The organism is Streptomyces sulfonofaciens (assembly GCF_014656295.1).
Lineage (GTDB): Bacteria > Actinomycetota > Actinomycetes > Streptomycetales > Streptomycetaceae > Streptomyces > Streptomyces sulfonofaciens.
On the sequence record NZ_BNCD01000003.1, the window covers coordinates 285,202 to 342,686 of the forward strand.

General features: G+C 72.8%; 49 protein-coding genes and 1 pseudogene (2 of these 50 only partly in view). 14 read left to right on the plus strand and 36 right to left on the minus strand.

Annotated features, from left to right (window positions below; genetic code table 11):
• Both IE313_RS07025 and hisI read right to left on the minus strand, forming a co-directional pair.
• Nucleotides 1–1,083, minus strand: partial view of an anthranilate synthase component I gene (locus IE313_RS07025; RefSeq protein ID WP_189930069.1) — the 5' portion only. It extends 462 nt beyond the left edge of the window; the window shows 1,083 of its 1,545 coding nt (coding positions 1–1,083); the start codon lies at nt 1,081–1,083; its stop codon lies off the left edge, out of view.
• An 11-nt stretch (nt 1,084–1,094) separates the two neighbouring features.
• The gene (gene hisI / locus IE313_RS07030) at nt 1,095–1,517 is read right to left on the minus strand and encodes a phosphoribosyl-AMP cyclohydrolase (protein WP_189930070.1); all 423 of its coding nucleotides are present in this window, start codon (nt 1,515–1,517) and stop codon (nt 1,095–1,097) included.
• A gap of 103 nt (nt 1,518–1,620) precedes the next feature.
• Here hisI and IE313_RS07035 point away from each other — a divergent pair, with 103 nt between their 5' ends.
• Nucleotides 1,621–2,256, plus strand: coding sequence for a TIGR03085 family metal-binding protein (locus tag IE313_RS07035; protein WP_189930071.1), 636 nt, complete (start codon nt 1,621–1,623; stop codon nt 2,254–2,256).
• 433 nt (nt 2,257–2,689) lie between these two features.
• On the opposite strand, the gene hisF is transcribed toward IE313_RS07035, so the two are convergent.
• From hisF to hisD, 8 genes are read right to left on the minus strand one after another with little or no spacing between them, the layout of a single operon-like run.
• The gene (hisF, locus tag IE313_RS07040) at nt 2,690–3,454 is read right to left on the minus strand and encodes an imidazole glycerol phosphate synthase subunit HisF (protein ID WP_189930072.1); all 765 of its coding nucleotides are present in this window, start codon (nt 3,452–3,454) and stop codon (nt 2,690–2,692) included.
• A complete protein-coding gene (locus tag IE313_RS07045) occupies nt 3,451–3,909 on the minus strand; it encodes a RidA family protein (protein WP_189930073.1) in 459 nt (152 codons plus the stop codon). Before IE313_RS07045 ends, hisF begins: the two co-directional genes overlap by 4 nt.
• Complete coding sequence (gene priA / locus IE313_RS07050; RefSeq protein WP_189930074.1) at nt 3,906–4,649, minus strand: bifunctional 1-(5-phosphoribosyl)-5-((5-phosphoribosylamino)methylideneamino)imidazole-4-carboxamide isomerase/phosphoribosylanthranilate isomerase PriA; 744 nt, start codon at nt 4,647–4,649, stop codon at nt 3,906–3,908. The genes IE313_RS07045 and priA overlap by 4 nt, the downstream gene beginning before the upstream one ends.
• A 2-nt stretch (nt 4,650–4,651) precedes the next feature.
• The gene (hisH, locus tag IE313_RS07055) at nt 4,652–5,308 is read right to left on the minus strand and encodes an imidazole glycerol phosphate synthase subunit HisH (protein WP_373316929.1); all 657 of its coding nucleotides are present in this window, start codon (nt 5,306–5,308) and stop codon (nt 4,652–4,654) included.
• Complete coding sequence (locus tag IE313_RS07060) at nt 5,299–5,463, minus strand: CG2302 family histidine operon protein (protein WP_189930076.1); 165 nt, start codon at nt 5,461–5,463, stop codon at nt 5,299–5,301. Before IE313_RS07060 ends, hisH begins: the two co-directional genes overlap by 10 nt.
• A 2-nt stretch (nt 5,464–5,465) precedes the next feature.
• The gene (gene hisB / locus IE313_RS07065) at nt 5,466–6,059 is read right to left on the minus strand and encodes an imidazoleglycerol-phosphate dehydratase HisB (protein WP_189930077.1); all 594 of its coding nucleotides are present in this window, start codon (nt 6,057–6,059) and stop codon (nt 5,466–5,468) included.
• Nucleotides 6,056–7,228 carry a histidinol-phosphate transaminase gene (locus IE313_RS07070; RefSeq protein ID WP_189930078.1) on the minus strand — a complete coding sequence of 391 codons (1,173 nt, stop codon included), beginning with the start codon at nt 7,226–7,228 and terminating at the stop codon, nt 6,056–6,058. Before IE313_RS07070 ends, hisB begins: the two co-directional genes overlap by 4 nt.
• Nucleotides 7,225–8,565 (minus strand): histidinol dehydrogenase, encoded by a 1,341-nt coding sequence (gene hisD / locus IE313_RS07075; protein WP_189930079.1) that lies wholly within the window; start codon nt 8,563–8,565, stop codon nt 7,225–7,227. The genes IE313_RS07070 and hisD overlap by 4 nt, the downstream gene beginning before the upstream one ends.
• A 460-nt stretch (nt 8,566–9,025) precedes the next feature.
• Here hisD and IE313_RS07080 point away from each other — a divergent pair, with 460 nt between their 5' ends.
• The 3 genes from IE313_RS07080 to ybaK all read left to right on the plus strand — a co-directional run bounded on the left by IE313_RS07080 (nt 9,026) and on the right by ybaK (nt 12,047).
• Entirely contained in the window at nt 9,026–10,540 is a 1,515-nt protein-coding gene (locus tag IE313_RS07080; RefSeq protein WP_373316944.1) for an oxidoreductase, read from the plus strand.
• 143 nt (nt 10,541–10,683) lie between these two features.
• On the plus strand, nt 10,684–11,424 hold the full coding sequence (locus IE313_RS07085; protein WP_189930081.1) for an LON peptidase substrate-binding domain-containing protein: 741 nt from the start codon (nt 10,684–10,686) through the stop codon (nt 11,422–11,424).
• Between the two features lie 110 nt (nt 11,425–11,534).
• A complete protein-coding gene (ybaK, locus tag IE313_RS07090) occupies nt 11,535–12,047 on the plus strand; it encodes a Cys-tRNA(Pro) deacylase (RefSeq protein WP_189930082.1) in 513 nt (170 codons plus the stop codon).
• Nucleotides 12,048–12,411: 364 nt separating this feature from the next.
• Here the strand turns inward: ybaK and IE313_RS07095 are convergent, their stop codons facing one another.
• The 4 genes from IE313_RS07095 to IE313_RS07110 all read right to left on the minus strand — a co-directional run bounded on the left by IE313_RS07095 (nt 12,412) and on the right by IE313_RS07110 (nt 16,572).
• Nucleotides 12,412–13,080: an AAA family ATPase gene (locus IE313_RS07095; RefSeq protein WP_189930083.1), complete on the minus strand. Its 669-nt coding sequence runs from the start codon at nt 13,078–13,080 to the stop codon at nt 12,412–12,414.
• 34 nt (nt 13,081–13,114) lie between these two features.
• Nucleotides 13,115–14,134: an ABC transporter permease gene (locus IE313_RS07100; protein WP_229924438.1), complete on the minus strand. Its 1,020-nt coding sequence runs from the start codon at nt 14,132–14,134 to the stop codon at nt 13,115–13,117.
• A 95-nt stretch (nt 14,135–14,229) separates the two neighbouring features.
• Complete coding sequence (locus tag IE313_RS07105; protein ID WP_189930271.1) at nt 14,230–15,246, minus strand: ABC transporter ATP-binding protein; 1,017 nt, start codon at nt 15,244–15,246, stop codon at nt 14,230–14,232.
• Nucleotides 15,247–15,351: 105 nt separating this feature from the next.
• Entirely contained in the window at nt 15,352–16,572 is a 1,221-nt protein-coding gene (locus IE313_RS07110; RefSeq protein ID WP_189930272.1) for an NYN domain-containing protein, read from the minus strand.
• Nucleotides 16,573–16,872: 300 nt separating this feature from the next.
• Here IE313_RS07110 and IE313_RS07115 point away from each other — a divergent pair, with 300 nt between their 5' ends.
• Nucleotides 16,873–17,040 (plus strand): hypothetical protein, encoded by a 168-nt coding sequence (locus tag IE313_RS07115; protein WP_189930084.1) that lies wholly within the window; start codon nt 16,873–16,875, stop codon nt 17,038–17,040.
• 105 nt (nt 17,041–17,145) lie between these two features.
• Here the strand turns inward: IE313_RS07115 and dnaE are convergent, their stop codons facing one another.
• Nucleotides 17,146–20,697, minus strand: coding sequence for a DNA polymerase III subunit alpha (dnaE, locus tag IE313_RS07120; protein WP_189930085.1), 3,552 nt, complete (start codon nt 20,695–20,697; stop codon nt 17,146–17,148).
• A gap of 294 nt (nt 20,698–20,991) precedes the next feature.
• Between dnaE and IE313_RS07125 the strand changes: the two genes are divergently transcribed.
• The 3 genes from IE313_RS07125 (at nt 20,992) to IE313_RS07135 (ending at nt 24,059) form a co-directional block, all read left to right on the plus strand.
• Entirely contained in the window at nt 20,992–22,347 is a 1,356-nt protein-coding gene (locus IE313_RS07125; protein WP_189930086.1) for a DUF2252 domain-containing protein, read from the plus strand.
• A gap of 131 nt (nt 22,348–22,478) precedes the next feature.
• Nucleotides 22,479–23,171: a hypothetical protein gene (locus tag IE313_RS07130; RefSeq protein WP_229924439.1), complete on the plus strand. Its 693-nt coding sequence runs from the start codon at nt 22,479–22,481 to the stop codon at nt 23,169–23,171.
• A gap of 69 nt (nt 23,172–23,240) precedes the next feature.
• On the plus strand, nt 23,241–24,059 hold the full coding sequence (locus IE313_RS07135) for a thioredoxin domain-containing protein (RefSeq protein WP_189930087.1): 819 nt from the start codon (nt 23,241–23,243) through the stop codon (nt 24,057–24,059).
• 191 nt (nt 24,060–24,250) lie between these two features.
• Here the strand turns inward: IE313_RS07135 and IE313_RS07140 are convergent, their stop codons facing one another.
• A complete protein-coding gene (locus IE313_RS07140) occupies nt 24,251–24,820 on the minus strand; it encodes a dienelactone hydrolase family protein (protein WP_189930088.1) in 570 nt (189 codons plus the stop codon).
• Between the two features lie 46 nt (nt 24,821–24,866).
• Here IE313_RS07140 and IE313_RS07145 point away from each other — a divergent pair, with 46 nt between their 5' ends.
• On the plus strand, nt 24,867–25,970 hold the full coding sequence (locus tag IE313_RS07145; protein ID WP_189930089.1) for a mechanosensitive ion channel family protein: 1,104 nt from the start codon (nt 24,867–24,869) through the stop codon (nt 25,968–25,970).
• A gap of 208 nt (nt 25,971–26,178) precedes the next feature.
• Here IE313_RS07145 and IE313_RS07150 read toward each other — a convergent pair whose 3' ends face one another.
• The 4 genes from IE313_RS07150 to IE313_RS07165 form a co-directional block, all read right to left on the minus strand.
• A complete protein-coding gene (locus tag IE313_RS07150) occupies nt 26,179–26,682 on the minus strand; it encodes a GNAT family N-acetyltransferase (protein WP_189930090.1) in 504 nt (167 codons plus the stop codon).
• Nucleotides 26,679–27,620, minus strand: a complete 942-nt coding sequence (locus tag IE313_RS07155; RefSeq protein WP_189930091.1) for an RluA family pseudouridine synthase — start codon at nt 27,618–27,620, stop codon at nt 26,679–26,681. The genes IE313_RS07150 and IE313_RS07155 overlap by 4 nt, the downstream gene beginning before the upstream one ends.
• A 75-nt stretch (nt 27,621–27,695) precedes the next feature.
• Nucleotides 27,696–28,169 carry a signal peptidase II gene (gene lspA / locus IE313_RS07160; protein WP_189930274.1) on the minus strand — a complete coding sequence of 158 codons (474 nt, stop codon included), beginning with the start codon at nt 28,167–28,169 and terminating at the stop codon, nt 27,696–27,698.
• Between the two features lie 1,157 nt (nt 28,170–29,326).
• Nucleotides 29,327–30,598, minus strand: a complete 1,272-nt coding sequence (locus tag IE313_RS07165) for a TraR/DksA family transcriptional regulator (protein ID WP_189930092.1) — start codon at nt 30,596–30,598, stop codon at nt 29,327–29,329.
• 677 nt (nt 30,599–31,275) lie between these two features.
• Between IE313_RS07165 and ileS the strand changes: the two genes are divergently transcribed.
• Complete coding sequence (gene ileS, locus IE313_RS07170) at nt 31,276–34,470, plus strand: isoleucine--tRNA ligase (RefSeq protein ID WP_189930093.1); 3,195 nt, start codon at nt 31,276–31,278, stop codon at nt 34,468–34,470.
• A gap of 314 nt (nt 34,471–34,784) precedes the next feature.
• Here the strand turns inward: ileS and IE313_RS07175 are convergent, their stop codons facing one another.
• From IE313_RS07175 to rsmH, 16 genes and pseudogenes are all read right to left on the minus strand, one after another.
• A complete protein-coding gene (locus IE313_RS07175; RefSeq protein WP_189930094.1) occupies nt 34,785–35,957 on the minus strand; it encodes a DivIVA domain-containing protein in 1,173 nt (390 codons plus the stop codon).
• A gap of 46 nt (nt 35,958–36,003) precedes the next feature.
• Nucleotides 36,004–36,288: a YggT family protein gene (locus IE313_RS07180; RefSeq protein WP_189930095.1), complete on the minus strand. Its 285-nt coding sequence runs from the start codon at nt 36,286–36,288 to the stop codon at nt 36,004–36,006.
• Nucleotides 36,289–36,337: 49 nt separating this feature from the next.
• Nucleotides 36,338–36,994 carry a cell division protein SepF gene (locus IE313_RS07185; RefSeq protein WP_189930096.1) on the minus strand — a complete coding sequence of 219 codons (657 nt, stop codon included), beginning with the start codon at nt 36,992–36,994 and terminating at the stop codon, nt 36,338–36,340.
• A 156-nt stretch (nt 36,995–37,150) separates the two neighbouring features.
• Nucleotides 37,151–37,870, minus strand: a complete 720-nt coding sequence (locus IE313_RS07190; RefSeq protein WP_189930097.1) for a YggS family pyridoxal phosphate-dependent enzyme — start codon at nt 37,868–37,870, stop codon at nt 37,151–37,153.
• A gap of 5 nt (nt 37,871–37,875) precedes the next feature.
• Nucleotides 37,876–38,589, minus strand: a pseudogene (pgeF, locus tag IE313_RS07195) (peptidoglycan editing factor PgeF); the annotation flags it as partial.
• A gap of 216 nt (nt 38,590–38,805) precedes the next feature.
• A complete protein-coding gene (gene ftsZ, locus IE313_RS07200) occupies nt 38,806–40,011 on the minus strand; it encodes a cell division protein FtsZ (protein WP_189930098.1) in 1,206 nt (401 codons plus the stop codon).
• Nucleotides 40,012–40,289: 278 nt separating this feature from the next.
• Entirely contained in the window at nt 40,290–41,153 is an 864-nt protein-coding gene (locus IE313_RS07205) for a cell division protein FtsQ/DivIB (protein WP_189930099.1), read from the minus strand.
• A 45-nt stretch (nt 41,154–41,198) separates the two neighbouring features.
• The gene (gene murG / locus IE313_RS07210) at nt 41,199–42,293 is read right to left on the minus strand and encodes an undecaprenyldiphospho-muramoylpentapeptide beta-N-acetylglucosaminyltransferase (protein WP_189930100.1); all 1,095 of its coding nucleotides are present in this window, start codon (nt 42,291–42,293) and stop codon (nt 41,199–41,201) included.
• Nucleotides 42,294–42,299: 6 nt separating this feature from the next.
• Nucleotides 42,300–43,631 (minus strand): putative lipid II flippase FtsW, encoded by a 1,332-nt coding sequence (gene ftsW, locus IE313_RS07215; RefSeq protein WP_229924440.1) that lies wholly within the window; start codon nt 43,629–43,631, stop codon nt 42,300–42,302.
• A gap of 238 nt (nt 43,632–43,869) precedes the next feature.
• Nucleotides 43,870–45,390: a UDP-N-acetylmuramoyl-L-alanine--D-glutamate ligase gene (murD, locus tag IE313_RS07220; protein ID WP_189930102.1), complete on the minus strand. Its 1,521-nt coding sequence runs from the start codon at nt 45,388–45,390 to the stop codon at nt 43,870–43,872.
• Nucleotides 45,387–46,457 carry a phospho-N-acetylmuramoyl-pentapeptide-transferase gene (mraY, locus tag IE313_RS07225; protein WP_189930276.1) on the minus strand — a complete coding sequence of 357 codons (1,071 nt, stop codon included), beginning with the start codon at nt 46,455–46,457 and terminating at the stop codon, nt 45,387–45,389. The genes murD and mraY overlap by 4 nt, the downstream gene beginning before the upstream one ends.
• Nucleotides 46,457–47,911: a UDP-N-acetylmuramoyl-tripeptide--D-alanyl-D-alanine ligase gene (locus tag IE313_RS07230; protein WP_189930103.1), complete on the minus strand. Its 1,455-nt coding sequence runs from the start codon at nt 47,909–47,911 to the stop codon at nt 46,457–46,459. The genes mraY and IE313_RS07230 overlap by 1 nt, the downstream gene beginning before the upstream one ends.
• Before the next feature lie 4 nt (nt 47,912–47,915).
• Complete coding sequence (locus IE313_RS07235; protein WP_189930104.1) at nt 47,916–49,673, minus strand: UDP-N-acetylmuramoyl-L-alanyl-D-glutamate--2,6-diaminopimelate ligase; 1,758 nt, start codon at nt 49,671–49,673, stop codon at nt 47,916–47,918.
• A gap of 38 nt (nt 49,674–49,711) precedes the next feature.
• The gene (locus tag IE313_RS07240; RefSeq protein ID WP_189930105.1) at nt 49,712–51,688 is read right to left on the minus strand and encodes a peptidoglycan D,D-transpeptidase FtsI family protein; all 1,977 of its coding nucleotides are present in this window, start codon (nt 51,686–51,688) and stop codon (nt 49,712–49,714) included.
• A 4-nt stretch (nt 51,689–51,692) separates the two neighbouring features.
• Nucleotides 51,693–52,289, minus strand: coding sequence for a cell division protein FtsL (gene ftsL / locus IE313_RS35005; RefSeq protein ID WP_373316930.1), 597 nt, complete (start codon nt 52,287–52,289; stop codon nt 51,693–51,695).
• Nucleotides 52,290–52,464: 175 nt separating this feature from the next.
• Nucleotides 52,465–53,481, minus strand: a complete 1,017-nt coding sequence (rsmH, locus tag IE313_RS07250; protein WP_373316931.1) for a 16S rRNA (cytosine(1402)-N(4))-methyltransferase RsmH — start codon at nt 53,479–53,481, stop codon at nt 52,465–52,467.
• Between the two features lie 512 nt (nt 53,482–53,993).
• On the opposite strand from rsmH, the gene IE313_RS07255 reads away from it, so the two are divergent.
• The 4 genes from IE313_RS07255 to IE313_RS07270 all read left to right on the plus strand — a co-directional run.
• Entirely contained in the window at nt 53,994–54,557 is a 564-nt protein-coding gene (locus IE313_RS07255; protein WP_189930107.1) for a beta-class carbonic anhydrase, read from the plus strand.
• Nucleotides 54,558–54,818: 261 nt separating this feature from the next.
• The gene (locus IE313_RS07260) at nt 54,819–55,907 is read left to right on the plus strand and encodes an AAA family ATPase (RefSeq protein ID WP_373316932.1); all 1,089 of its coding nucleotides are present in this window, start codon (nt 54,819–54,821) and stop codon (nt 55,905–55,907) included.
• Nucleotides 55,907–57,316, plus strand: a complete 1,410-nt coding sequence (locus tag IE313_RS07265; protein WP_189930108.1) for a DUF58 domain-containing protein — start codon at nt 55,907–55,909, stop codon at nt 57,314–57,316. The genes IE313_RS07260 and IE313_RS07265 overlap by 1 nt, the downstream gene beginning before the upstream one ends.
• A gap of 55 nt (nt 57,317–57,371) precedes the next feature.
• A protein-coding gene (locus tag IE313_RS07270) for a transglutaminase TgpA family protein (protein WP_189930109.1) crosses the window boundary here: on the plus strand, nt 57,372–57,485 show its beginning. 2,286 nt of this gene lie beyond the right edge of the window; only the first 114 of its 2,400 coding nucleotides appear in the window; it begins with the start codon at nt 57,372–57,374; its stop codon lies beyond the right edge, outside the window.

The following is a 57,485-nucleotide window of genomic DNA, read 5'->3' on the forward strand; positions in this document are numbered from 1 at the left end:
GCCGGGCTCGCAGACCCGCCCCAGGTCGTTGCGGCCGAGGTCGACCAGCATCAGGTGCTCGGCGCGCTCCTTGGGGTCGGCGAGCAGTTCCTCGGCGAGCGCCTGGTCCTCCTGCGGGGTGCCGCCGCGCGGCCTGGTGCCGGCGATGGGGTGCAGCATGGCCTGCCCGTCGGCCACCTTGACGAGGGCCTCCGGGCTGGAACCGACGACGTCGAAGGGCTCTCCGTCCTCGCAGGGGAACCGGAAGAGGTACATGTACGGCGACGGGTTCGTGGCCCGCAGCACGCGGTAGACGTCCAGCGCGGTGGCGGTGCAGGGGGTCTCGAAGCGCTGCGAGGGCACGACCTGGAACGCCTCGCCCGCCCGGATGCGCTCCTTGATGTCGGCCACGGCCGCCTGGAAGTCCGGGCCGCCCCAGCGCCCCGTGACCTCGGGGAGGCGGGAGGGCGGCAGCGCGACCGGGGGCTGGACGAGGGGCCGGGCCAGGTCGGCCTCCATCGCGTCCAGGCGGGCGACGGCGTCCGCGTGGGCCTCGTCGACACCGGTCGCGAGGTCGTTGTGGTTGATGGCGTTGGCGATGAGCAGGACCGTGCCGTCCCAGTGGTCGAGGACCGCGAGATCGGAGGTGAGCAGCATGGTCAGCTCGGGGAGTTGCAGGTCGTCGTGCTCGCCGGGGCCCACCTTCTCCAGGCGGCGCACGATGTCGTACCCCAGGTAGCCGACCATGCCGCCGGTGAAGGGCGGCATGCCGCAGGCCAGGTCGCGCGGGGTGTGCAGGGCCTCGACGGTGGCCCGCAGGGCCGCGAGCGGGTCACCGTCGACCGGTACGCCGACCGGCGGGGCTCCGAGCCAGTGCGCCTGGCCGTCGCGCTCGGTGAGCGTGCCGGTGGAGCGCACGCCGATGAACGAGTACCGCGACCACGAGCGTCCGTTCTCCGCGCTCTCCAGCAGGAAGGTGCCGGGGCGCTCCCCGGCGAGCTTGCGGTAGAGCCCGACGGGGGTGTCGCCGTCCGCGAGGAGCTTGCGGCTGACGGGGATCACTCGGCGGTCGGTGGCCAGCTTGCGGAAGGTCTCCAGGTCCATGGCGGGAGACCTTACTGATGCTCGCCGGCGCCGTGCCCGGCGCGGCGTGCGGCGGTGTCACCGCCCGGTTGCGGGAGCGCCAGCACGTCGGCGTCGAAGCAGGTGTGCGCGCCGGTGTGGCAGGCGGCGCCGACCTGGTCGACCCGGACCAGGAGGGTGTCCGCGTCGCAGTCCAGGGCGACCGACTTCACGTACTGCGCATGGCCCGAGGTGTCGCCCTTCACCCAGTACTCACGGCGGCTGCGCGACCAGTAGGTGCAGCGTCCCGTGGTGAGGGTGCGGTGCAGCGCCTCGTCGTCCATCCAGCCGAGCATCAGCACCTCTCCGGTGTCGTACTGCTGGGCGATGGCGGGGACGAGCCCGTCGGCGTCGCGCTTGAGTCGGGCGGCGATCGCGGGGTCGAGCTGGCTGGGCTGCCGGGGCGTGCTGGTCATGGGTGCCATTGTGCGCGATCCGTGTGACGCGGCGGGACACGGTCCGGTCCGCGGACGGGGTGGCTCCGCCCGCTGACCCCGGGTGCGGTCGTACCCTTGTGCCATGTCGACCCATGCCAAGCGTGAACGGCTCCTCCTCGCGGATCTGTTGGAGGGCGCCGGCCCCGAGGCGCCGACGCTCTGCGACGGCTGGCTCACCCGTGACCTCGCGGCCCATGTGGTGGTGCGCGAGCGCCGCGCCGACGCGGCGGGCGGGCTCGTGATCAAGCAGTTGGCCGGGCGTCTTGAGCGGGTGCAGGCGGAGTTCGCCGCCAAGCCGTACGAGGAGCTGATCCGGCTGATCCGCACCGGTCCGCCGCGTTTTTCGCCGTACGCGCTCAAGCAGATCGACGAGGCGGCGAACGCGGTCGAGTTCTATGTGCACGCCGAGGACGTGCGCCGGGCCCAGCCGGACTGGACGCCGCGGGTGCTCGACCCGGTCTTCGCCGACGCGCTCTGGTCGCGCCTGGAGAGGTCGGCGCGGCTGCTGGGCCGCAAGTCGCCGGTCGGCCTGGTGCTGCGCCGCCCCGACGGCCGCACGGCCGTGGCCCGGCGGGGCACCCCGGTGGTCACGGCCGTCGGCGAGCCCGGTGAGCTGACGATGTTCCTGTTCGGCCGGCAGCAGCAGGCCGACGTGGAACTGGAGGGCGAGCAGGAGGCCGTCGGCAGGCTGCGCGGCGCGGACCGGCTCGGCATGTAGGCGCACCGGCTCGGCATGCAGTACGGCAGCGGCCGTTCCCGCCCCGCTGCGCGGCTGCCCGGCGCGCCCCGGTCCCGTGCGTCGGTGGGTCGCACCGGACCTGCGCCGGGGAAGCCGACGGGGCCGGCACGGCTCGCCGCGGTCACGGCGGCCGGGTGAACGGGCCCGGGGGCCCGGGCCCCGGCGCCCCGCGGCCCCCTGTGTTCCGGCCGCCCCACCACCCGGGCCGTGCGGCCCCACCTGCCCCGCAGCCGCCACGGCGGCACGGCCTCCGCGGCAGGGGCTCGGGGGTGCGTCCCCGGCGGCACGGGTGCCGCCCGCCCGGCGGGACGCCGTGTCCGCGGGCCACCGCTGCCGTGGGCGCCGGCGCCCGTGCCCGGCTCGACGGCCGCCGGTGTCCACCGCTCCGTCCGTGCCCACCGCTCCGTCCGCGCTACCGGACCGGCCGCCCCGCGTCCCGCAGGGTCTGCTTCACGTCGGTGATGCGCAGGTCGCCGAAGTGGAAGACGGAGGCGGCGAGCACCGCGTCGGCGCCGGCTCCGACGGCGGGCGGGAAGTCGGCCAGGGTGCCGGCGCCGCCGGAGGCGATCACGGGAACGGTGACGTGCTTGCGGACGGCGGCGATCATCTCCAGGTCGTAGCCCTCCTTGGTGCCGTCCGCGTCCATCGAGTTGAGCAGGATCTCCCCCGCGCCCAGCTCCGCCGCGCGGTGCGCCCACTCGACGGCGTCGATGCCGGTGCCGCGGCGGCCGCCGTGGGTGGTCACCTCGAAGCTGCCGCCCGGCACGGCGTCGCTCCTGCGGGCGTCCACCGAGAGCACCAGCACCTGGCGGCCGAACCGCTCCGCGATCTCCCTGATCAGCTCCGGGCGGGCGATGGCGGCCGTGTTGACGCCGACCTTGTCCGCCCCGGCCCGCAGCAGCCGGTCGACGTCGTCCGCGGTGCGCACGCCGCCGCCCACGGTGAGCGGTATGAAGACCTGCTCGGCGGTGCGCCGGACCACGTCGTAGGTGGTCTCGCGGTTGCCGGAGGAAGCCGTGATGTCCAGGAAGGTCAGCTCGTCGGCGCCTTCCGCGTCGTACGCCTTGGCCATCTCGACGGGATCACCCGCATCGCGCAGGTTGCGGAAGTTGACCCCCTTGACCACCCGGCCGCTGTCCACGTCCAGGCACGGGATGACTCGGACCGCCAGGGTCATGGTGCGCCTTCTCCTCCGGATTCCGCTCGCTGCTGGTCCTTCTGCCGGTGCGCCGGCCCCGCGTCCCCGGCCAGGAACGCCTCCAGTTCCACCTCGACCAGGATGCGCGGGTCGACGAAACCGGAGACGACCACCAGGGTCGCGACGGGCCGCGCGTCCTTGAAGAGCTCCCGGTGCGCCCGGCCCACCTCCTCCACGTCACGGGGGTGCGTCAGATACATCCGCGTGCGGATCACGGACTCCACGCCGAGTCCGAACGCGCCGATGGCCTCCAGGGCGTTGGCGAAGGCCACCCTGGCCTGCTCGTACGGGTCGCCCTCGCCGAACAGCACCGCGCCCTTGAAGGCGGTCGTACCGCCGACGAGGACCCGGTCGCCCGCCGCCACGGCCCGGGCGGAGCCGATGCTGTCCTCCCAGGGCGAGCCGCTCTGCACGCGCCGTACGCCGGATGTCACGGTGCCACCGCCCGTACCGTCTCCAGGGCCTCCTCCAGGGTGAACGCCTTGGCGTACAGGGCCTTGCCGACGATGGCGCCCTCCACCCCGTCGGGCACCAGCGCGGCGATGGCCCGCAGGTCCGCCAGGGACGAGACGCCCCCGGAGGCCACCACCGGACGGTCGGTGGCCGCGCACACCGAGCGGAGCAGGTCGAGGTTGGGGCCCTGGAGCGTGCCGTCCTTGGCGATGTCGGTGACCACGTACCGGGCGCAGCCCTCGGTGTCGAGCCGTTCCAGGGTCTCGTAGAGGTCGCCGCCGTCGCGGGTCCAGCCGCGGCCGCGCAGCGTCGTGCCGCGCACGTCGAGGCCCACCGCGATCCGCTCGCCGTGCTCGGCGATCACCTTGGCGACCCACTCGGGGGTCTCCAGCGCCGCGGTGCCCAGGTTCACCCGGGTGCAGCCGGTGGCGAGGGCCGCGAGGAGGGTGTCGTCGTCGCGGATGCCGCCGGAGAGCTCGACCTTGATGTCCATGGCGCGGGTGACCTCGGCGATCAGTGCGCGGTTGTCGCCGGTGCCGAACGCGGCGTCCAGGTCGACCAGGTGCAGCCACTTCGCGCCGGCCCGCTGCCAGGCGAGCGCGGCCTCCAGCGGCGAGCCGTAGGACGTCTCCGTGCCGGACTCACCGTGCACGAGGCGGACGGCCTGGCCGTCGCGGACGTCGACGGCGGGAAGGAGTTCGAGCGTACGGGTCTCGGCCATGGTCACAGGGTCTCGATCCAGTTGGAGAGGAGCTGGGCTCCGGCGTCGCCGGACTTCTCGGGGTGGAACTGGGTGGCCCACAGGGCGCCGTTCTCCACGGCGGACACGAACGGCTCGCCGTGCGTGGACCACGTGACCCTGGGGGCTCGCAGCCTCGGGTTCACGGTCTCCAACGACCAGTGGTGGACCGCGTAGGAGTGCACGAAGTAGAACCGGGCCCCGGTGTCGACGCCCGCGAACAGCTCGGAGTCGGCCGGCGGCTCGACGGTGTTCCAGCCCATGTGCGGGACGATGTCGGCCTTCAGCGGCTCGACCGTGCCCGGCCACTCTGCCAGGCCGTCGCTCCGCACCCCGTGCTCGACGCCGTCGGCGAACAGGATCTGCATGCCGACGCAGATGCCCATGACGGGCCGCCCGCCGGACAGCCGGCGGTCCACGATCCAGTCGCCGCGGGCCGCCTTGAGCCCCTTCATGCAGGCGGCGAAGGCGCCGACCCCGGGCACGAGCAGGCCGTCCGCGTTCATCGCGGCCTCGTAGTCACCGGTGATCTCGACCTCGGCCCCGGCGCGGGCGACGGCGCGTTCCGCCGAGCGGACGTTCCCGAAGCCGTAGTCGAAGACGACGACCCGTTTGGGGGACGTGCGGGAACTCAATTCCACACCCCCAGTCGCAGGACACCGGCGACCAGGCACATCCCGGCGCCGAGGGACAGCAGCACGATGAGGCTCCTCGGCATCTGCTGGCGGACGAAGGAGACGATGCCGCCGACGAGGAAGAGCCCGATGAGGATCAGGGCGGTGGACGCACCGGTCATGGCTACAGGGCGCCCTTCGTCGACGGGAGGATGCCGGCGGCCCGCGGGTCGCGCTCGCTGGCGTAGCGCAGCGCCCGCGCCAGCGCCTTGAACTGGCACTCCACGATGTGGTGGGCGTTGCGCCCGTAAGGGACGTGGACGTGCAGGGCGACCTGGGCCTGGGCGACGAAGGACTCCAGGATGTGGCGGGTCATCGTGGTGTCGTAGGCACCGATCATCGGCGCCATCTGCTCCGGCTCGCTGTGCACCAGGTAGGGGCGGCCGGACAGGTCGACGGTGACCTGCGCGAGCGCCTCGTCGAGCGGCACCGTGCAGTTGCCGAAGCGGTAGATGCCGACCTTGTCGCCGAGGGCCTGCCGGAAGGCGGCACCGAGCGCGAGCGCGGTGTCCTCGATGGTGTGGTGGGCGTCGATGTGCAGGTCGCCCTCGGTCTTCACGGTCAGGTCGAACAGGCCGTGCCTGCCGAGCTGGTCGAGCATGTGGTCGTAGAAGCCGACCCCCGTGGAGACGGCGACCTGCCCGGTGCCGTCGAGGTCGATCTCGACCACGGTCGAGGTTTCCTTGGTGGTGCGTTCCACCCGCCCGATGCGGCTCATCCGTGCTGCTCCTGCTCCTTCTTGAGGTCGCGTACCGCATCGAGGAACGCGTCGTTCTCCTGCGGGGTGCCCGCGGACACCCGCAGCCAGCCCGGTACGCCGTTGTCCCTGACCAGGACGCCCCTGGTCAGGATCTGCCGCCATGCGGCGCGGGCGCCCCCGGGTTCCGGGAAGCGGCCGAACTGTACGAAGTTCGCGTCCGACTCTGTCACCTCGTACCCGATCGTACGCAGCTCGGCCACCAGCCGGTCGCGTTCGGCCTTGAGCTGCTCGACGTACTTCAGGAGCGTGTCGGTGTGCTCCAGGGCGGCGAGCGCGGTGGCCTGGGTGACGGCCGAGAGGTGGTACGGCAGGCGGACCAGTTGCACGGCGTCCACCACCGCCGGGTCCGCGGCGAGGTAGCCGAGCCGCAGGCCGGCCGCGCCGAACGCCTTCGACATGGTCCGCGACAGCACCAGGTGCGGCCGCCCGGCGAGCAGCGGAAGCAGCGACGTGCCGTGGCTGAACTCGACGTACGCCTCGTCGACGATCACCATGGACGGCTTGGCGCGCTGTGCGGCCTCGTACAGCGCGAGGACCGTCTCGGCGGGGACGGCGTTGCCGGTGGGGTTGTTCGGGGTGGTGACGAAGACCACGTCCGGGCGGTGCTCGGCAATGGCGCGGACCGCGGTCTCGGGGTCGAGGGTGAAGTCGTCCGCGCGGGGGCCCGAGACCCAGGCGGTGCCGGTGCCGCGGGCGATCAGGCTGTGCATCGAGTACGACGGCTCGAAGCCGAGTGCGGTGCGGCCGGGGCCGCCGAACGTCTGGAGCAGTTGCTGGATCACCTCGTTCGAGCCGTTCGCGGCCCAGACGTGGGCCGCACCGAGCTCGGGGGCGCTGTCGGGGCCGGTCGCGTTGAGGTAGTCGGCGAGCGCGGTGCGCAGCTCGACGGCGTCGCGGTCGGGGTAGCGGTTCAGGTTCCTCGCCACCTCGCGGACCCGCTCGGCGATGCGCTCGACGAGCGGTTCGGGCAGCGGGTACGGGTTCTCGTTGGTGTTCAGCCGGACGGGCACGTCGAGCTGCGGGGCGCCGTAGGGGCTCTTGCCGCGCAGTTCCTCGCGGACCGGCAGGTCGTCGATGCGCGTCGTACCCGCGCCGGCCGCGGGGACGGGGATGTCGATGCCGGTCATGTGCGGGGCACCTTCCACTCGAACCTCGCCTTGATCGCCGCGCCGTGCGCGGGCAGGTCCTCCGCCTCGGCGAGCGCGACCACGTGGTGGGCGACCTCGGCGAGCGCCTGCCGGGTGTAGTCGACGATGTGGATGCCGCGCAGGAAGGACTGCACGGACAGGCCCGAGGAGTGGCAGGCGCAGCCTCCGGTGGGCAGGACGTGGTTGGAGCCCGCGCAGTAGTCGCCCAGGGAGACGGGCGCCCAGGGGCCGACGAAGACGGCGCCGGCGTTGCGCACCCGCTGGGCCACGGCGGACGCGTCCGCGGTCTGGATCTCCAGGTGCTCCGCGGCGTAGGCGTCGACCACGCGCAGGCCCGCGTCGAGCCCGTCGACCAGCACGATCGCGGACTGCCGGCCGGCCAGGGCGGGCGCGATGCGGTCCTCGACGTGCTTGGCGGCCGCGACCTGCGGCGCCAGTTCGCGCTCGACGGCGTCGGCCAGCTCCGGCGAGTCGGTGACCAGCACGGCGGCGGCCAGCGGGTCGTGCTCGGCCTGGCTGATCAGGTCGGCGGCCACGTGCACCGGGTCGGCGGTGTCGTCCGCGAGGACGGCGATCTCGGTGGGGCCCGCTTCCGCGTCGATGCCGATCCGGCCCTTGAGGAGGCGCTTGGCGGCGGCGACGTAGATGTTGCCCGGGCCGGTGACGAGGTCGACCGCGGGGCAGTCCTCGGTGCCGTACGCGAACATGGCGACGGCCTGGGCGCCGCCCGCCGCGTAGACCTCGTCGACGCCGAGCAGTGCGCAGGCGGCGAGGATCGTGGGGTGCGGCAGCCCCCTGAAGACACCGAGAGCACCTTCACCGGCCTGCGGCGGCGAGGCGACAGCGACGGCGCGCACGCCCGCCTCCTGGGCGGGCACGACGTTCATCACCACGGACGACGGATACACCGAGCGGCCGCCGGGGACGTAGAGGCCGACCCGCTCGACCGGCACCCACTTCTCGGTGACGGTGCCGCCCGGTACGACCTGGGTGGTGACGGTGGCGCGGCGCTGCTCGCGGTGCACGAGCCGGGCGCGCCGGACGGACTCCTCCAGGGCGGCGCGCACCGCCGGGTCCAGCCCTGCGAGGGCCGCCCGGAGCGCGTCGGCGGGCACCCTCAGCCGCTCCGGACGGACCCCGTCGAACTTCTCCCCCCACTCGAGGACCGCCGCCGAGCCGCGATGGTGGACGTCGTCGCAGATGGGCCGCACCTTCTCCAGGGCGGCTTGCACGTCGAACTCGGCTCGCGGCAGCAGGTCGCGCAGGGCGGCGCCCTCGGGGAGGGCGTCGCCGCGCAGATCGATTCGGGAGATCACAGGGCCAATTCTCGCAGACCGCCGGATCCGTCAGGACGTCCGTATCACTGACTGATACACCGCGCCGGGACGGCCCCGGGCACCCGGTGGGGACACGTTGTCCAACTCGGCGTCACCAAGGGCTTTCAGACCGTCACCGACCGGGCATCACCGTTGTACGAAAGCGCCTAGTAGTCGGGCCCCGGCATACGGGAGAGTGATCCGCGCACCGTACGCGGCCCGCCGGGCACCCCGCGGTGGCGGGCGCCCGTGCCGACGGCCTCGGGCGCCGCGCCGGCACCCCGTGGACACGCATGCCGATCGGGACGATCGGGATGTCCTGGGTCGATACCAGCGTGGCGGACGAGACGCACGGGGCGCACGGGACGAGCAGGACGACAGAACGGGGACGAGGATCGTGGTCGACGGCACCACCAGCACGGGGGAACTGCCGGACGGACTGACCAGCGCCGAGGTGGGCATGTGGCAGGCCTTCCGCAACGGCAGCGTCTACGACCTGCGGAGCGGCGACGCGGCCGTCGACGATCCGCACGGCGGGCACCCCTGGGGGCCGGAGCGCAGCGTACGGGCCCGCATCGTGGCGTGGCTGCTGCTGGACGGGCCGCCCGCACTGCCGGGCCGGGTGTCGTCGCTGAAGCTGTTCGGCGTGCAGATCGTCGGTGTGCTCGATCTGGCGGGCGGTCTGGTGCTGCCCTACGTCGAGCTCAAGGGATGCCGTTTCGAGAAGGAGATACTCCTCCCGGAGGCGCGGCTGACCACCCTGCGGCTGCTCGACTGCTCCATACCGCGCCTGGAGGCGGCGCGGCTGCACACGGAGGGCGACCTGCATCTGGCCCGGTGCCGCCTCCAGCACGGCATACGGCTCACCGACGCGCACATCGGCACGGACCTGCTGCTCAACCAGGCCGTGGTGTACCGCGACCGGCGCAGCCGGGCGATCATGGGCGACGGGCTGAGCGTCGGCCAGGACCTCCAGGCCGAGCTGATGGAGTCGTACGGCGAACTGAGCCTGCGCGGCGCCCAGATCGGCGTGTCGCTCAGCCTGCGCGGCAGCCGCCTGTTCCACCCGCACGGCCGCCGGGCGCTCAACGCCCCGCAACTGACCGTGGAGCGCTCGCTCTACCTGACCCCGGCGAGCGTCGCCGACCCGGTGCTGACCAGCGGTGCCACGCCCGCGCGCGGCACCCGCGTGCAGCGGTTCGAGTGCCATGGCGGCATCCGGCTCGACGACGGCCGCTTCGGCGACGCCATCGACATGGAGCAGGCCCGCTTCGTCCTGGAGAACGACCAGGAGGTGTCCCTGCGCCGCGTCCAGACACCGGAGCTGCGCTTCCTCGGTGAGCGGCCGCAGCGCGGGCGGGTCGTGCTGTCGGGCGCGCGGATCGTCACCCTCGTCGACAAGGCGGCGAGCTGGCCGCGGGCCGGTGGCCTGTCGATGGGCGGGTTCAGCTACGAGAGCCTGGTGCCGCGCGGGCCCTTCTCGCTGTCGCTGCGCCTGGAGTGGCTGGCCGCCGCCACGCCCGAGTACAACCCGGAGCCGTACGAGAAGCTGGCGGCGGTGCTGCGCAGCTCCGGCGAGGACGCGGAGGCCCGTGTGGTGCTGCTCGCCAAGCAGCGCAGGCGGCGGGCGACACTGCCGCTGGCGGCGAAGCTGTGGGGCTACGCACAGGACTGGACGGTGGCGTACGGGTACCGGCCGGGCCGTGCGGCGCTGTGGATGGCGGTGCTCTGGGCGGCCAGCGCCATCGCCTTCTCGCACGCCTCGCACCCGCCGATCAAGGCGGAGGAGCATCCGGACTGGAACGCCCCGCTGTTCGCGCTCGACCTGCTGATCCCGGTGATCAACCTCGGTCAGGACGGCTACTGGAAGCTGCACAGCGGCTGGCAGTGGGCTGCCGCCGTCGTCATCTGCCTCGGCTGGATCCTGGCGACGACGGTGGCGGCGGGCGCCACGCGGCTGCTGCGCAGGGGGTGAGCGGCGGGCGTCCCGCCCCGGGGCGCGGGCCTTTCGCCGGGGCGCCGGCCGGGGGCGCGGACGGCCGGGATCCGACGCCTGCGAACCGCTTGCTGAGCGGACACCGCGCGCCACGGGCGCGCGGGCCATTAGGCTTGCGGCTCGTGACGACCGTCCGGCTGCCGCTCTTCCCACTGAACTCGGTGCTGTTCCCGGGTCTGGTACTGCCCCTGAACGTCTTCGAGGAGCGCTACCGCGCCATGATGCGCGAGCTGCTCAAGACACCCGACGGCGAACCGCGCAGGTTCGCCGTCGTGGCCATCCGCGACGGGCACGAGGTCGCGCCGAGCGCCCCGGGCCTGCCGGACCAGACGGCGCAGCCCGAGCGCGGCCCGGCGGCCGGCTTCGGCAGCGATCCCGCGAAGGCCTTCCACGCCGTGGGCTGCATCGCGGACGCGGCGACCGTCCGGGAGCGCGCGGACGGCAGCTTCGAGGTCCTGGCGACCGGCACCACCCGGGTCCGCATCGGCTCGGTGGACGCCTCGGGGGCGTTCCTGACCGCGGAGCTGGAGGAGCTGCCCGAGGAACCGGGCGACGAGGCGGGAGCGCTGGCCGAGGGGGTGCTGCGGGCCTTCAGGTCGTACCAGAAGCGGCTGGCCGGAGCGCGGGAGCGGTCGCTGTCCACGGACGCGGAGCTGCCGGACGAGCCGTCCGTGGTGTCGTACCTGGTGGCCGCGGCCGCGGTGCTCGACACGCCGACCAAGCAGCGGCTGCTGCAGGCTCCTGACACCGCCTCGCGGCTCCGCGACGAGCTGCGGCTGCTGCGCACGGAGACGGCCGTGATCCGCTCGCTGCCGTCGCTGCCCATGACGGACCTCACCCGCAGCCCGACCAGCCTCAACTGACACCGGACTCAACTGGCACCAGCCGCACCGGCCGGCGCGGTGGCACCCGGCGCCGGCGGCCCCCGGGCGCGGGCCGACCCCGAGCGTCCGCGAGCCCCCTGGAAGGACCGATGGCGAAGAAGGCAGCGAAGGCCCGCGCCCGGCAGCAGGCGGGCGGCACGCCCGCGACCGTCGCGCTCGCCGCGGCGGGCGCCGACTTCACACTGCACTCCTACGTGCACGATCCGGCGCATCCCTCGTACGGGGAGGAGGCCGCCGAGGCCATGGGGGTATCACCCGACCGGGTGTTCAAGACACTCGTGGCGGACGTGGACGGCGCGCTCACCGTCGCCGTCGTACCGGTCTCCGGCTCGCTCGACCTCAAGGCACTGGCCGCCGCGGTGGGCGGCAAGCGGGCCGCCATGGCCGACCCTGCGGCCGCGGAGCGCACCACCGGCTATGTCCGCGGCGGCATCTCGCCGCTGGGCCAGCGCAGGCGGCTCCCCACGGTCCTCGACGCGTCGGCCGCCGGGCACAGCACGATCTGCGTCTCCGCGGGCCGCCGTGGCCTGGAGGTGGAGCTCGCTCCCGGCACCCTCGCCGCGCTGACGGGGGCGGTGGTGGCACCGGTCAGCAGGAGCTGACCGGCACGGCCCCGGCACGCCGCCCCTGCGGGCCCCTTGCCGGGGCGGCCCCTGCCGGGACCGGGCGTGCCGCTCCCGCGGTGCGCCACTCTCCGGGACGGCGCCCCGGCCGGGAGGCGGGCCGGGGACCGGAGGGCGGGGGCTTCGGGGCACACGGAAGCCGCGGCGTTCAGGCCAGCGGCTCCCCACGACGCGGGCCCGAGGGCCCCCACGACCCGGGCCCCGGGGGCCTCCACGGGGCCCGGGCACCAGCGGCGCTCCGCGCCTTCGGCCCCTGAGGGGTGCCGGTGCACGGCAGCCGGTACCGGCCCGGATGCGCTCGGGGGCCCGGCCCCGCAGCGCGCCCCGGCGCACGCGCGGGGTCTCAGTTCTCCGACGGGTACGGCCCCGCCTGCTCGTGCCCGTGCTCCTGCTCGAACTCGGGTTCGGGGTCGCGGGGGCCGAAAAGAGCCGTCAGGCCGAGGTGGACCAGGGTGGCCGCCACCGGCCAGGCGAGCAGCGCCCCCTTCGCCTTCAGTTCGAGCGGGGCGTCGAAGGTGACGCCCTTGCCGACCTGCCTGGCGTGGGCGGCGACGTCCGGGGTCGGCCCGAGCCAGATGCCCAGGCGCCAGGCCAGCAGCGCGCCGAGCAGCCCGCCCAGGGCGAGGGCGACGACCAGCGGGACGCCGCCCCGGCGGCTCACCAGGAAGACGGCCAGCGCGCTCAGCGCGCCGAAGCCGACCGCCAGCAGGGTGAAGACGCCGTCCACCCCGACGGCCTGCTCGCCCTCGCTGTCCTTGAGGTAGACCGCCTGGTCGTCCGCGATCAGCGGCACGTGCGGCGCGAGCCACAGCCACAGCAGGCCGAGCAGCACGCCGCAGAGCGCCACCACGACCGTGACCACGGCCGCCTGCCGCACTTCGGTCTTCATACCGGGACCGTCCTCTCCGTACGGCGCGGGGGTCGCGGCCCCGTCTGCCGGTGCGGCGGGTACCTGGGGGTGCGGGTCGTGTGCGGGCTGGTGGTGCGGCGAAGGAGTCAACGGTGCGGTCACCCCCACATCGTGCCAAACGCCCTCGTGGAGTGCGTCACCGGACGGCCGCCCGGCGGTAGGCCCAGGTCGCCGCGGCCAGCGAGACGACGCCCACGGCCGCGCAGACCGCCAGGTCGAGTCCGACGGCGGGCCAGTCGGGGCGGGCGCCGAAGGCCCGTACGAATGCCTCCACCCCGTAGGTCGACGGGAGCAGGTCGCGTACGAACAGGATCGGCTCGGGCATCCGCCCGGCCGGCAGCACACCCAGCAGCAGCGCCGCCGACATGCCGAGCTGGCCGAGCAGCGTGGCCAGTTCGGGCCGCGGGGCGAGCAGTCCGAGGGCCGCACCCAGCCCGGAGAGCGCGGCGCCCGCCAGCGGGATCACCGCCACCAGCACCCAGAGGTGGGCGAGCGGCAGTTGGAAGAGGCCGCAGCCGACCACCGCGGTCACGACCGTGCCCGGCACCGTGAAGGAGGCGTACGCGGCGGCGGTGCCGAGGACCACGGCGGCGGGCGGCACGGGCAGGGTGGCGTAGTGGTCGAGCCCGCCGGCGGCACGCAACTGCCCGAAGTACTGGGCGAGCAGGTTGAGCGCGACGAAGGCGACGACGAGGACGGAGGATCCGGCCACCACGGCCCGCGCCCCGCTCGCGTCGTCGACCACGCCCCGCATCAGGATCATGATCCCCACGGACTGGAAGGTCGCCACGAACAGCAGCGGGATCCTGGCCACCCGCGCACGTGAGAGCTGGGCCCGGTAGACGGCACCGAGCGCGGGCAGCAGACGGGCCCGGGGCGCCAGGGCGACGGCATCCCGCCCCGAGCGGGCGGCCGACGGGTGCTCCCGGTCGCGGGCGGGCCCGCCACCGGCTCCGGTCTCCGGGGCGGCGGTGGGACGTGCGGGGTGGGCGGGGGCGCGGTCGGCACCGGCCGTGGTGGCGTCCGTGGAAGCCGCCCCGGCGTGTGCGGGGTCCCCGCCGGCGTGGGCGCCCGGGGGCGGCGCGGTGTCGCACGGGTGGTCGGGGCCGTACGCGGATGCGCCACCGCCGGTGGCCGGGGCGGGTGGGGCGCTCACCGTGCGCTGCTCCTTCTCGTCGCGTCCGAAGGGGCGGGCGGCACGGCCGCGGGGTCCGGTGGCCTTCCCATGGGTTCCTGCGGGGTGCGCCCAGCTCATGTCTTCACCAGTCCCTCGACGCCGGCCGCGCTGCCGCCGAGGGCCAGGTAGACGTCCTCCAGGCTCGGGGTGGCCAGGGTGAAGTCGTCCAGCGCGGCGAAGGCGTCGCCGCCGGTGACGGCGGCGACGGCGGCCCGTGCCTCGTCCGGCGCGAGCCGCAGGGCCCAGCGGCGCCCGGACTCGACGGCGGCCGGGCGCAGCGCGGCGACCTCCGGCAGCTCCAGCGGTGCCCTCTCGCGCCAGACCAGTTCGACACGCACCTCGCCCGCGACCCGCTCCTTGAGGCCGGCCGGCGTGTCGCAGGCGATGATCCGGCCGCGGTCGAGCACGGCGACCCGGTCGAGCACCGTCTCCGCCTCGATGACGTTGTGGGTGACCAGCAGCACCGTCGTGCCCCGCTCGGCACGGCGCCGGTCCACGGCGGCCCACACCGCGCGGCGCGCCACCGGGTCCATGCCCGTGGTCGGTTCGTCCAGGACGAGCAGCGGGCGCTCGCCGACCAGCGCGGCGGCGAGGCAGGCCAGTCGGCGCTGGCCGCCGGAAAGCTTCTTCAGCGGCCGGGCGGCCAGGGGGCCGAGCCCGAGTTCGTCGAGGACCGCGTCCCGCGCGGCGCGTGCCGCGCGGGCGGTCAGACCGCGCAGCCGTCCGGTGGTCTCCGCGGCCAGCGCGACGGTCAGCTCGTCCAGTGCGGTGGAGTCCTGACCGAGGTAGGCGAGGATGCGGGCGGCCCGCTCGGGGTGCCGCACGATGTCGTGGCCGAGGAGGTGGACGCTGCCCGCGTCGGGCCGCAGCAGGCCGGTGAGCTGGCGGACCAGGGTCGACTTGCCCGCGCCGTTGGGGCCGAGCAGCCCGAAGACCTCGCCGCGCCGGACGTCCAGCCGCACCCCGTCGGTGGCACGCACCGGGGGCTGTGCGGGCCTGCCGCGGCGGCCGCGCGCCGCGGGGTAGGTCTTGACCAGGTCCCGCACCGTGCACACGACGTCGGTGTCGTGTTCCGGCCATGCGGTGCGCATTCTCACGAAGCACGAGCCTACGGGGTCGAGCCCTCCGGGGCGCCTTTGGGGCACGCGTGCACCGCCGGGCGTCCCGGAAGGGCCGCGGGGAACCGGGGGTGCGCCTCACTCCCCCGTGGGCACCTGCTCCGCGGGCGACCGCGCCTCGATCTCGCGCCAGAAGCCCGCCCTGATGGCGTACCGGTCGTGCTCGTCGATCTGGTCGTCCTTGTGGGCGAGCAGGCCGAAACGGGCCGCGTAGCGCAGCAGCTCACCGTCGATGCGGTGCGGGATGCGCGGGTACATCCCGGAGAGCCTGTGCAGGTGGGACGGCTCCGGCAGGCGCGCCATCCAACGGCGCGCGAAGACCTGACCGACCTCGAAGGGGTCACCGCCGACGGTGGTGATGTCCTCCTCACGGTCCGCCCAGCGCTGCTCGGCGGTGGTCAACTGGGCCAGGGTCGGCAGCGCGGCCGCTTCCGGGGACTCGCCGGCGGTGGGTCTTTCCACCCAGCCCTTGTCGGAGGACCAGCGCAGTGTGGCGCCGGCCGGCGGCTGCCCCGGCTGACCGGACGGTGCGCGCAGAGCGGCCAGGTCCTTCGGGGTGGGCACGCCCTTGGCCGCGGGTCCGCGGTCCTGTGTGCCGTTCGTCCCGGGGGCCGCCGGGGGCCGGCGGTCCGGGCCGGCGGCGTCGGCCGCCCGCTCCGCGGAGGTGAGCGCGGAGTCGGGCAGCGGCGCGGAGAGGATGGCGGCGATCTCCGGGCGCGGCGCGGCCACCGGGGCGCAGACGACGCCGGCCTCCTTCGCCCGCACGGCCTTGGTGATCCAGGCCCGGTCGAGCACCCGCCGCTCGTCGGCCTCGGCGACCAGGTCCTCCGACTGGTTGTAGTCGCCGTCCGCGGCCTGCACCGCCCACAGGTGGACGGCGACGCCGTGCTCCTTGGCAGCCATCATGCCCGGCAGCAGATCACCGTCGCCGGTCACCAGCACCACGTCGGAGCAGGCGCGGTTGCGGGCCAGCTCGGTCAGCTCGGCGTGCATGGCGGCGTCCACACCCTTCTGCGCCCACCGGCCGTCGCTGCGGGTCAGCGCGCCGAGGCGGACCGTGACCCGCGGCATCACCCGCAGCCTGCGGTGCTCGGGCTGGGGTACACGGTCCGGGGCGCCGTCGAACCAGTAGATGCGCAGCAGCGGACGCTCCGTGTCCGACTCGGCGCGCTCGCGCAGACCCTGGATCAGGGCGGCGTGGTCGATGGTGATGCGGGACCGGGAGGGTTCACCGGCGAGCAGGCTCGCGGCGGCCCCCAGCAGATACCCGGCGTCCACCAGGACGATGCAGCGGTCCACGCGATCCACCTACCTTCTTCCCTGTTCCTACCGGGATGCCCGGCGGTCGCCCGCAGGATGCGTCCCGTGCCCACCGTGCTGAAGCGCGCGGGTCGCTTCGGGTTTCCTTCGAGTCTGCCCGACCGTACGAGGGTTAACGGTCCGAACTCGATCTTCGGCGTGGCGCATCCGGTGCCGGTCGCCCTACAGGCCTTATCACGCAGGGTAATTATCAAACATGCACGACGTGGCACTGTATGTGAATCTGATCCTGCCCCCGGATCACCCACAGCAGGCAGATCGCACAGGAGGCGGATCACCATGGCCAAGAACAGGAACCGCAAGCGCGGCGGCCGGCAGGAGCGCCCCGCGGCAGGCGGACGGGCGGCGCAGCAGGCCGGGTCCACCGGGCCGGGCACGGACACCGGGCCGGGCGGCGGCCCTGCCGAGGGAGCCCGCAAGCAGCAGCGCCGTTTCGGGCACAACTGACCGCGGCGCGGGGACGGGCCCCGACGTCTGTGAGGGGCGCACCCGGTGGCGGGTGCGCCCCTCATGTGTTCGCCGATGTCCGCCGGCCTGCCTGGCCGGCCTCCCTCAGCCGGCCAGGCAGGCCGGACCGAGCAGGACCTTCAGGTCGCCGAAGAGCGCCGGGTCGGGCTGGACGCGGTGCCTGTCCAGACGGAGCACGGTGGTCTTCCGCGTCCCCTGGAGCTTGATCCGCACCTCGCTGTTGCCCCGGTGGTGACTGAGGATCTCGCCGAGCCGGCTCACCATGGGCGGCGTCACCTTCACCGTCGGAATGGTGATCACCACGGGGGCGTTGGCGCCCGCGTTCGACAGGTCGGGGACCATCAGTTCCATCGCGACCAGGCGGGGCACGTCCTCGCGCTTGTCGAGCCGGCCCTTGACGAACACCACCGCGTCCTCGACGAGTTGGGTGGAGACCAACTGGTAGGTGGCGGGGAAGAACATGCACTCGATCGAGCCGGCCAGGTCCTCCACCGTGGCGATCGCCCAGGCGTTGCCCTGCTTGGTCATCTTGCGCTGCAGCCCGGAGATGATGCCGCCGATGGTGACGACCGCGCCGTCGGAGTAGTCACCGCTGGTGAGCTGGCCGATACCGGCGTCCGCCTTGTCCGAGAGCACGTGTTCGAGGCCGAACAGCGGGTGGTCGGAGACGTACAGGCCGAGCATCTCCCGCTCCTGGGCGAGGAGGTAGGTCTTCTCCCACTCGTCGGTGCCGAACTCGACGTCCATACCGAAGCCGGGCTCGTCGCTGCCCTCGTCCCCCATGCCGCCGAAGAGGTCGAACTGCCCCTCGGCCTCCTTGCGCTTCACCTGCACCACGTTGTCGATCATGGGCTCGTACTGCGCGGTGAGGCCCTTGCGGGTGTGGCCCATGGTGTCGAAGGCGCCGGCCTTGATCAGGGACTCCGTGGTCCGCTTGTTGCAGGCGACCGCCTCGACCTTGTCGAGGTAGTCGGGGAAGGAGGTGTACTTCCCCTTGGCCTTGCGGCTGCGGATGATCGACTCCACCACGTTGGTGCCGACGTTGCGCACCGCGGAGAGGCCGAAGAGGATGACGTCGTCACCCTGGGCGGCGAAGTTGTGCTGGGACTCGTTGACGTCCGGCGGGAGCACCTTGATGCCCATGCGGCGGCACTCGTTGAGGTAGACCGCGGACTTGTCCTTGTCGTCCTTGACCGAGGTGAGCAGCGCCGCCATGTACTCGGCCGGGTGGTTGGCCTTGAGGTACGCGGTCCAGTAGGAGACGAGGCCGTACGCGGCGGAGTGGGCCTTGTTGAACGCGTATCCGGCGAACGGCACCAGGACGTCCCACAGGGCCTGGATGGCCTCGTCGCTGAAGCCCTTCTTGCGGGCTCCCGCCTGGTAGATGACGAAGTTCTTCTCCAGCTCCTCGGGCTTCTTCTTGCCCATCACCCGGCGCAGCACGTCGGCCTCGCCGAGCGAGTAGCCCGCGACGATCTGGGCGGCCTTCTGCACCTGCTCCTGGTAGACGATCAGACCGTAGGTGACGTCCAGGACCTCCCGAAGGGGCTCCTCCAGCTCCTTGTGGATCGGGGTGATCTCCTGCTGGCCGTTCTTGCGCAGGGCGTAGTTCGTGTGCGAGTTCATGCCCATCGGACCGGGCCTGTACAGGGCCGAGACGGCGGAGATGTCCTCGAAGTTGTCGGGCTTCATCAGGCGCAGCAGGGAGCGCATGGGCCCGCCGTCGAACTGGAAGACGCCAAGGGTGTCACCGCGCTGGAGCAGGTCGAAGGTCGTCGGGTCGTCGAGCGGAAGGCTCAGCAGGTCGATGTCGACGCCCTTGTTGGACTTCACCATCTTCACGGCGTCGTCCATGATCGTCAGGTTGCGCAGGCCGAGGAAGTCCATCTTCAGCAGGCCGAGCGACTCGCAGCTCGGGTAGTCCCACTGGGTGATGGTGACGTGGTCGGTGTGGCGCACCCAGACGGGGACGTGGTCCACGATGGGCTCGCTGGACATGATCACGCCGGCGGCGTGCACGCCCATCTGCCGGACCAGGCCCTCCACACCGCGCGCGGTGTCGATGACCTTCTTCACGTCCGGCTCGTTCTCGTACATCCCGCGGACCTCGCCGGCCTCCGAGTAGCGGGGGTGCTTGGAGTCCGTGATGCCGGAGAGCGGGATGCCCTTGCCGAGCACGTCGGCCGGCATGGCCTTGGTGATGCGGTCGCCCATGGCGTAGGGGTAGCCCAGCACGCGCGCGGAGTCCTTGATCGCGTTCTTGGCCTTGATCGTGCCGTAGGTGCCGATCATGGCGACCTTGTCCTCGCCGTACTTCTCCGTCACGTAGCGGATCACCTCGACGCGCCGGCGCTCGTCGAAGTCGATGTCGACGTCGGGCATCGAGATGCGCTCGGGGTTGAGGAACCGCTCGAAGATCAGGCCGTGCGGGATCGGGTCGAGGTCGGTGATGCCCATGGCGTACGCCACGATGGAGCCCGCCGCGGAGCCGCGGCCGGGGCCGACCGCGATGCCGTTGTTCTTCGCCCACATGATGAAGTCGGCGACGACGAGGAAGTAGCCCGGGAACCCCATCTGGATGATGACGTCCATCTCGTAGTCCGCCTGGCGCTGGCGGTCCTCGGGGATCCCGCCCGGGAAGCGGCGCTCCATGCCGCGCCGCACCTCCTCCTGGAACCAGGTGACCTCGGTGTAGCCGTCCGGGATGTCGAACTTCGGCATCAGGTCGCGCTTGGTGAACATCCCCTCGGTGTCGACCTGCTCGGCGACCAGGAGGGTGTTGGCGCAGCCCTGCTGCCAGGCGTCCGAGGAGTCGATGGCGTACATCTCCTCGGTCGACTTCAGGTAGTAGCCGGTGCCGTCGAACTTGAAGCGGTCCGGGTCGGAGAGGTTCTTGCCGGTCTGGATGCACAGCAGCGCGTCGTGCGCCGTGGCCTCGCTGGCGTAGGTGTAGTGCGAGTCGTTGGTGACCAGCGGCGGGATGCCGAGCTTCCGGCCGATCTCCAGCAGCCCGTCGCGGACCCGGCGCTCGATCTCGATGCCGTGGTCCATCAGCTCCAGGAAGTAGCGGTCCTTGCCGAAGATGTCCTGGTACTCGGCGGCGGACTTCAGGGCCTCGTCGAACTGGCCGAGGCGCAGCCTGGTCTGCAACTCGCCCGAGGGGCAGCCGGTGGACGCGATCAGGCCCTCGGACCACTGGGCGATGGTCTCCTTGTCCATGCGCGGCCACTTCTGCAGCCAGCCCTCCTTGTAGGCGTCGGAGGAGAGCCGGAAGAGGTTGTGCAGGCCGGTGCTGTTCGCCGCCCAGATCGTCTTGTGGGTGTAGCCGCCGGAGCCGGAGACGTCGTCGCGCTTCTGGTGCGGCTGGCCCCACTGGATCTTGCGCTTGTTCCGCCGGGACTCCGGCGCGACGTAGGCCTCGATACCGATGATGGGGGTGATTCCGGCCTTCTTCGCGGAGTGGAAGAAGTCGTAGGCGCCGTGCAGGTTGCCGTGGTCGCTCATGGCGATGTGCGTCATGCCCATCTCCTGGCACGCGGCGAACATGTCCTTCAGCCGCGCGGCACCGTCCAGCAGCGAGTACTGGGTGTGGACGTGCAGGTGCGTGAACGGGGGCTTGTCGGACGGTGACGCCACGGTGGGGGACCTCCAGCGAACGGTCGGAGAACAACCGGGAACGGTTGTCGGCTCGGGGGTGACAGCGTGGAAGTCTACGACTCGGCTGTGACATCCGTCGCAGGAGGCGCGTACTGCCACCGTACGCGCGGCACCGGGCCCTGGGACGGGCGGGCGGGGTCCCTCACGGGTAAGTTCGTGCGTTGGCACGGACGACCCCCGCCGCCGCGTGGCGTAGCCGACCTGCCCGGCGTGGCACCCGGGCCGCCCGCCCGCCCCATCGCACCTGACCACCGCACCAGGAGGCACCCACCCATGCCGGACCCGCAGCCCAGCGCCGAGCAGCGAGGCGAGCAGATTCTCGCCGTCTTCGACACCGCGTTCGGTGCACTCCTGGCCGCCGACCCGTCCGCCTTCCGGGTGAAATTCCGGAAGATGGCCGCCTCGGCCTTCGCCTTCTACCGCGGCACGGCGTGCCTCTTCTACCACGACGTGACGGCCGACATCGGGTTCGGCGCCAGGCGGGGCGGGCCGTACCTGGACGACCGCACGGCGCGCGTGTGGATCCACGGCGACCTGCACGCGGAGAACTTCGGCACCTACATGGACGCGCAGGGCCGGCTGATCTTCAATGTGAACGACTTCGACGAGGCCTACGTGGGCCCCTTCACCTGGGATCTCCAGCGGCTGGCCGCCTCGGTGGCCCTCATCGGCTACGCCAAGGCGCTCAGCGACGACCAGATCACCCGGCTGGTGCGGACCTTCGCCGCGGCGTACCGGGCCCGGATCCACGCGCTGGCGACCGGCGCCAAGAACGACGAGGTGCCGCCCTTCACCCTGGACACCGCCCAGGGCGCGCTGCTCGACGCGCTGCGCGACGCGCGCTCGCTGACCCGTTTCGGGCTGCTGGACTCGATGACCGAGATCCGTGACTTCGAGCGCCGTTTCGCGCCCGGCGGCGGCTCCGTCGAGCTGGACGCCGCCACCCGCTACAAGGTGCTGGCCGCCTTCGACGGCTACCTGGAGACGCTGCCCGAGTCGTCGTTGGCCCGCCCGGACTCCTACCGCGTCAAGGACGTGGTGGGCCGCCGCGGCATCGGCATCGGCTCCGCGGGCCTGCCCTCGTACAACATCCTCCTGGAGGGCAACAGCGACGCCCTGGAGAACGACGTCGTCATCTACATGAAGCAGGCGCAGACCCCCGCGGTCTCCCGGCACATCACCGACCCCGCGATCCGTGACCACTGGCTGCACGAGGGGCACCGCACGGTGATCTCCCAGCGGGCCCTGCAGGCGCACGCCGACCCCTGGCTGGGGTGGACGGAGCTGGACGGCGCCGGGCAGCTCGTGGCGGAGATCTCGCCGTACGCGGTCGACCTGGACTGGTCCGACATCGACGACCCGGAGGAGGTCTCCGCGGTCATCGCCGACCTGGGCCGCGCCACCGCCACCATGCACGCCGCCGCGGACGACGACAGCGGCTACTCCGAGCTGGTGCCGTTCTCCACCGAGCGCGCCATCGACGCCGCGATCGCCGCCGACGAGGACGGCTTCCCCGAACTCCTGGTGGACTTCGCGCACCGCTACGGTGCACGCGCGCGTGCGGACCACCAGATCTTCGTGGACCTGTTCCGCAACGGCCGCATCCCGGGCCTCGGGAGCACCGTGTGACTCGATCCGATAACTCATAGCAATTCCTTAGGGAGCTCCTACAGCACCGCGTGGCACACTCGGCCGTTGGACCCCGTACACCGCTTCCCGCGGCCCGCCGCCCGGGACCCGGCCGAAGAGACAGTCGAGACGTGACCACAGCGCACATATCCGAGACGGCGCCGCGCGCACTGCGCGCCGCGCTGTTCACGGCGCTGGTCGTGACCCTGTCGTCGGCCTCGCACGTACTGCTGTCCCGGGTGCCGCTGCCGCCCGCCACCCTCGCCGCGACCGCCGCCGCGGTCTTCGCCACCGCGTACGCGCTGGCGGGCCGCGAGCGGGGTTTCGCCGGGATCGCGGGGCTGCTGATCCCGCTCGAACTGGCCGCGGACACGCTCTTCACCTCCGGTCAGCACCTCTGCTACGGCCAGGCGGGCGGCCCGGTCAGGGGCACGCTGCGCTCCGTCGGCCTCGACGTGCTGTGCGGCGGCCCCGCGGTCGGCGGGACGCTGCCCGGCGTGGCCGGCGAGGAGGGCCGGGCGCCTGCCCTGCTCGCGCATGCCGACCCCGCCTCGTGCTGGCTGCTGCTCGCCGTGCACATCGGCGTGGGGCTGCTGGCCGCGGCCTGGCTGCGGCGCGGTGAGCGGGCGCTGGGGCAACTGCTGCGCGCCGCCGTGGCCGCCACCTTCCGCCCGCTGCTGGTGGCAGTCGCAGCCGCCATGCCGCACCGTGCGCCCGCTCGGCGCCTGCCGCGCCCGGCGCACCGGCCGCAGGGCCCCGGCGCACGCGCGTGGGTGCACTCCGTGGGACGGCGCGGACCGCCGTGCTCGGCCGTATTCGCCTGAGCACCCCGTCCGCCCCCACCGTCCACGGCGCACCAGACGTGTGCGCGACATCACAGGAGACCCCTGATCATGAGCAAGAGGAACAGTCAGGCCGCGAAGACGGCGGCCCGGGAACGGCTGCGCGCGGAGCGCGAGCGGCAGGCCAAGCGCGCCAAGGTCAAGCGCCAGGCCCTGGTCGGCGTCTCCGTGGTCGCCGTACTGGCCGTCGCAGGCGGTGTCGGCTACGCGGTCACGCAGGCCAACAAGCCCAGCCACTGGGAGGCCGCCAAGGACGCCAAGCTCGTCAAGCCGAAGCACAGCACTGGCGCCGACGGCACCACCGTCGTCCTCGGCAAGGCCGACGCCAAGAACACCCTCAAGATGTACGAGGACCCGCGCTGCCCGATCTGCGCGCAGTTCGAGCAGACCGTCGGCGCGACCGTCCAGAAGGACGTCGACAGCGGCAAGTACAAGATCCAGTACATCGGTGCGTCGTTCATAGACAACAACGGCGGCGAGGGGTCCAAGAACGCCCTCAGTGCCATGGGCGCCGCGCTCAACGTCAGCCCCGAGGCCTTCCTGAAGTACAAGTCGGCCCTGTACTCGGCCAAGTACCACCCGGACGAGACCACCGACAAGTTCAAGGACGACGCCTACCTGATCAAGGTGGCGAACACCGTCGAGGGCCTGAAGGGCAACAAGGCGTTCCAGAAGGACGTCAAGGACGGCACGTTCGACAAGTGGGCGCTCGACATGTCGAAGAAGTTCGACGACAACAAGGACGGCGTCAGCGGCACCCCGACCCTCTTCATGAACGGCAAGAAGCTGGTCGGCCCCGACGGCCAGGCCGCGCCGATGACGGTCGCCGACTTCAACACCGCCGTCGACAAGGACCTGAGCAAGGGCTGAGCCGGTCTGGCCCCGTGCCCGAAGCGCCGTCCCGGCCGCCGGGAGCGGCGGCCGGGAGCGGCGGCCGGGACGGCGCTTTCCCGTCGGGGCGGGTGCGCCGGCGCCCCGGAGCCTCCCCCGTGCCCGGTGCGCCCCGGCTCCTCCGAGGCGCACCGGGCCCCACGTAGCACGCCCGGGGCGTTCGGAGCGCGTTACAGGCTCTCCAGGAAGCCGAGCGCCGTCCGCCAGGTCGCCTCGGCCGCCTCCGCGTCGTAGTCCGGCAGGTCGGGGTCGGTGTACAGGTGGCCGGCGCCGGGATAGCGGTACACCTCCACGTCGGCGCCCGTCCTGCCCATCCGGAGGTACCAGGCGCTCAGCCAGTCGTCCGTCTCGAAGGGGTCCGGTTCTGCCACGTGCAGTTGCACGGGAAGCCCGTCCGCGGTGGCGTCCGGCGCGAGGTCGGAGGTGCCGTGCAGGAGCAGCAGCCCGCGGGCCCTGTCGTCGCCGAGGGCCAGCGTCTGGGCGACGGAGGCGCCGAGCGAGAAGCCCCCGAAGACCAGGCCCCGCGCCGAGTAGGGTGCAGCGGCCAGCACGGCGCGCTTCAGCAGTTCGTCCCTGCCGACCTCCTCCCGGTACGCCAGGCCGTCCTCGACGGTGTCGAACGTGCGGCCGTCGAAGAGGTCCGGCAGCCACACCCGGTGTCCCGCCGCCTCGAACCTCTCCGCCGCCGCGCGCACCGCGGGGCGCAGCCCGTACACCGAGTGGAAGAGCATGATGTCCATCGGGCCATCGTGCCAGGCGGGGAGAGGCCCCGTTACGGTCGAGGGCATGGAGACCGTACTGCGCACGCTGACAGTCGTCGGAGGTCCGGTGGTGGTCGCGCTCACCGTGGGCTGGGCCACCGACGACCTGCTGCGACGTGCCGACGCCCGGCACAGCGAGACACCGCTGTGGGGCCTGCTGCGCCGCTGCCGCACGCCGCTGCTGATCGTCCTGCTCACCGCCCTGTTCAGGGCCTTCTACCGGCTGCTCCCGTTCGTGCGGCTGCGCGAACACGACGAGGCGCTGGGCCAGGTGCTGACGCTGGGCCTGATAGGCGCCGGCGCCTGGCTGGTGGTGCGGATCACCGCGGCGACCGTCGAGGCCTCGTACGCCAAGTACGCGGCCGCGCAGCGCGACGCCGCGCGGCTGCGGCGGGTGCGCACGCAGGTCACGCTCATCATGCGCATCGTGACCGCGGTGGTCGGCGTGGTGGCCGTCGCGGCGATGCTGCTGACCTTCCCCGACCTGCGCGCGGTCGGCACGTCCATGCTGGCCTCCGCCGGGGTGATCGGCATCGTGGCCGGCATCGCCGCGCAGTCCACGCTGGGCAACCTCTTCGCCGGGTTCCAGATCGCCTTCGGCGACATGGTGCGGATCGGCGACACCGTGGTCGTCAACGGCGAGTGGGGCGTGATAGACGAGGTCACACTGACCTTCCTGACCGTGCGCACCTGGGACGAGCGCCGCATCACGATGCCGGTGTCGTACTTCACCAGCCAGCCGTTCGAGAACTGGTCGCGCGGCGGGGCGCAGATGACCGGCACCGTCTTCTTCCACCTCGACCACCGCGCTCCGGTGCCTGAGATCCGCGAGAGGCTGCGGGAGATCCTGCGCGAGTGCCCGGCCTGGGACGGCCGCGACTGGGGCCTGGCCGTCACGGACACCACGCCAAGCACCATGGAGGTGCGGGCGCTGATGACCGCCAAGGACGCGAACGACATCTGGTCGGTGCGGGTCACCGTCCGCGAGCAGATCATCCGCTGGCTGACCGAACAGCACCCCTACGCGCTGCCCCGCATCAACACCGCCACGGCCGTCCCGCCGCCGCGCACGGCCCGCCCCAACTCGCTCATCAAGGACGGCCGGGTGCCTCGGACGGGACGCGGGTGAGCGCCGCCCCGCGGCCCGGCGGCGGGCGTTCGGCGCCCACCAGGGCGTGGACGGCGTCGGGCCCGGGCTGCGGGGCGCCGTCCCACCCCGGGGTGCCTGGGGCGTCGGGCCCGGGCTGCCATCGGACCCTGGCTGCCTGGGGCGTCGGCCCGGGCTGCGGGCGGCCGCTGCCGACCGGTCGGGGCGGTCGGCCGGTGCGGCGCGGCCCTCAGATCGTCTTGCGCATGGCCCGGTGCGGCATTCCCGCGTCCATGAACTCCGGGCCGTACGCCGTGTACCCGAGCCGCTCGTAGAAGCCCAGGGCATGCGTCTGTGCGTGCAGGTCGACCGCCGCGAGTCCGGTGCCCCGGGCGGCGTCCTCGATGCCGCGCACCAGCGCCGCCCCGACGCCGAGCCCGCGGGCGTGCTTGGCCACCGCCAACCGCCCGAGCGACCCCACGCCCGGCTCGCCGCCGGTCGCGGCGAGCGCCGCTTCGCCCTGCAGCAGGCGGCCGGTGCCGAGCGGCAGGCCGTCCTCCCGCACGGCTATCACGTGCAGGGCGGCCGCGTCGTGGACGTCGTACTCGATGTCCTCGGGTACGCCCTGCTCGGCCACGAAGACCTCCTTGCGCACCGCGAAGCAGGCCTCGCGGTCGGCGGGGTCCTCGGCCGTGCGGACCGTGAAGCCCAGAGTGCCGCCGCCGTGGGTGCCGCCGCCGTGGGTGCCGGTCATGCGCTCTCCTCCCGCACCCGGTCGAGGGCACGCTGCAGGTCGTCGGGGTAGGCGCTCTCGAACTCGACCCAGCGGCCGTCGCCGGGGTGCTCGAAGCCGAGCCGGACCGCGTGCAGCCACTGCCTGCCGAGCCCGAGGCGGGTCGCGAGGGTGGGATCGGCGCCGTAGGTGAGGTCCCCCACGCACGGGTGGCGGTGCGCGGCCATGTGGACCCGGATCTGGTGGGTACGGCCCGTCTCCAGCTTGACGTCGAGCAGCGAGGCCGCGCGGAACGCCTCCGTCAGGTCGTAGTGCGTGACGGACGGTTTGCCGTCCGCGGTCACCGCCCACTTGTAGTCGTGAACGGGGTGCCGGCCGATGGGGGCGTCGATGGTGCCGCTCGTGGGGTCGGGGTGGCCCTGCACCAGGGTGTGGTAGCGCTTGTCGACGGTCCGCTCGCGGAACTGCTGCTTCAGCGAGCTGTACGCGTACTCGGACTTGGCGACGACCATCAGGCCCGAGGTGCCGACGTCCAGCCGGTGCACGATGCCCTGCCGCTCCGCGGCGCCCGAGGTCGAGATCCGGTACCCGGCCGCGGCGAGGCCGCCGATGACGGTCGGGCCGTTCCAGCCGGGGCTGGGATGTGCCGCCACGCCCACGGGCTTGACGACCACCACGACGTCCTCGTCGTCGTGCACGATCTCCATGCCCTCGACCGGTTCGGCCACCACCTGCACGGGCGCGGGCGCCCCCGGCAGTTCGACCTCCAGCCAGGCGCCGCCGTGCACGCGCTCGGACTTGCCGACCGCGGCGCCGTCGACGAGCACCTTCCCCGCGGCGGCCAGCTCCGCCGCCTTCGTGCGGGAGAAGCCGAACATGCGTGAGATGGCGGCGTCGACGCGCTCGCCCTCCAGGCCGTCGGGCACGGGCAGCGTACGGATCTCGGGAATCGTGCTCACCCGTCGAGTATGCCGGAGACCGCGGGGCGCTCGGCCCGCGCGTCCCCGTGCGGGACGCTCAGGGCCGCCTCGGGGTCAGTCCCTGTGCACGGTCCCGTCCGGGTCGAGACCGCGGAAGGAGAGCAGCACGATCAGGATGCCGCCGCACACGATCGCCGAGTCTGCGAGGTTGAAGACGGCGAAGTGCTTGGGCGCGATGAAGTCCACCACGGCGCCCTCGAAGACGCCGGGCGAGCGGAAGAGCCGGTCGGTGAGGTTGCCGATGGCCCCGCCCAGCAGCATCCCCAGGGCGATCGCCCAGGGCAGGCTGTACAGCTTGCGGGCCAGTCTGACGATCACGAAGATCACGGCCGCGGCGATCACCGTGAAGATCACGGTGAAGGCCCCGCCCATACCGAAGGCGGCGCCCGGGTTGCGGATCGCCTCCAGGCGCAGCCAGTCCCCGATCAGGTCGATCGGCTCGTGGTGCTCCAGCTTCGCGACCACGATCAGCTTGCTGACCAGATCGAGCAGGTAGACGAGGGCGGCCACGGCGAACAGCACCGCGATCCTCCGCCTGCCCCTGGCCGCGCCCCCGCCTCCGTCCCTTGGGGCCGGCTCGGAGGACGCCGGGAGGCCGGAGGGGACTGCGGTCCCGGAGGGCCCGGCGGTGTCCGAGGGCCCGGCGCTCGCGGAGGGTGCCGCCGTCGTGGCGGGACCGGCGGGACGGTCGGCGGCCCGGGTGTGCTCCGCCTGCGGTTCCGGGGTCGGGGTGGAGTCCGGCTCCCGGCCGGCGGCTCCGGCCGCCTCCGGTGCACCCGTGGGGGCCTGCTCGGAGCCGGTCGAGGCCCCCTCGGCCCCGGGTTCGCCTGCCGCGCCCCGGCCGGCGGCCGTGCCGTCCGCCGCCGGGGCGGCCCCGGTCCGGGCACCGGTCCCTTCGGGTTCCGGCCCCGGCGCCTGCGGGGAGTCCGGCGTACCGATGATGCGCTCCGCCTCTGCCACGTGTGTCCCTCGGCCCTAGGTACCTGACTGAGGACGAGAGTACGGCACACCGTCCCGGCCCCTCGCGCCACAGCCTTCCCACCGGTGACCGCCGGTGAGCGGCCCACCCGGTGACCGCCGGTGAGCGGCCCGCGCCCGGCATGGCACGAGGGAGGCCGGCATGGCACGAGGGAGGGGCGTGAGGGGCGCGGGGGAAGCATCGAAGGGGCACGGGCCGACGCACGAGCGACCGGGACGCACCCTCGGCGGCCCCATGACGGGCCCATGACGGGCCACGACGGGCCATGACGGGCCCGTGCGGTTCCGGCCACCGCCGACCGGCCGCCGGTCGAGCACCGGTCACCGGTCGAGCAGCGGTCACCGGTCGAGCAGCGAATGCCGGTCGGGCACGGGCCGCCGGTCGGGCACGGGCCGCCGGCCGTCGACCCGTCGGCCGCGGAGCACCGCGGCACCGTCCTTCCAGGACCGGACCACCGACCGCGGAGCACCGCACCACCCGGCCACGTAGCCCCGCACCAGCGGCGGCGCGGGCCGGCACCAACGGCGGCGGCCCCACCGGCAACCGAGGTCCCGCAAGCAGAAGGCCCCACCAGCGGCGAAGGGCCCCACCGGCGGAGAAGCCCCACCGGCCGTGGACGGCCGGAGCACCGGTCGCCGCGGCCCGGCCGCGGCGGTCCTCGCGCCCTTCCCGGGGCGGGCGCGGTTCCCCCGCCCTCCCGGGGTGCCTAGTAGCGCCGCTCCTGCTTCTGCTTGTCCTCGACACAGAGCGTGGCCCGCGGGAACGCCTGCATCCTGGCCTTGCCGATGGGCCTCCCACAGACCTCGCAGAGGCCGTAGGTGCCCGCGTCCAGGCGCTCCAGCGCGCGCTCCGTCTGCACGAGCATCTCGCGGGCGTTGGCGGCCAGGGCCAGTTCGTGCTCCCGGGTGATGTTCTTGGTGCCGGTGTCGGCCTGGTCGTCGCCCGCGCCGTCCCCGGAGTCCCGCATCAGGCCCGCGAGCGACTGCTCGGACGAGTCGATCTCGTTGCGCAGCCGCAGGGCCTCCGTGCTCAGCTCGGCACGCGCCTCGTCGACCTCGTCCTGGGTCCAGGGCTCCTCGTCCGGGCGGACCGCGAGCTCGCCGGGCTCCGCCGCGGAGACCCGCGCCTTGGGCACCGGGGTGGGCTTCTTGCCCGCCGTGGCAGTGCCCGGAGTCTTCTTCGCAACCACCCTCGTGGCTCCCGTCGTCGTCGCGGCCTCAGCCGCGTCCTCGGCCGCAGTACCGGCCGCCTCGTCAACCGCGCCCTTCTCGGCGGCCGCGGTCCTCCGTGCGGCCGTGGTCTTCCTCGCCCCCGCCTTCGAGGCGGGTTCTTGCGCGGCCGGCGCCTTCCCGGCCGCGGTCTTCCGGGCGGGAGCCTTGCGGGCCACAGCGCCCTCCTTCTCGGCCGCCGCCTTCCTCTTCGGCGCCGCCTTCTTCACTTTCCGCACCTTCTGCGATTTCTGTGCTTTTTGGGCCTTTTGAACCTTCTGAGCCTTCCGCACCGGTTCCGGCGGCTTGGCCTTCGTCCCCTCCGGCTCCTCCTGCGGCTCTTCCGCAGCCGCCTCCTCCGCAACCGGCTCCTCCGCGGCCGACTTCCCGGTAACCGGCTTCCTCACGGCCTTCTTCCCGGCGGCCGCCCTGCCCGCGGGCCGATCCGCGGGCGTCCCGGTGCCGGGCTCCTGCGGCGTCTTCCCCGCAGCGTCCTTCGCCGTCTTCCTGGCCGCTCCGGGGCCGTCCCACTCCGTTCCGTCGGGTTCGTCGGGCGCATCCGCGGGCGCACCGGTGCGCGGATCCTCCCCGAGGCGCCGGGCCGCGCTCCGGAGGGTCACCCGCGCGGGGCCGCGGGACTCGGCGGCATGCGCCCTGCGCACCGTGCGCGGAGCGTGCGCGCCTCCCCTGCCGCCGATGCCCGCGGCCGCCGCGCCGCCGGTGGATCCGCTGGTCGCCGAACGCTGTACGGCGGTCTTCCTCACCACCATGCCGCGGCCCCTTCACATAGTGTGATCTCGCACGCGAACCGTGCTGGGACGATAAATCGACTCCGTGCCCGCGGCAACGGGGCACGCCGCCCGACGCACGTGCCCCTCCCCGGGCCACCGCCCAGGCCCTCAGGGCTCCGCAGGGAAGCCCGTCGGTCCGGTGGGGTGCCCTCCACAGCCGCGTGGCAGGCACGCAATGCGTTGTGCCCAGCTCACCGCCCGGTAATCCGATGAGCTGGACACATCCCCTGATCCGGCACCGCCCGTCTCGCCATTCGGGTGGCACCGGGCCGCACCGCCGCGTCCCGCTGCCCTCGCCACCCCTGCCGCCGCGCCGCGAAACCCGGTCGGCGCCACCCCCCGACCGCCCGTACACTGGGCGCAGCGAAAAGGCGTGGATGGGGACGAGTAGCGGCGTACGCGGCCATCAGCGACCCGGGGACGGTGCGAGCCCGGGGGCGAGCGCGGCGTGAAGATCACCCCGGAGCCGCCGGAAGAAGGCCGCGGTCCAGCCCCAGAGTGGGCCCGCGGCTGGTAGACCCGGCATCGCGACCTCAATGAGGGGGTCCGCCGGCGCACCCGCCGGAGGGCCAAGGAGGGTGGTACCGCGGGCGCCGCCGTGCAGACGGCACTCGTCCCTCCGACGGAAGGCTGCAGTCCGTTGGAGGAGCCCGTCGATGACCCCGCCGCAGTACCGCCAGGTGCCCGCCCAGGTCGACCTGCCCGCGCTGGAGCACGCAGTGCTGGCGTTCTGGCGTGAGCAGAAGATCTTCGCCAAGAGCCTGGAGCAGTCCGAGGGCCGCCCCGAGTGGACGTTCTACGAGGGCCCGCCCACGGCCAACGGCATGCCGGGTGCCCACCACATCGAGGCCCGCGTCTTCAAGGACGTCTTCCCGCGTTTTCGCACCATGCGCGGCTACCACGTCCCGCGCAAGGCCGGCTGGGACTGCCACGGCCTCCCCGTCGAGCTGGCCGTCGAGAAGGAACTCGGCTTCAACGGCAAGCAGGACATCGAGGCGTACGGCATCGCGGAGTTCAACGCCAGGTGCCGCGCGTCCGTCACCCGGCACACCGACGCCTTCAGCGAGCTCACGACCCGCATGGGCTACTGGGTGGACCTCGACCAGGCGTACTGGACGATGGACCCGGAGTACGTGGACTCGGTCTGGTGGTCGCTGAAGGAGATCTTCGGCAAGGGCCTGCTGGTGCAGGACCACCGGGTCGCCCCCTGGTGCCCGCGCTGCGGCACCGGCCTGTCCGACCACGAGCTGGCGCAGGGCTACGAGACCGTCGTCGACCCGTCCGTCTACGTGCGCTTCCCGCTCACCTCCGGCCCCCTGGCGGGCCAGGCGTCCCTCCTGGTGTGGACGACGACGCCCTGGACCCTGGTGTCCAACACCGCCGTCGCCGCACACCCCGACGTCACCTACGTCGTCGCGGAGAAGGTCCCGGGCGGTGCGGACGGGAGCGGCGGGGACGGGCACGGCACGCCGGGCGAGCAGCTCGTCGTCGCGGAGCCGCTGCTGGGGAAGGCCCTCGGCGAGGGCTGGCGGCCCACCGGGCGCACCTTCACCGGCACCGAGATGGAGCGCTGGACCTACCGCCGCCCCTTCGAGCTCGTGGAGTTCCCCGAGCCGGCGCACTACGTGGTCACGGCCGAGTACGTGACCACGGAGGACGGCACCGGCCTTGTCCACCAGTCCCCCGCCTTCGGCGAGGACGACCTGCGGGTCAGCCGTGCCTACGGCCTGCCCGTCGTCAACCCCGTCCGCCCGGACGGCACCTTCGGCGAGGACGTCCCGCTGGTGGGCGGCGTCTTCTTCAAGAAGGCCGACGAACGCCTCACCCAGGACCTGGACTCCCGCGGGCTGCTCTTCCGGCACGTCCCCTACGAGCACAGCTACCCGCACTGCTGGCGCTGCCACACCGCCCTGCTGTACTACGCGCAGCCGTCCTGGTACATCCGCACCACCGCCGTCAAGGACCGTCTCCTCCAGGAGAACGAGAAGACCAACTGGTTCCCCGAGTCCGTCAAGCACGGCCGCTACGGCGACTGGCTGGACAACAACATCGACTGGGCACTCTCCCGCAACCGCTACTGGGGCACCCCGCTGCCCATCTGGAGCTGTGCGGAGGGGCACCTCACCTGCGTGGGCTCCCGCGCGGAGCTGACCGAGCTGACCGGCGAGGACCAGTCGGGGCTCGATCCGCACCGCCCGTACATCGACGCGGTGACGTTCCCCTGCCCGCGGTGCGACCAGCCGGCCACGCGTGTCCCCGAGGTCATCGACGCGTGGTACGACTCGGGCTCCATGCCGTTCGCGCAGTGGGGCTACCCGTACAAGAACAAGGACCTCTTCGAGAGCCGCTACCCCGCCCAGTTCATCAGCGAGGCCATCGACCAGACCCGCGGCTGGTTCTACACGCTGATGGCCGTCGGCACCCTGGTCTTCGACAGGTCCGCCTACGAGAACGTGGTCTGCCTCGGCCACATCCTGGCCGAGGACGGCCGCAAGATGTCCAAGCACCTGGGGAACATCCTCCAGCCGATCCCGCTCATGGACGAGCACGGCGCGGACGCGGTGCGGTGGTTCATGGCGGCCGGCGGCTCCCCCTGGGCGGCACGCCGCGTCGGCCACGGCACGATCCAGGAGGTCGTCCGCAAGACGCTCCTCACGTACTGGAACACGGTCGCCTTCCAGGCGCTGTACGCCCGTACGTCCGGCTGGGCGCCCTCCGCGGCGGACCCCGCCCCGGCCGAGCGCCCGGTGCTGGACCGCTGGCTGCTGTCCGAGCTGCACGCGCTCACCGACCAGGTCACCCAGGCCCTGGACGCGTACGACACCCAGCAGGCCGGGCGGCTGCTGTCCGCCTTCGTCGACGACCTCTCGAACTGGTACGTACGCCGCTCGCGCCGCCGCTTCTGGCTGGGCGACAAGGCCGCGCTGCGCACGCTCCACGATGTCGTCGAGACGGTCACGCGGCTGATGGCGCCGCTGACGCCCTTCATCACGGAGCGCGTGTGGCAGGACCTGGTGGCGCCGGTGACGCCCGACGCGCCGGAGTCCGTGCATCTGTCGGAGTGGCCGAAGGCCGACCTGTCCATGATCGACCCGGGGCTGTCCCAGCAGATGGCGCTGGTGCGGCGGCTGGTCGAGCTGGGCCGGGCCACGCGCGCGGAGTCCGGTGTCAAGACCCGGCAGCCGCTGTCACGGGCACTGGTCGCGGCGGCCGGCTTCGACGGGCTCTCCGAGGAACTGCGCACGCAGATCACCGAGGAGCTGAACGTCTCCTCGCTGGCGTCCCTCGCCGACTCCTCGGCAGGCGGTACCGGCGGTCTCGTGGACACCACGGCCAAGGCGAACTTCCGTGCGCTCGGCAAGCGGTTCGGCAAGCGGGTGCAGGCGGTCGCCAGGGCCGTCGCTGAGGCGGACGCCGCGGAGCTCTCCCTCGCGCTGCGTGCGGGCACGGCCGCGGTGCAGGTCGAGGGCGAGACGGTCCCCCTCTCACCGGATGAGGTGATCATCACGGAGACGCCGCGCGAGGGGTGGTCGGTGGCATCCGACGCCGGCGCCACCGTCGCCCTGGACCTGGAGCTCACGCCCGAGCTGCGGCGGGCCGGTCTGGCACGGGATGCCATCCGGCTGATCCAGGAGGCCCGCAAGAACAGCGGCCTCGATGTGGCCGACCGGATCGCGCTGCGCTGGACGTCCACGGACGAGGGGGTCGCGGCGGCACTGGCCCACCACGCGGAGCTGATCTCCGAGGAGGTCCTCGCCACGGACTTCGCCGAGGGAGCGGGCGACGAGACGTACGGCGAGCCCTTCAGGGACGACGCCCTGCCCCTTGTGTTCGCCCTGCGCAAGGCGTAGCCCGGAGGCCCGGAGGCACCTGACCGCCTCGGCGCTCCCCCCGCCCCCCACAGGGATCACCCCTGAAGGGGGCGGGGGGAGCGGTGTGCGCGGGCACCCGCCCCCGGCGGCCGGGACACGACCGGGACCGGACCTGCGGGACGGCGACGGCCCACCCGTCCCCCCATGGCCGATCGCGCGCATCCCCGCGGCCTTTCGGGCCGGGAGAACGGGGCCCCGGAGGGTCCCCCCGGAAGTGTGGAGCGCAAAAGGGCGGGGCCCCGGAAGATCCGGGGCCCCGCCCTTGAGTCGCTGCCGACGACTACGGTGTCACCTCAGTTGTCGTCCTCGTCGATGAGGAACCCCCTCATCGGCGACGGCGCCTGCTGCATCGGCTGCGGGCCCTGCGGCCGCACCGGCGCCATGGGCTGCGTCATGGCGGGAGACATCTGCTGCTGCCCGCCACCGTAGGAGGGTGCACCCTGCGACGGGGCGTGGTTGCCGCCCAGCGTGCCACCGCCCATGGTGCCGCCGCCCATCGTCTGGTTCGAGCCGTAGCCCGGGGCGCTCGCGCCCGCCGGAGCCATCGAGGGCGCCGGGGACGGCGGCAGGGAGGCCGTCGCGGGGGTGCGCGGCGGGGCCAGCGAGTCGTCCGCCTGGGTCTCCAGTTGACGCAACTGGCTCTCCAGGTACGACTTCAGGCGCGTGCGGTACTCGCGCTCGAAGCCGCGCAGGTCCTCGACCTTGCGCTCCAGCGTGGCGCGGGCGGACTCCAGGGAGCCCATCGCGACACGGTGCTTCTCCTGCGCGTCCCGCTCCAGCGCGTCCGCCTTCGCACGGGCGTCGCGCTCCAGGCCCTCGGCGCGGCTGCGTGCCTCACCGACGATCTTGTTGGCCTCGGAGCGGGCCTCCGCGATGGCCTGGTCCGCGGTCTGCTGGGCCAGCGACAGCACGCGCGCGGCGCTGTCGCCGTGCGGACCGCCCTGGCCGCCGGGGCCCTGCATCTGGGGTCCGCCGTGGCCCATCGGGCCGGCGGGGACCATCTGGCCCCCAGGACCGCCCATGGGGCCGCCCTGCATCGGGCCCGGGCCGTGCGGACCCTGGCCGTGGGGACCCTGGCCGTGCGGACCCTGGGGTCCGGGGCCGTGGCCGCCGGGGCCTGCGGGCAACTGGGGCTGTCCGCCGGGCAGCTGAGGGGGACCGCCCATCGGGTGCTGCTGCTGCGGCGGCACCGGCTGCGGTGGTCCTGATATGGCGGCGGGTGAAGGCCCGGCTGGTCGCTCCTGTTGCTCAGGAGGCTTGCGCATCGCGGCCTGCTGCTGGCTCTGGGCGGCGGCCCTGGTCGCGGCGGCCAGCTTGGCGCGGAGGTCCTCGTTCTCGCGGAGCAGACGGGTCAGTTCGGCTTCGACCTCGTCGAGGAAGGCATCGACCTCGTCCTCGTCATAGCCTTCTCGGAGGCGGACGGTCGTGAACTGCTTGTTCCGCACATCCTCGGGGGTCAACGGCATCTCTTCACCTCAACGTAGTCGTCGGCATTCGGCAAGACCGTATCGTTCACAGCCAGCTCACGATGGAGATCAGGATGTAGACGATGATCATCAGCAGGAAGAAGGACAGGTCTAGTGCCACGCCGCCGAGACGCAACGGCGGGATGAACCGCCGCAGAAGCTTGAGCGGTGGATCGGTGACAGTGTAGGTGGCCTCGAGTACGACGATCATCGCCTTGCCGGGCTGCCATGAGCGGGCGAACTGGCGGACGTACTCCATCACCAGCCGGAGGATCAGCACGATGAGGAAACACATCAGCGCGATGTAGAGCACATCCAAGACCACGCCCATCTCCGCGCTTCCCTCTCCCTGTCCTCGTGCCTGCGACCGGTGCTGCGTCTCAGCTCTGGTTGAAGAACCCACCCTCTGCGATACGGGCCTTGTCCTCCGCCGTGACATCGACGTTAGCAGGAGACAACAGGAATACTTTCTGCGTCACCCGCTCAATGCTGCCATGAAGACCGAAGACGAGACCCGCGGCAAAGTCGACAAGTCGCTTCGCATCCGTGTCGTCCATCTCCGTGAGGTTCATGATCACCGGAGTGCCCTCGCGGAAGTGTTCCCCGATGGTACGGGCTTCGTTGTAGGTCCGGGGGTGCAGCGTGGTGATCCGGTACGGCTCTCGTTCGGACACGACCTTGGGCATGATCACCGGTGCGTTCTTCTCCAGGCTCTGACGTTCAGGTGTGATGGACGCCACGGGAGCGATTCGCGCCGGACGCCCGGTTTCCGCCGAAAGCGGAGTCGGCTCGCGGTGAGTCGACAGGGGGACTGATCGTACCGATTCGTCCCTTTGTGGCTGATGGGACTGGTGAGGTTGAGGGGACTGACGGGACTGGTGGGAAGGAAGCGGCGCCTCGTGACGCCGACGGTCCCGCTCGGGCTCCGGATCGAGCTCGGGCTCGAAGTCGTCGTCCGGGTCGAACCCGCGGCCGTCGTACCCATCGTCCTCCACGAGGCCGAGGTAGACCGCCATCTTGCGCATCGCGCCGGCCATGCTCTGCATCCTCCGCTCTGTGGTGGATCGGCGTGGTGGATCGGCTGACGCCAACCAAGTGCCCGCGATCCACGAGGCCCCTCCCCCGTGCACCAACTGCTGCGGTTCATCCGGGAAAGACCATATTTTCTGCTGTGGTCCGACTTCCTGGCGACGTTACCCGGTCCCGGGTCGGACTCCGAGTACCGCGGTGCCGACGCGTACATGTGTCGCTCCGGCCGCCACGGCGTGTTCGAGGTCCGCGCTCATCCCTGCGGACACCATGTTCGCAGCAGGATGGGCCGAACGCAGGGCGGTTGAGAATTCCATCAGCCGCTCGAAGGCCGCCCGCTCCCGGCCCGCGTAGGGCCCGGTGAGCGGGGCGACGGTCATCAGACCGCCGAGCCAGAGCCCCGGCGCGTCCGCGATCGAAGCCGCCAACTCCTCGATCCCCCCGGGTGCGACACCGCCGCGCGCCCCCCGCTCACGCTCGTGCGCGTCCAACGCGACCTGGATCAGGCAGCCGACCTCGCGGCCCGCGGCCTCGGCCTGCCGGGACATCGCTTCCACGAGTTTCAGTCGGTCAACGGACTGCACCACGTCGGAATAACTCACCACAGAACGAACTTTATTGGTCTGGAGTTGACCGACGAAGTGCCATGTCAGCGGGAGGTCCGCACACTGGGCGGCCTTCGGGGCGGCGTCCTGGTCGCGGTTCTCCGCCACCTGCCGGACGCCGAGCTCGGCCAGCATCCGCACGTCGCTCGCGGGGTAGGTCTTGGTGACCACGACCAGCGTCACCTCGTCCCTCCTGCGGCCCGCCGCGGCACAGGCCGAGGCGATCCGGTCCTCCACCTTCGCCAGGTTCGCTGCGAGTTGCCCCTTGCGGTCCGTCATGCCCCTCAGTCCAGCCAGACGTAGCCGGCGAGCCGCCCGGTGGTGCGCTCGCGGCGGTACGAGAAGTGATCGGTCGACTCCAGGGTGCACACCGGCGACTGCTCCCGGTCGTGCACGCCGAGCCGGGCGAGCTGCGCCTGGACCCCCGCGGTCACGTCCACGGCGGGCGTGCCCCAGGACGTGACGGAGTGGGCGGCGGGTTCGACGGCGGCGACCTCGGCGCGCATGGCCTCGGGCACCTCGTAGCACCGGCCGCACACCGCCGGTCCCGTACGGGCGACGATACGGCCGGGCTCGGCGCCCAGCTCCACCATGGCCGACACCGCGGCCGGCACCACACCGGCCACCATGCCGGGCCGGCCCGCGTGGGCCGCCGCCACCACCCCGGCGACCGGGTCGGCCAGCAGCACCGGGGTGCAGTCGGCGGTGAGCACGGCGAGCGCGAGGCCGGGCCGGGTGGTGACCACCGCGTCGGCCTCGGGCACCGGGCGCGCGCCCCAGGGCGCGTCCACCACGACCACCTCGCGGCCGTGCACCTGGTTCATCCACACCACCCGGTCGGGGTCGATCCCCAGGGTGGCCGCGGCCCGCGCACGGTTGACGCGGACCGCCTCCGGGTCGTCGCCGACGGCGCCGCCGAGGTTGAGCTCCGCGTACGGAACGGCGCTCACCCCGCCCCACCGGTCGGTGAAGGCGAAGTGCGCGCCGTTCGCCCCGTCGACGGGCTCGACGGCGGGGCCGGGGTGTGCGGGGTCCCTGCGGGCCGGGCCCGTACGACTTGTGGCACGCGCCGTGTGCGCCGGGGTTGCCACCAGCGCGTGCGCCGGGGGCTCCTGCGCCGCACCGGGGGCCGCCGCGGCCTCGTGACGCGCGGCCGCGGTGGCGTCGCCGGAGGTGCCGGATTCGTGGTGTCCTATCACGTCACAGGGTCCGGATCACTTGAGGAAGTCCGGGACGTCCAGTTCCTCGGCCGCGCTGTCCGGGTACACCCGGGGAGCCGGCGGGCCCTGCGGGACGGGCGCCCCCGCCCCCAGATCGTCACGGGCGGGCTCCGGCTCCTCCTCACGCGGGGTGACGCTGCCGAGCCCGCCGAAGGCCGGCCGGGTCTCGCTCGGACGCGGCTCGGGTGAACGCGGCTGCTCCTCGCGCTTGACGGAGGACGAGCCGAGCATGTTGTCCCGCTTGGCGGGCGGCTGGCCACCGTCGAACCCCGCGGCGATCACGGTGACCCGCACCTCGTCGCCGAGGGCGTCGTCGATCACCGCGCCGAAGATGATGTTGGCCTCGGGGTGTGCGGCCTCGCTCACCAGTTGGGCGGCCTCGTTGATCTCGAAGAGCCCGAGGTCGGAACCGCCGGAGATGGAGAGCAGCACGCCCCTGGCGCCGTCGATGGACGCCTCCAGCAGCGGCGAGGAGATCGCCATCTCCGCCGCGGCCACCGCACGGTCGTCGCCGCGCGCCGAGCCGATGCCCATCAGGGCGGAACCCGCCTCCGACATCACGGACTTCACGTCGGCGAAGTCGAGGTTGATCAGGCCAGGGGTGGTGATGAGGTCGGTGATGCCCTGCACACCGGAGAGCAGCACCTGGTCCGCGGACTTGAACGCGTCCAGAACGCTGACCTGGCGGTCCGAGATGGACAGCAGCCGGTCGTTCGGGATCACGATGAGGGTGTCGACCTCGTCGCGGAGCTCGGCGATGCCGTCCTCCGCCTGGTTGGCCCGCCGGCGGCCCTCGAAGGTGAACGGGCGCGTGACCACGCCGATGGTGAGGGCGCCGAGCGAGCGGGCGATGTTGGCCACGACGGGTGCGCCGCCGGTGCCGGTGCCGCCGCCCTCCCCGGCTGTGACGAAGACCATGTCGGCCCCCTTGAGGACCTCCTCGATCTCCTCGCGGTGGTCCTCGGCGGCCTTGCGGCCCACGGCCGGGTTGGCTCCGGCGCCGAGTCCGCGGGTGAGTTCACGGCCGACGTCGAGCTTGACGTCGGCGTCGCTCATCAACAGGGCCTGCGCGTCGGTGTTGATGGCGATGAACTCGACGCCCTTGAGACCGACCTCGATCATCCGGTTGATGGCATTGACACCACCGCCGCCGACACCGATGACTTTGATGACTGCGAGGTAGTTCTGCGGTGCTGCCACGTCGAAGGCCTCTCGCCTCGATTACGTGCCGCCGCGCGCACGTTGCGCCACGACAGCGATGCCGATTGGGTCGGTCCGAACGCCGACCCGAACCCTAACGGTGAAGTTTAGGGTTACCAGTGTGTCTGTTGCTGAACTTCAATGTCGTTCCGAACAGGACACTAAGTCGACAAGTGGCGCCCGTTCAACGAACACGCCGAACCTCCCGGTTTTCTTTTCACCCTATGTGATCACCCGTAGCGCTGCACAACCAGGGTGCTGGCCTGCGACGACGCCCGTCAACTCCCGGCCACCGCAGGGGCGGTGGGGACGCTGACGTCGAAGTGCCGGGCACGCGGAGCTGCTTTCATGAGAGCGGTCAGGGTTGCGGCCTTCTCGGCTCCCCGCTCGTCACTTCCCCATACGACGACGCGCCCCCGGGCCAACTCCACGGAGATACTGTCGTATGAGCGGACCTTGAGAACGCGGGCTTCGCGGGCCACGGCGTCCGGAAGATCCCCGGCCACCCGTACCGCGGCACCCACCAGGCGCCCCGGCCCGAAGCGGCGCAGACTCGCGGCCGTGCCCGGCTCCGCCTTTGTCGCCAATTCCAGCCGGGGAACGCCCTTCACAGCCACCGGGACCGTCGCGAACCGCACTCCCTTTGCGTCCACTTCGATGAACTTTCCGCCCTTTTCGATAAGCAGGGCGGGAGAGCGCTCAACCACTTTCAGGCCGATTCCATGTGGCCAGGAACGGACCACGTCGACCGAGTCGATACGCGGCAGCGCCCGCCGCAGCCGCTCCGCGACGCCGTCGGTGTCCACCGAGGCGAGCGGCGTGCCGGGCCGGACGGCCGCGGCGCGGCGTACCTGGTCCGCGGTGAGCACCCGGGTACCGGAGACCGTCACCCGCTGCACGCGCAGCCAGGACGAGCCGTAGAGCGCCCAGCCGCAGAAGCCGGCGACCAGCACCAGGACGAGCAGGACGGCCAGCCGCCGGCGCGCCACCACGGGCCCGGCCGTCCGCCGCGCATCGGGCGTGGTGGGCCGCCCCCCTCCCGGCGCCCGGAAGGGACCGCGGCGCGGTGGGCCGGGCGGGCCGGACTCCGGCCGGCGCCGTTCGCCGCGTGCGGCGGTGCCCGGTCCGGCTCCCCTCTCCACGTTTGCCTGCCTCCTGTCACGCCCCGCGGCGCGGACGGCCGTCCGTCACGCCGCGCGGCGACCCGCGATCGCCTCGTACACCATGCCGACCAGCAACTCGTCGGCGTCCCGGCGGCCGAACTCGGAGGCGGCACGGGACATCTCGTACAGCCGGTGCGGATCGGACAGCACCGGCAGCACGTTGGCCTGCACCCACTCGGGCGTGAGCTCGGCGTCGTCGACGAGCAGACCACCGCCCGCCTTGACCACCGGCTGGGCGTTCAGTCGCTGTTCGCCGTTGCCGATGGGCAGCGGGACGTAGGCGGCCGGCAACCCGACGGCGGAGAGCTCGGCGACGGTCATCGCACCCGCGCGGCAGAGCATCATGTCGGCCGCGGCGTAGGCGAGATCCATTCGGTCCACGTACGGTACCGGGATGTAGGGGGGCATACCCGGCATGTTGTCCACTTGTGGCATGTCGTTCTTCGGGCCGACCGCGTGCAGGATCTGGATCCCGGAGCGTTGCAGCAGGGGAGCGACCCGCTGCACCACCTCGTTCAGCCGGCGTGCGCCCTGCGAGCCGCCGGAGACCAGGAGGGTGGGGGCCTTCGGATCGAGCCCGAACGCGGCGCGCGCCTCCGGGCGCGCCGCCGCGCGGTCGAGGGTGGCGATGGAGCGGCGCAGTGGAATGCCGATGTAGCGGGAATTGCGGAGTTTGCTGTCCGGAGTCGACACGGCGACCTGGGCCGCGTACCGCGAACCGATCTTGTTGGCGAGGCCCGGGCGCGCGTTGGCCTCGTGGATGACGATCGGCACCCCGAGCCGCTTGGCCGCGAGGTAACCGGGCAGCGCCACGTAGCCCCCGAAACCGACGACCGCGTCCGCCTTGGTGCGCTCGAGTACCTGCTCGGCCGCCTTGATCGTGCCGCGCAGCCGCCCGGGTACGGTGATCAGTTCCGGGGTGGGCTTGCGCGGCAGCGGTACCGCGGGGATCAGGGCGAGTTCGTAGCCCCGCTCGGGCACCAGACGGGTTTCGAGTCCGCGCTCCGTGCCCAGGGCCGTGATCCCCACGGTCGGGTCCTGCCTGCGCAGGGCGTCCGCGAGGGCGAGCGCGGGCTCGATGTGGCCGGCGGTCCCTCCACCGGCGAGTACGACATGCACCGAAATTCACCGCTCTCCGGACGGGCGCGCGGTGGCGCGCCGTCGCATCGTGTTCCATCTTCGAGGCTCCCGGCCGGTCCGGCCGGCCCGGCCGCCTCGTGCCGCAGCCCGCTTTCTACCAAAGACCGCCCCCCAGCGCCGAAAGGGCCCCGAGGACGCGCTCTGCCGCATCGCGAGCGCCGCACGCGCCGCGGGCTCCTCGCGCGCGAAGGCGATCAGCAGCCCGATGGCGAACATGGCCGCCAGCAGGGCGGACCCGCCGTAGGAGAACAGCGGGAGCGGGACCCCGGCGATCGGCAGCAGGCCGAGCACCGCACCGATGTTGACCACGGCCTGGGCCGTGATCCAGGTGATCACGCCTCCCGCGGCATACCTCACGAACGGCTCCTCCGTGCGTCCGGCCACCCGGATACCCGCATAGCCTAGAGCCGCGAAGAGGGCGAGGACGGACAGTGTCCCCACCAGGCCCAGCTCCTCACCGGTGACGGCGAAGATGAAGTCCGTGTGCGCTTCGGGCAGTTGACCCCATTTTTCCACACTCGCACCCAGCCCCGAACCGAAGAGGCCGCCGGACGCCAGCGCGTAGATGCCGTGCACGGCCTGCCAGCACTGGTAGTGGTCGCCGGGGCCCGACTCGGTCGCCCCGATGCAGGCGAGCCTGGCCATCCGGTTGGGGCTGGTCTTGATCAGCATCAGCCCGATCAGGCCGGCCACCGTGAGTACTCCCGCGAACATCCTGGTGGGCGCGCCGGCCAGCCAGAGCAGTCCGAAGAGGATGGCGGTCAGGATGATCGCGGTGCCCATGTCGCCGCCCAGCATGATCAGGCCGAGCAGCAGGAAGGCGGCCGGGACCAGCGGCACCAGCATGTGCTTCCACTGGACGAGCAGCCGCCTCTCCTGCTTGCGCGCGAGGAGGTCGGCACCCCACAGCACGAGGGCCAGCTTGCCGAACTCACTGGGTTGCAACTGGAAAGGGCCGCCGAGCGAGATCCAGTTCTGGTTGCCGTTAACCGCGACCCCTACCCCGGGCACCTGGACCAGCACCATCAGGAGGACCGACCCGGCCAGCAGCGGATAGGCGAGCGCGCGGTGCAGCCGCACCGGCATCCGGGCGGCCACGAACATCAGCACACCGCCGATGAGGGCCGCGACGAGCTGCTTGCGGAAGAAGTACGCACCGGGCAGCGCATTCGTCAACGCATAGATCACGGAGGCCGAGTAGACCATCACAAGACCGAGTACCGTGATCAGCAGACTACTGCCGAGAATCACATAATAAGCGGTCAGCGGCCTGTCCCAGGCCCGCCGGGCCCGCCCCGCGACACCGCCGAGCGACATCCGGCGGTGCGCCTGCCGCGGTAGCCCGGACCTCGTGGAGCGTCCGCGGACGGACGGTCGCCCGGCGCCGCGCACCGGGGCGCCACGGCCGGGCATCAGCACCCACCGCTGTCGCCGCCGACGGGGACCCGCCCGCACACCCCAAGCCAAACCCCAGCCAAGGCGTCCCTCCCAAAGGACCCGGCGCCCCGCAGCCGCGGCCGGCCCGGCGAACCGCGGAGCCGGCGGCGCGGCGGTGTCAGGCGCCCTTCGCGGAGAGGTCGCGGACGGCCTCCGCGAACACATCCCCGCGCACGTTGTAGTTGGTGAACATATCCATCGAGGCGCAGGCCGGTGCCAGGAGCACCGTGTCACCCGGCGAGGCGAGCCGCGCCGCCTCCCGGACCACCGCCGCCATCGCCCCAGTGTCGGTCCGGTCGAGGTCGACCACAGGGACCTCGGGGGCGTGTCGCGCGAGCGCTTCACGGATGAGGGCGCGATCCGCGCCGATCAGGACCACACCGCGCAGCCGGGACGCCGACTTGGCGACCAGCTCGTCGAAGGTCGCCCCCTTGGCCAGTCCTCCGGCGACCCACACGATCGACCCGTACGCCGCCAAGGACGCCTCGGCGGCATGGGTGTTGGTGGCCTTGGAGTCGTCGACATAGGCGACCCCCGCGACATCGGCCACGTGCTGCATGCGGTGGGCGTCCGGCCTGAAGGCCCGCAGCCCGTCCCGCACCGCCGTGGCCGGCACCCCGTAGGCGCGCGCCAGGGCCGCCGCGGCCAGGGCGTTGGCGATGTTGTGCGGTGCGGGCGGCTGGATGTCGGAGACCTCGGCGAGCTCCTGGGCCTGCTTGTGGCGGTCCGGGACGAAGGCACGGTCCACGAGGATGCCGTCCACCACCCCGAGTTGGGAGGGCGCCGGCGTGGAGAGGGTGAAGCCGATGGCGCGGCAGCCCTCTTCGACGTCGGCCTCGCGCACCAGGTCCTCGGTGGCCTTGTCTGCGGCGTTGTAGACGCAGGCGACCTGGTTGCCCTGGTAGATCCGGCCCTTGTCGGCTGCGTACGCCTCCATGGAGCCGTGCCAGTCGAGATGGTCGGGGGCGAGGTTCAGCACAGCGCCGGAGTGGGCGCGCAGGGAGGGCGCCCAGTGCAACTGGTAGCTGGAGAGTTCGACGGCAAGCACGTCGTAGGGCACTGCCTCCGGTCGCCCGCCGCCGCCCTCGGTCGAACGCGCTTCGCGCGCGGCCTTGTCCTCCAGCACCACGTCGATGAGAGGGGTGCCGATGTTGCCGACCGCGGTGGTGCGCAGGCCCGCGGCGCTCAGGATCGACGCCAGCATCCGGACCGTGGTGGTCTTGCCGTTGGTGCCCGTGACCGCCAGCCAGGGGGCCGCCGAGCCGCCGGCCTCCGGGCCCCGGGGCCCCGGGGATGCGCCCGCGGACGAGCCGCGCAGCCGCCAGGCGATCTCCACGTCCCCGACGACGTCCACACCCGCGGCGGCCGCCGCCGCGAACAGCGGCGACGACGGCTTCCAGCCGGGCGAGGTGACGACGAGCGACGTGCCGGGCGGCAGGGTGACGCCGTCGCCGAGGCGTACGCGGATGTGCTCGGCGCGCAGTGCCTCGGCGCGCTCGCGGTGCGCCGGGCCGTCGCCGCCGTCGACGACGGTGACCTCGGCGCCGAGGCCGGCCAGGGCGCGGGCGGCACTGATACCGCTCACGCCGAGACCGGCGACGGTGATGTGCTGCCCGGCCCTGACCGGCGTACTCGTCATTTGTCGGCTGCCCATCCTGCGTAGAAGAGGCCGAGACCGACGATCACGCACATGCCCTGGATGATCCAGAAGCGGACCACCACCAGGACCTCGGACCAGCCCTTGAGTTCGAAGTGGTGCTGCAGCGGGGCCATCCTGAAGACGCGTTTGCCGGTCAGGCGGAAGGAGCCCACCTGGATCACGACGGACATGGTGATCAGGACGAAGAGGCCGCCGAGCAGGGCGAGCAGCAGTTCCGTGCGGGAGCAGATGGCGAGGCCCGCGAGGGCACCGCCGAGTGCCAGGGAACCGGTGTCGCCCATGAAGATCTTGGCGGGTGAGGTGTTCCACCACAGGAAGCCGAAGCAGGCGCCCATCAGCGCGGACGCCACGACGGCCAGGTCGAGCGGATCGCGCACCTCGAAGCAGGCCGAGGGGTTGGTGAGCGTCTCGGCGTTGGCGCACGCCTCCTGGAACTGCCACACACCGATGAACGTGTAGGCGCCGAAGACCATCACGGAGGCGCCGGTGGCCAGGCCGTCCAGGCCGTCGGTCAGGTTCACGCCGTTCGACATGGCCAGGATCATGAACAGCGCCCACACCACGAACAGCACCGGGCCGATGGTCCAGCCGAAGTCGGTGGTGAAGGAGAGCTTGGTGGACGCCGGGGTGTTGCCGTGGTTGTCCGCGAACTGCAGCGCGAGGACGGCGAAGGCGATGCCGACGATCAGTTGGCCCGCCATCTTCGCCTTGGCCCGCAGGCCCAGCGAGCGCCGCTTGACGATCTTGATGTAGTCGTCGAGGAAGCCGACCAGTCCCATGCCCGCCATCAGGCCGAGCACCAGCAGGCCGGAGAAGGTGGGCGGCTTGCCGCTGATCACCTTGCTGAGGAAGTAGGCGATGATCGTCGCCAGGATGAACGCGATGCCACCCATGGTCGGCGTGCCGCGCTTGCTGTGGTGCTCGCGCGGCCCGTCGTCCCGGATGTACTGACCGTATCCCTTGCGGGCCAGCAGCTTGATCAGCACAGGCGTGCCCACGAGAGTCAGGAAGAGGCCGATGACTCCCGAGAACAGGATCTGGTTCATCATCGGGCGGCGACCTCGCCCTCGCCCGAGTTGCTTCCGCCGGCCCCTTGCAGCAGTGCCGTGGCCACCCGCTCCAGGCCCACCGACCTGGACGCCTTCACGAGCACGACATCCCCCGGGCGCAACTCTGCGCGCAACAGGTCGACCGCCGCCTCTGCGTCGGACACGTGCACCGACTCCTCACCCCACGAACCCTCGTTATAGGCGCCCGCGCGCAGCCAGGCCGCTTCCACGCCGCCGACTGCCACGAGCTTGCTCACGTTGAGCCGGACGGCCAGCCGTCCGACCGCGTCGTGCTCGGCGAGAGCCTCGTCCCCGAGCTCGGCCATCTGACCGAGCACTGCCCACGTACGCCCCCCCTCGGCCCGCCGGGCTTCGCCCATTGCCGCGAGTGCGCGCAGGGCGGCTCGCATGGACTCGGGGTTCGCGTTGTAGGCGTCGTTGACCACCGTCACGCCGTCCGGGCGCTCGGTGACCTCCATCCGCCAGCGGGAAAGGGTGCCCGCCTCGGAGAGCGCATGGGCGATCTCGTGCACGGACATGCCCAACTCGTGGGCGACGGCGGCCGCGGCAAGCGCGTTCGACACGTGATGCTCACCGTACAGGCGCAAGGTCACGACGCTGCACCCGGAGGGTGTGTGAAGGAGGAAGGTGGGCTGTCCGGTCGCGGTGAGGCGGACGTTCTCGGCCCGAACGTCGGCTTCGCCTGTTTCGTTCGTCTCGCCGAAGTACACGACGCGCGCCTTGGTGCGGGTGGCCATGGCGCGTACGAGCGGGTCGTCGGCGTTGAGGACGGCGACACCGCCCTCCTCGGCAGCGGGCAGCGCCTCGACCATCTCGCCCTTGGCCTGGGCGATCTGCTCCCGTCCGCCGAACTCGCCGATGTGGGCGGAGCCGACGTTGAGGACCAGGCCGATCCTGGGCGGGGTGAGGCTGGTGAGGTAGCGGATGTCGCCGATGTAGCGCGCGCCCATCTCCAGGACGAGGAACCTGGTGTCGTCCTCGGCGCGCAGGGCGGTCAGCGGCAGGCCGATCTCGTTGTTCAGGTTGCCCTTCGGGTAGACCGTGGGCGCCTTGGTGCTGAGCACCTGGGCGATCAGGTCCTTGGTGCTCGTCTTGCCCGCGGAGCCGGTGAGCGCCACCAGGGTGGCGCCGAGGCGCTCCACGACGGCGCGGGCGAGGGCCCCGAGCGCCGCCTGGACGTCGTCCACGACGATCGCGGGGACGCCGACGGGCCGGGCGGCGAGCACCGCGGCGGCGCCCGCCTGCACGGCCCGCTCGGCGTAGTCGTGCCCGTCGGCGTGCTCCCCCGCGAAGGCGGCGAACAGGCCACCCGGTTCCACGGCGCGGGAGTCGATCACGACGGGCCCGGTGACCAGCGCGGACGGATCCGGTATGTCATGGGTCTGCCCGCCGACGATGGTGGCGATCTCGGCGAGAGAGAGGGCGATCACAAGTTCATCCCTGGGTCTGCTGGATAGCTTCGCGGAGCACTTGGCGGTCGTCGAAGGGCCGGACCACCCCGGCGATGTCCTGGCCCTGCTCATGGCCCTTGCCCGCGACCAGGACGGTGTCGCCGGGGCGGGCGTGGGCCACGGCGGCGGCGATCGCGGCGGCCCGGTCCTCGAAGACGGCGACCTCGCCGCGCTCGTGGGCGGGCACCTCCGCGGCGCCCGCGAGCATGGCGGCGAGGATGGCCAGCGGGTCCTCGGAGCGCGGGTTGTCGGAGGTCAGCACGGCCTCGTCGGCGAGCCGGACGGCGGCGGCGCCCATCGGGCCCCGCTTGGTCCTGTCGCGGTCGCCGCCGCAGCCGAGCACGATGTGCAGCCTGCCCTCGGTGACCTTGCGCAGGGCGCGCAGCACCGACTCGACGGCATCCGTCTTGTGGGCGTAGTCCACCACGGCCAGGTAGTCCTGGCCGGCGTCCACGCGCTCCAGACGGCCCGGCACGCCGGGCACCGCGGCGATGCCGTCGGCGGCGGCCTGCGGGTCCTGCCCGGCGACGGCCAGGGCGGCGATCGCCGCGAGTGCGTTGGCGACGTTGAAGGGCCCGGACAGCGGAGAGGTGGCCGAGATCCGCTGTCCGTGGGGTCCGACCGCCACGAACGTCGACCTGAGCGGCCCGACCTCGACCTCCTCGGCCCGCCAGTCGGCGTCGGGGTGGCCCTCCGCCGAGTAGGTCGTCACGGGCACCTCGGCCTCGACGACGAGCCTGCGGCCGTACTCGTCGTCCAGGTTGACCACGCCCGCCCTGGACCGCTGCTTGGTGAACAACTGCGCCTTGGCGCGGAAGTAGTCCTCCATACCGGAGTGGAACTCCATGTGCTCCGGGCTGAGGTTGGTGAAGACGGCCACGTCGAAGACGCAGCCGTCCACCCGGCCGAGGACCAGGGCGTGGCTGGACACCTCCATGGCCACCGACGCCACGCCGCGCTCCCTCATGACCGCGAAGAGCGCCTGGAGGTCGGTCGCCTCGGGGGTGGTCCGCTCCGACTTGATGCGCTCGTCCCCGATGCGGGTCTCGACCGTGCCGATCAGCCCCGCCAGGTCGCCGGCCGCGGAGAGCCCGCCCTGCACCAGGTAGGCGGTGGTGGTCTTGCCGGACGTGCCGGTGATGCCGATCTGGAGCAGGTCGCGGCCCGGATGGCCGTAGACGGTCGCGGCCAGCTCACCCATCCGGCCGCGCGGATCACCGACGGTGAGCACGGGCAGCCCGGTGGCGGCCGCCCGCTCGGCGCCCGCGGGGTCGGTGAGGATGGCGACGGCCCCGAGGTCGGCGGCCTGCGCGGAGAAGTCCGCGCCGTGCAGCCGGGCGCCGGGCAGGGCGGCGTAGACGTCACCGGGGCGCACGGCGCGCGAGTCGTGGGTGATACCGGTGACGGCGACGTCCTCGTGGCCGCCTGCCGGGCCGGTGGCGGTGCGGACGCCCGCCTGGTCGGCGAGCCTCGCGAGCGGGGTCGGCGACACCCTGGCCGGCCGCGGCGGCCCCGGTGCGGTCACCTGGGCGTCCTCGTGGATGGCTGGGGACTGATCAGCGTGTGGCACGGCGGTGAGCGTACCGGGCGGGACGGGGGGCGGGCCAAAACGACGGGGTGGCTGCGCAGCGTGACCGGGCCGGTGGGCGCGGTGCGGGGCACGGCCGGGCGGGGCGGTGCCGGTGGCGGACGCGGGCCGGGGCTCGGGGGCGTTTCCGGGGTCGGGGGTGATGGTCGTCACGGGCTGTTCCTGGTTCTGTGCGGTGCCGGCCTGGTGGGTCAGTCCCTGGCCGGATCGAAGGTGACGGGCAGCTTGGCCGGTTTGGAGCCGGTGGGGGGCACCTGGAGGGTCTTCAGGGAGAACTCCATGACCTGCTTGAAGACGGGGCCGCAGGTCGGACCTCCGAAGTAGCTGCCCTTGGTGGGGTTCTGCAGCACGCAGTACACGGTGACGCGCGGTTTGTCGGCCGGCGCGAAGCCGGCGAACGACGAGGTGTAGCCGTGGTAGCGGCCGGTCTCGGGATCGACTCGGTTGGCGGTGGCGGTCTTGCCCGCCACCCGGTAGCCCGGGATGTAGGCCACGGTGCCCGTGCCCTCCTGGTCGTCGACGACGGACTCCAGCATCTGCGAGAGCGTCTTCGCGGTGCCCGCGCCCACCACCCGGGTCCGCTCGGGCGCGGGGGCCCGGGTGAAGTGGCCGTCGGGGCCCCTGGTGCCGCGCACCAGGGTCGGCTCGATGCGTACGCCGCCGTTGGCGATCGTCGAGTAGACGGACGCGGCCTGCAGCGCGTTCACCGAGACGCCCTGTCCGAAGGGGATGGTGAACTGCTGGGACAGCGACCACTTGTCCGGCGGTGCCAGGATGCCGGCGGTCTCGCCGGGGAAGCCGAGCCCGGTGGGCCGGCCGATGCCGAACTTCCGCAGGAACGAGTAGAGCACCTTGTCCGCCTGGAGCTGGGTGCTGCCGAGCTGGCCGGTCGCCAGGATGGTGCCGATGTTGCTGGACTTGGCGAGCACGCCGTTGAGCGTCAGGTACCAGGTGGGGTGGTCGATGTCGTCGGCGAAGAGCCGGTCGCCGCGGTGCAGCCGGTTGGGCACCGTGACGTGCGTCCCCGGTGTGGCGACGTTCTCCTCAAGGACCGCGGCTATCGACATGAGCTTGGCCGTGGAGCCGGGTTCGTAGGCGTCCTGGAGGGCGGCGTTGCCCAGGGAGGCCGCCGTGGCCCGGGAGAGGTCGTTCGGGTCGAAGCCCGGAGCGTTGGCCATGGCCAGGATCTGACCGGTCCTGGTGTCCTGCACTATCACGTAGCCGCGGTCCGCCTTGGACTTCTTCACCTGCTCGGTGATGGCGCGCTGGGCCGCCCACTGGATGTCGCGGTCGATGGTGAGCTGCACGTCGGAGCCGGGCACGGCGGGCGTCTCGCTGGCGCCCGCGGTGGGCACCTGGCGGCCGTTGGACTGCGCGTAGGTGATCCGGCCGTCCTTGCCGGCCAGTTCCCCGTTCAGCTTGAGCTCCAGGCCGCCCGCGCCCTTGCCTTCGGAGTTGACCCAGCCCAGTATCCCGGCGGCGAGGTCGCCGTTCGGGTAGACGCGCTTGCTGCTGGGCTGCTTGACGACGCCGTCGAGCACGTTGGCGGCCCCGGGCTCGGACCCGGCCTCGGCGGCGGGGGTGTTCCTGACGTTCTCGATCCGCTTCCAGACCTGCGGGGTCTGCCCGGTGGCCAGCAGCACGTAGCGGGTCCTGGGGGTCCTGAGCTTGTCGGCGAGCGCTCCGGCGTCCGCGCCGAGGATCGGGGCGAGCAGCTTCGCGGCCCTCTCGGGCGCGTCGGGGATCTTGGTGAACTTGCGGGTGAACATCGTGGGGTCGGCGGTGATGTCGTACGCGTCGACGCTGATGGCCAGCTCGACGCCGTTGCGGTCCGAGATGGCCCCGCGCTCGGCGGTCAGCGGCTGACTGGTGTAGCGGTTGCGCTCCGCCTTGGCCGCGTACGCGCTGGCGTCGACGCCCTGGACCTGGAACAGCCGGCCCACGAAGACCAGCATGACCAGCGTCATGGCCACGCTGATCATGCGCAGCCGGGGCCGTGGGCTGCCGAGCCGGATGGTGCCCGCGGGGCCGGGGCCGCCGACTCCCGCGGGCCGCGGACGGCGCGCGGGGCGGGCACCCGGGCCGGTGCGGCGGCCCCCGGGGTCCCGTGGACGGGCGGGCCGGCCCGGCGGGGGTACGCGGCGGTGCGGGGGTTCCCTGTCGGTCACGTCGTCACCTGCTCAAGGTCGTCGCTACGGAGGGCACGGAGCCGGCGGGCGCGGGCGGCGCCACGCCGGTGGCCGGGGTGGCGCCGGTGGCGGGGCCGGCGCCCGCGGCCGGGGAGCCGCCGTCGCCCACCTGGGTGGCAGGGTCCGCTGCGGTCCCCGCGGCCGGGGCGAGGGGGTCGTCGGGCGCGGCGCCGGTTCCGGACGGCGGCAGTGCTCCGGGGGCGCCGGGGGACGGGGCGCCGGGGCTCGCGGTCACGCCGCGCACCGTGCCGTCCGGGTCGAGGAAGACCGGGTCGCCGCCCGGCACCATGCCCAGCCTGCGGGCCCGGCGTTCGAGTGCGCCCGGCTCGGCGTAGCCGTTCACCTCGCGCTGCAGGGCCTGCTCCTCGTCGGTGAGGTCGGTGGTCTGCCTCTTGAGCTCGCTCAACTGGAACGACCCCTCGTTGACGGAGGAGTTCAGCACCAGCAGGCCGATCATGCCGCCGCCGAGCAGTACCACGACCAGCAGGACGAACGGAGTCCTGGCGGCCCCGCTCGGACCCGTGGGCATCAGCCGCGCCAGCCGTGCGGCCCTGCCGCGCAGTTCGGTCTTTCTCGTCACGGGTGCCTCCCCCGGTTCCAAGGATCCTTCTCCCCGCGGCGCGGGGGCCGTCGACCGGTCACCGGGCACTCCGGGCGCCGGGGCCCGGCCGGGGCGGGGGGCCGGGCGGTGCGCGGTGGGGCGAGGGGCGCACGCTGGCGGCGGAGTCCGCGGTCCCGGTCCCCCGCCGTGCCGCTCACCCGGCCTCCTCACGGATCCGCTCGGCGCCGCGCAGCCGCGCGGGGGCGGCCCTGCGGTTGTCGGCGACCTCGTTCTCGGAAGGCAGCTCGGCGCCGCGCGTCAACAGCCTGAGCCGGGGCTGGTACCGCTCGGGGACCACCGGGAGACCGGGCGGCGCGGTGCTCGCGGCACCGGCCGCCAGGACCTGCTTGACGAGCCGGTCCTCCAGGGAGTGGTACGACAGGACGGCGATCCGGCCGCCCACGGCCAGCGCCCGCACGGCGGCCGGCACGGCACGCTCCAGGACGGCGAGTTCGCCGTTGACCTCGATGCGCAGTGCCTGGAAGGTGCGCTTGGCCGGGTTGCCGCCGGTGCGCTTGGCGGCCTGCGGCAGTGCCTCGCGGATCAGCTCGACCAACCGCCCGCTGGTGCTGAACGGCTCCTTCTCGCGCTCGCGGACCACGGCGGACACGATGCGCTTGGCCTGCTTCTCCTCCCCGTAGCTGCGCAGGATGCGGACCAGCTCGCCGGGCGGATAGGTGTTGAGCACCTCGGCGGCGCCGATGCCGCTGGACTGGTCCATGCGCATGTCGAGCGGGGCGTCCTGGGCGTAGGCGAACCCGCGGTCGGCCTCGTCGAGCTGGAGGGAGGAGACGCCGAGGTCGAAGAGGACGCCCTGCACCCGCGGGACGCCGAGCCGGTCGAGCACATCGGGCAGCTCGTCGTAGACCGCGTGCACGAGGGTGGCCCGTTCGCCGAAGGGGGCGAGCCGCTCGCCCGCCAGGCGCAGCGCCTCCTTGTCGCGGTCGAGCCCGATCAGACGGACCTCGGGGAAGGCGGCGAGAAGGGCCTCGCTGTGCCCGCCGAGCCCCAGGGTGCAGTCGACGACGGTGGCGGACGGCAGCGCCAGTGCGGGACCGAGCAGGTCCAAGCAGCGCTGCAGCATGACGGGGACGTGACGGCCCCGGCCGGTCCGCCGTCCGTCCTCGTCCCGGTCCCGATCCTGGTGCGGATGCGCCTCGCGCCCTTGCAATTGGCCCTCTCAGGTCAGGCGCGGCGGCACGCACCGCCGGGTCCCCGCCCGCTCACGAAGGGGAACGGCCCGCTGGCGCCGGGGAAGTGGCGTCAGCCGACCGGGAGCGGGAGGAGGCCGAGCCGTACGTGCGCATCCGCGCACGTGGGAGATTCTGGGAGACGGCCCGCGGAATTCAAGCAGAAACCGCGGAATTCGCTGAAACCGCGGCACCGAATCCGGCGAACAGCCGAGCGGGAGCCCTCTGGGCCTCCCGCTTCGCGCCACTTTAGTCCACACTGTCGCCCGGTCAATCAACCGGCCTGCGCGTCGGTCGGCCGACCCGACGGTGGCGCGCGCACCCTCGTCCGCCGGGCGCGCATCGTGCGGATTCACCCGCGCGGCGGTATGTCCGCGCTCCTTGTGGGTTACCTCACGCCGACGCTCTTTGTCGTTCTTTGTCCGCGCGCGGGAGCGTTCGCCGCGACGGGGCCCGGTACCCCGCTAAGGGCACGCCCAGTACCTTCGGGGGTATGTCGACTTCTGCCTCCCCACGCGAGGGACACCTCACCGAAGAGCCGAGCACGGACATACAGGCCGCAGGAACCGTCACCGACCGCCTGGTCGATGCGAACCGCCGCTACGCGGCCGGTTTCACCGACCCCGGCATGGACGCCAGGCCCGTCCTGCACGTCGCGGTGGTCGCCTGCATGGACGCCCGTCTCGACCTGCACGCCGCCCTCGGCCTGGACCTGGGCGACTGCCACACGATCCGCAACGCCGGCGGGGTCGTCACCGACGACGTCATCCGCTCGCTCGCCATCAGCCAGCGCGCCCTCGGCACCCGCACCGTGGTGCTCATCCACCACACCGGCTGCGGGATGGAGCGCCTCACCGAGGAGTTCCGGCACGACCTGGAGATGGAGGTGGGACAGCGTCCGCCGTGGGCGGTGGAGTCGTTCCGCGACGTCGACCAGGACGTGCGGCAGTCGATGGCGCGGGTGCGCACCTCGCCGTTCCTGCCGCACCGCGAGGACGTGCGCGGCTTCGTCTTCGACGTGCGCACCGGCGCGCTCCGGGAGATCGACCCGGCGTGAGCCGCCCGGGTGACGGACCACCCGGCGGGCACGGCGGCCGCCCATCCCCGGAGGACGCCCGCGGCCGGCCTGTCAGCGCCAGTTGTCCACAGGCGAGTGACACGAACCGGTAACGGCAACAAGAATGCTGGTGTGGCGCCGAGCGGAACCATTCACGCGCGGCGTCCGTGTTTCGGGGTGGGCCGGTCCGCAGCGGCGTACCGGCCCGGGTTAGGGGTATCCCCGCTCCCAGTGAGCTCGGGGAAGGGCCGAGGAGGGCCGGTGACGACCTATGACGAGCGGGCGAGCCAGGGGGATCCCCACGCGCGGGCGCAGGCGAGAGCTGGGGAGGACCTGAGCAGCACGGCGGAGCGCGTCCGCCGGTCCGTCGAGGGCGTGATCGAGGGCAAGCCGGAGGTCGTCCGGCTGTCGCTGACCGTGCTGCTCGCCCAGGGCCACCTGCTGATCGAGGACGTCCCCGGCGTGGGCAAGACCATGCTCGCGAAGGCGCTCGCGCGCTCCATCGACTGCTCGGTGCGCCGCATCCAGTTCACGCCCGACCTGCTCCCCTCGGACATCACCGGTGTGTCCATCTGGGACCAGCAGCGCCGGGACTTCGAGTTCAAGCCCGGCGCGATCTTCGCCCAGATCGTGATCGGCGACGAGATCAACCGCGCCTCGCCCAAGACCCAGTCGGCGCTGCTGGAGTCCATGGAGGAGCGCCAGGTCACCATCGACGGGCAGACGTACGAGCTGCCCGCCCCCTTCATGGTGGTGGCCACCCAGAACCCGGTCGAGATGGAGGGCACCTACCCGCTGCCCGAGGCCCAGCGCGACCGGTTCATGGCGCGGGTGTCGATCGGCTACCCCAGCCCCGAGGCCGAGCTGCAGATGCTGGACGTGCACGGCGGCGTCTCGCCGCTGGACGACCTGCGGCCCGTCGCCCACGCCCAGGACGTCGTGAAGCTCATCGACGTGGTGCGCCGGGTGCACGTCGCCGACTCGGTACGGCGCTACGCGGTCGACCTGGTCGCCGCCACCCGCACCCATCCCGACCTCAGGCTCGGCGCCTCCCCGCGCGCGACCCTGCACCTGCTGCGCGCGGCGAAGGCGTCCGCCGCCCTCGCCGGCCGCGACTTCGCGCTGCCGGACGACCTCCAGGCCCTCGCGGTCGCGGTGCTCGCCCACCGCCTGCTGCCCACCGCCCAGGCCCAACTGAACCGCCGCACGGCCGAGCAGGTCGTCCTGGAGATCCTCCAGCACACCCGCGTCCCCGCCGCCGCGGCCCACCAGAACGGCGGCTTCCCCGCCGGTCACCGCGAGGCGCACGGCCCCTTCGACCGCCGGGGGACCGGCGGCCGGGGGCTGTGATGACGCAGCCGCCCGGCCGGGCCCGGCCGTCCGCCCCCGCCGAGGCGGGCGAGACGGGCGAGGCTGACGGGGCGAAGGGCGGCGCGCTGCGGGTGGCGCTGGCCGGCCTGACCACCCGCGGCCGCTCCTTCCTCGCCGCCGGCATCGCCGCCGCGCTCTGCGCCTACGTGCTCGGCCAGAGCGACCTGCTGCGGGTCGGGCTGCTGCTCGCGGCGCTCCCGCTGATCTGCGCCCTCGTGCTCTACCGCACCCGGTACCGGGTGTCCGGCAGCCGGCGGCTGTCGCCCGCGCGGGTGCCCGCCGGTGCCGAGGCCCGCGTCCACCTGCGCATGGACAACGTCTCCCGCCTCCCCACCGGCCTGCTGATGCTCCAGGACCGCGTGCCGTACGTCCTGGGGCCCCGGCCGCGCTTCGTGCTGGACCGCGTGGAGCCGGGCGGCCGCCGCGAGGTGTCCTACCGCGTCCGTTCCGACCTGCGCGGACGCTACCCCCTCGGCCCGCTCCAACTGCGCCTGACGGACCCGTTCGGCCTGTGCGAGCTGACCCGCTCCTTCGCCGCGTACGACACCCTGACCGTCATCCCGCACGTGGAACCGCTGCCGCCGGTCCGGCTGAGCGGCGAGGCCAAGGGGTACGGCGAAGGGCGGCAGCGCTCCCTCGCGCTGGCCGGCGAGGACGACGTCATCCCGCGCGGCTACCGCTACGGCGACGACCTGCGCCGTGTCCACTGGCGCTCCACAGCCCGCTACGGCGAGCTGATGGTGCGCCGCGAGGAGCAGCCGCAGCGGGCGAGGTGCACCGTGCTGCTGGACACCCGGGCCCTCGCCTACGAGGGCGCGGGTCCCGGCTCCGCGTTCGAGTGGGCGGTCTCCGGCGCCGCCTCCGCGCTGGTGCACATGCTGGAGCGCGGCTTCTCGGTGCGGCTGCTGACGGACACCGGGGCCTCCGTGCCCGGTGAGGGCTCCGACGGTTTCTCGGGTCCCGGCCGCGAGTCCGCCGACGCGGCGGGCCTGCTGCTGGACACCCTCGCCGTCGTCGACCACTCCGAGGGCACCGGCCTGTCCCGCGCCCATGACGTCCTGCGCGGCGGCGGCGAGGGCCTGCTCGTGGCCTACCTGGGCGATCTGGACGAGGACCAGGCGGCCGTCGTCGCCACGCTGCGCCGGCGCAGCGGTGCCGCGGTGGCGTTCGTCCTCGACCCGTGGATGTGGACGCACGGGAGTGCGGGGGACGCGGCGGCGGGCCCCTCGCCGCAGTGCGAGGAGCGGTTGCGGCAGTTGCGGGAGGCGGGTTGGACGGCGCTCGCGGTGCCGCCGGGCGCGGGCGCGGCTCAGATGTGGCGGCAGGCGGACCGGCAGCGCAGCGGCGAGGGGACGAGCCCGGCGGGCACGAGTGGGGGTTGGCTATGAGGGGCGCGGTGCCGGTCATGGGGCGCGGGGCGGCGGGCGCGGACGGAGGCCGCGCATGAGCGGCCGGGCCCGGATGTCGCTGTGCGCGGCGGCGGCCACCCTGCTGACGGCGTGCGCGCTGCTGCCGCTGGTCGACCCGTCGACCTGGCTGATCAAGGCGGCCTTCCTG

Excerpts from the sequence above, each read along its gene's own strand:
- IE313_RS07190 (WP_189930097.1), bottom strand. The coding sequence starts at position 37,870 with ATGACGGACCGCAAGGGGCAACTCGCAGCGAACCTGGCGAAGGTGGAG.
- IE313_RS07060 (WP_189930076.1), bottom strand. The coding sequence starts at position 5,463 with ATGACCGGTGCGTCCACCGCCCTGATCCTCATCGGGCTCTTCCTCGTC.
- IE313_RS07115 (WP_189930084.1), top strand. The coding sequence starts at position 16,873 with ATGGCCAAGAACAGGAACCGCAAGCGCGGCGGCCGGCAGGAGCGCCCC.
- IE313_RS07135 (WP_189930087.1), top strand. The coding sequence starts at position 23,241 with ATGAGCAAGAGGAACAGTCAGGCCGCGAAGACGGCGGCCCGGGAACGG.
- ftsW (WP_229924440.1), bottom strand. The coding sequence starts at position 43,631 with ATGTCGCTCGGCGGTGTCGCGGGGCGGGCCCGGCGGGCCTGGGACAGG.
- IE313_RS07175 (WP_189930094.1), bottom strand. The coding sequence starts at position 35,957 with ATGCCGTTGACCCCCGAGGATGTGCGGAACAAGCAGTTCACGACCGTC.
- priA (WP_189930074.1), bottom strand. The coding sequence starts at position 4,649 with ATGGCCGAGACCCGTACGCTCGAACTCCTTCCCGCCGTCGACGTCCGC.
- IE313_RS07185 (WP_189930096.1), bottom strand. The coding sequence starts at position 36,994 with ATGGCCGGCGCGATGCGCAAGATGGCGGTCTACCTCGGCCTCGTGGAG.
- IE313_RS07070 (WP_189930078.1), bottom strand. The coding sequence starts at position 7,228 with ATGACCGGCATCGACATCCCCGTCCCCGCGGCCGGCGCGGGTACGACG.
- IE313_RS07105 (WP_189930271.1), bottom strand. The coding sequence starts at position 15,246 with ATGCGCACCGCATGGCCGGAACACGACACCGACGTCGTGTGCACGGTG.
- IE313_RS07080 (WP_373316944.1), top strand. The coding sequence starts at position 9,026 with ATGTGGCAGGCCTTCCGCAACGGCAGCGTCTACGACCTGCGGAGCGGC.
- IE313_RS07035 (WP_189930071.1), top strand. The coding sequence starts at position 1,621 with ATGTCGACCCATGCCAAGCGTGAACGGCTCCTCCTCGCGGATCTGTTG.
- IE313_RS07150 (WP_189930090.1), bottom strand. The coding sequence starts at position 26,682 with ATGACCGGCACCCACGGCGGCGGCACCCACGGCGGCGGCACTCTGGGC.
- IE313_RS07180 (WP_189930095.1), bottom strand. The coding sequence starts at position 36,288 with ATGGGCGTGGTCTTGGATGTGCTCTACATCGCGCTGATGTGTTTCCTC.
- murD (WP_189930102.1), bottom strand. The coding sequence starts at position 45,390 with ATGACGAGTACGCCGGTCAGGGCCGGGCAGCACATCACCGTCGCCGGT.
- hisI (WP_189930070.1), bottom strand. The coding sequence starts at position 1,517 with ATGACCAGCACGCCCCGGCAGCCCAGCCAGCTCGACCCCGCGATCGCC.
- IE313_RS07165 (WP_189930092.1), bottom strand. The coding sequence starts at position 30,598 with ATGGTGGTGAGGAAGACCGCCGTACAGCGTTCGGCGACCAGCGGATCC.
- IE313_RS07265 (WP_189930108.1), top strand. The coding sequence starts at position 55,907 with ATGACGCAGCCGCCCGGCCGGGCCCGGCCGTCCGCCCCCGCCGAGGCG.
- IE313_RS07255 (WP_189930107.1), top strand. The coding sequence starts at position 53,994 with ATGTCGACTTCTGCCTCCCCACGCGAGGGACACCTCACCGAAGAGCCG.
- mraY (WP_189930276.1), bottom strand. The coding sequence starts at position 46,457 with ATGAACCAGATCCTGTTCTCGGGAGTCATCGGCCTCTTCCTGACTCTC.
- hisF (WP_189930072.1), bottom strand. The coding sequence starts at position 3,454 with ATGACCCTGGCGGTCCGAGTCATCCCGTGCCTGGACGTGGACAGCGGC.
- ileS (WP_189930093.1), top strand. The coding sequence starts at position 31,276 with ATGACCCCGCCGCAGTACCGCCAGGTGCCCGCCCAGGTCGACCTGCCC.
- IE313_RS07125 (WP_189930086.1), top strand. The coding sequence starts at position 20,992 with ATGCCGGACCCGCAGCCCAGCGCCGAGCAGCGAGGCGAGCAGATTCTC.
- IE313_RS07140 (WP_189930088.1), bottom strand. The coding sequence starts at position 24,820 with ATGGACATCATGCTCTTCCACTCGGTGTACGGGCTGCGCCCCGCGGTG.
- IE313_RS07145 (WP_189930089.1), top strand. The coding sequence starts at position 24,867 with ATGGAGACCGTACTGCGCACGCTGACAGTCGTCGGAGGTCCGGTGGTG.
- ybaK (WP_189930082.1), top strand. The coding sequence starts at position 11,535 with ATGGCGAAGAAGGCAGCGAAGGCCCGCGCCCGGCAGCAGGCGGGCGGC.
- hisB (WP_189930077.1), bottom strand. The coding sequence starts at position 6,059 with ATGAGCCGCATCGGGCGGGTGGAACGCACCACCAAGGAAACCTCGACC.